50 protein-coding genes (1 of these 50 running past the window's edge) are annotated in these 57,671 nt (G+C 68.9%); 24 read left to right on the forward strand and 26 right to left on the reverse strand.

Going from position 1 to position 57,671, the window contains the following annotated elements; all coding sequences use genetic code 11:
- Positions 1 to 164: 164 nt before the first annotated feature.
- Both ACWEWT_RS19590 and ACWEWT_RS19595 read right to left on the reverse strand, forming a co-directional pair.
- Entirely contained in the window at positions 165 to 1,295 is a 1,131-nt protein-coding gene (locus ACWEWT_RS19590) for an NDMA-dependent alcohol dehydrogenase (RefSeq protein ID WP_452560764.1), read from the reverse strand.
- Positions 1,296 to 1,599: 304 nt separating this feature from the next.
- Positions 1,600 to 2,664, reverse strand: coding sequence for a phosphotransferase family protein (locus tag ACWEWT_RS19595; protein WP_452560766.1), 1,065 nt, complete (start codon positions 2,662 to 2,664; stop codon positions 1,600 to 1,602).
- 79 nt (positions 2,665 to 2,743) lie between these two features.
- Between ACWEWT_RS19595 and pabB the strand changes: the two genes are divergently transcribed.
- Together pabB and ACWEWT_RS19605 are read left to right on the forward strand one after the other, a co-directional pair.
- Positions 2,744 to 4,216 carry an aminodeoxychorismate synthase component I gene (pabB, locus tag ACWEWT_RS19600; protein ID WP_452560768.1) on the forward strand — a complete coding sequence of 491 codons (1,473 nt, stop codon included), beginning with the start codon at positions 2,744 to 2,746 and terminating at the stop codon, positions 4,214 to 4,216.
- Between the two features lie 81 nt (positions 4,217 to 4,297).
- Positions 4,298 to 4,687, forward strand: a complete 390-nt coding sequence (locus ACWEWT_RS19605) for a hypothetical protein (RefSeq protein ID WP_452560770.1) — start codon at positions 4,298 to 4,300, stop codon at positions 4,685 to 4,687.
- A gap of 4 nt (positions 4,688 to 4,691) precedes the next feature.
- Here the strand turns inward: ACWEWT_RS19605 and ACWEWT_RS19610 are convergent, their stop codons facing one another.
- Positions 4,692 to 5,177 carry a hypothetical protein gene (locus ACWEWT_RS19610; RefSeq protein WP_452560771.1) on the reverse strand — a complete coding sequence of 162 codons (486 nt, stop codon included), beginning with the start codon at positions 5,175 to 5,177 and terminating at the stop codon, positions 4,692 to 4,694.
- 343 nt (positions 5,178 to 5,520) lie between these two features.
- Here ACWEWT_RS19610 and ACWEWT_RS19615 point away from each other — a divergent pair, with 343 nt between their 5' ends.
- The gene (locus ACWEWT_RS19615; RefSeq protein ID WP_452560773.1) at positions 5,521 to 7,545 is read left to right on the forward strand and encodes a TerD family protein; all 2,025 of its coding nucleotides are present in this window, start codon (positions 5,521 to 5,523) and stop codon (positions 7,543 to 7,545) included.
- Positions 7,546 to 7,599: 54 nt separating this feature from the next.
- Here the strand turns inward: ACWEWT_RS19615 and ACWEWT_RS19620 are convergent, their stop codons facing one another.
- On the reverse strand, positions 7,600 to 9,048 hold the full coding sequence (locus ACWEWT_RS19620) for a DUF1254 domain-containing protein (protein ID WP_452560774.1): 1,449 nt from the start codon (positions 9,046 to 9,048) through the stop codon (positions 7,600 to 7,602).
- Between the two features lie 93 nt (positions 9,049 to 9,141).
- Positions 9,142 to 9,435 carry a hypothetical protein gene (locus ACWEWT_RS19625; RefSeq protein WP_452560776.1) on the reverse strand — a complete coding sequence of 98 codons (294 nt, stop codon included), beginning with the start codon at positions 9,433 to 9,435 and terminating at the stop codon, positions 9,142 to 9,144.
- Between the two features lie 219 nt (positions 9,436 to 9,654).
- Between ACWEWT_RS19625 and ACWEWT_RS19630 the strand changes: the two genes are divergently transcribed.
- Complete coding sequence (locus ACWEWT_RS19630) at positions 9,655 to 9,930, forward strand: hypothetical protein (protein ID WP_030524066.1); 276 nt, start codon at positions 9,655 to 9,657, stop codon at positions 9,928 to 9,930.
- A gap of 240 nt (positions 9,931 to 10,170) precedes the next feature.
- Here the strand turns inward: ACWEWT_RS19630 and ACWEWT_RS19635 are convergent, their stop codons facing one another.
- Genes ACWEWT_RS19635 through abc-f form a run of 3 tightly spaced genes read right to left on the reverse strand, consistent with a single transcriptional unit; the run spans position 10,171 to position 13,660 of the window.
- On the reverse strand, positions 10,171 to 11,361 hold the full coding sequence (locus ACWEWT_RS19635; RefSeq protein WP_452560778.1) for a macrolide family glycosyltransferase: 1,191 nt from the start codon (positions 11,359 to 11,361) through the stop codon (positions 10,171 to 10,173).
- Positions 11,358 to 11,993, reverse strand: a complete 636-nt coding sequence (locus tag ACWEWT_RS19640) for a CatB-related O-acetyltransferase (protein WP_452561036.1) — start codon at positions 11,991 to 11,993, stop codon at positions 11,358 to 11,360. The genes ACWEWT_RS19635 and ACWEWT_RS19640 overlap by 4 nt, the downstream gene beginning before the upstream one ends.
- A gap of 59 nt (positions 11,994 to 12,052) precedes the next feature.
- Complete coding sequence (gene abc-f, locus ACWEWT_RS19645; protein ID WP_452561037.1) at positions 12,053 to 13,660, reverse strand: ribosomal protection-like ABC-F family protein; 1,608 nt, start codon at positions 13,658 to 13,660, stop codon at positions 12,053 to 12,055.
- 154 nt (positions 13,661 to 13,814) lie between these two features.
- On the opposite strand from abc-f, the gene ACWEWT_RS19650 reads away from it, so the two are divergent.
- From ACWEWT_RS19650 to ACWEWT_RS19660, 3 genes are all read left to right on the forward strand, one after another.
- A complete protein-coding gene (locus ACWEWT_RS19650) occupies positions 13,815 to 14,489 on the forward strand; it encodes a TetR/AcrR family transcriptional regulator (protein WP_452560779.1) in 675 nt (224 codons plus the stop codon).
- 129 nt (positions 14,490 to 14,618) lie between these two features.
- On the forward strand, positions 14,619 to 15,308 hold the full coding sequence (locus tag ACWEWT_RS19655) for a DUF899 domain-containing protein (protein WP_452560781.1): 690 nt from the start codon (positions 14,619 to 14,621) through the stop codon (positions 15,306 to 15,308).
- Positions 15,309 to 15,393: 85 nt separating this feature from the next.
- On the forward strand, positions 15,394 to 15,633 hold the full coding sequence (locus ACWEWT_RS19660) for a DUF6374 family protein (protein WP_452560783.1): 240 nt from the start codon (positions 15,394 to 15,396) through the stop codon (positions 15,631 to 15,633).
- A gap of 48 nt (positions 15,634 to 15,681) precedes the next feature.
- Here the strand turns inward: ACWEWT_RS19660 and ACWEWT_RS19665 are convergent, their stop codons facing one another.
- Entirely contained in the window at positions 15,682 to 17,364 is a 1,683-nt protein-coding gene (locus tag ACWEWT_RS19665) for a BCCT family transporter (protein ID WP_452561039.1), read from the reverse strand.
- A 389-nt stretch (positions 17,365 to 17,753) separates the two neighbouring features.
- On the opposite strand from ACWEWT_RS19665, the gene ACWEWT_RS19670 reads away from it, so the two are divergent.
- Together ACWEWT_RS19670 and ACWEWT_RS19675 are read left to right on the forward strand one after the other, a co-directional pair.
- Positions 17,754 to 18,773, forward strand: coding sequence for an NAD-dependent epimerase/dehydratase family protein (locus ACWEWT_RS19670; RefSeq protein ID WP_452560785.1), 1,020 nt, complete (start codon positions 17,754 to 17,756; stop codon positions 18,771 to 18,773).
- 148 nt (positions 18,774 to 18,921) lie between these two features.
- Positions 18,922 to 19,389, forward strand: a complete 468-nt coding sequence (locus ACWEWT_RS19675; RefSeq protein WP_452560787.1) for a MarR family winged helix-turn-helix transcriptional regulator — start codon at positions 18,922 to 18,924, stop codon at positions 19,387 to 19,389.
- Between the two features lie 11 nt (positions 19,390 to 19,400).
- On the opposite strand, the gene ACWEWT_RS19680 is transcribed toward ACWEWT_RS19675, so the two are convergent.
- Positions 19,401 to 20,195, reverse strand: coding sequence for an acyl-CoA thioesterase domain-containing protein (locus ACWEWT_RS19680; protein WP_452560788.1), 795 nt, complete (start codon positions 20,193 to 20,195; stop codon positions 19,401 to 19,403).
- Positions 20,196 to 20,277: 82 nt separating this feature from the next.
- Positions 20,278 to 20,937, reverse strand: a complete 660-nt coding sequence (locus ACWEWT_RS19685) for a TetR/AcrR family transcriptional regulator (RefSeq protein WP_452560789.1) — start codon at positions 20,935 to 20,937, stop codon at positions 20,278 to 20,280.
- Between the two features lie 183 nt (positions 20,938 to 21,120).
- Here ACWEWT_RS19685 and ACWEWT_RS19690 point away from each other — a divergent pair, with 183 nt between their 5' ends.
- From ACWEWT_RS19690 to ACWEWT_RS19705, 4 genes are all read left to right on the forward strand, one after another.
- Positions 21,121 to 22,617 carry a sodium:solute symporter family protein gene (locus tag ACWEWT_RS19690; RefSeq protein WP_452560791.1) on the forward strand — a complete coding sequence of 499 codons (1,497 nt, stop codon included), beginning with the start codon at positions 21,121 to 21,123 and terminating at the stop codon, positions 22,615 to 22,617.
- Positions 22,618 to 22,650: 33 nt separating this feature from the next.
- Positions 22,651 to 23,403, forward strand: coding sequence for a DUF1989 domain-containing protein (locus tag ACWEWT_RS19695; protein ID WP_452560793.1), 753 nt, complete (start codon positions 22,651 to 22,653; stop codon positions 23,401 to 23,403).
- Complete coding sequence (locus ACWEWT_RS19700) at positions 23,400 to 24,023, forward strand: urea amidolyase associated protein UAAP2 (RefSeq protein ID WP_452560794.1); 624 nt, start codon at positions 23,400 to 23,402, stop codon at positions 24,021 to 24,023. The genes ACWEWT_RS19695 and ACWEWT_RS19700 overlap by 4 nt, the downstream gene beginning before the upstream one ends.
- Before the next feature lie 74 nt (positions 24,024 to 24,097).
- Positions 24,098 to 26,032 (forward strand): 5-oxoprolinase/urea amidolyase family protein, encoded by a 1,935-nt coding sequence (locus ACWEWT_RS19705; protein ID WP_452561040.1) that lies wholly within the window; start codon positions 24,098 to 24,100, stop codon positions 26,030 to 26,032.
- A 52-nt stretch (positions 26,033 to 26,084) separates the two neighbouring features.
- Here ACWEWT_RS19705 and ACWEWT_RS19710 read toward each other — a convergent pair whose 3' ends face one another.
- From ACWEWT_RS19710 to ACWEWT_RS19720, 3 genes are all read right to left on the reverse strand, one after another.
- Positions 26,085 to 26,741, reverse strand: a complete 657-nt coding sequence (locus ACWEWT_RS19710; protein ID WP_452560795.1) for an isochorismatase family protein — start codon at positions 26,739 to 26,741, stop codon at positions 26,085 to 26,087.
- Between the two features lie 78 nt (positions 26,742 to 26,819).
- Positions 26,820 to 27,968, reverse strand: a complete 1,149-nt coding sequence (locus ACWEWT_RS19715; protein ID WP_452560797.1) for an isochorismate synthase — start codon at positions 27,966 to 27,968, stop codon at positions 26,820 to 26,822.
- A 9-nt stretch (positions 27,969 to 27,977) separates the two neighbouring features.
- The gene (locus tag ACWEWT_RS19720; RefSeq protein ID WP_452560799.1) at positions 27,978 to 28,784 is read right to left on the reverse strand and encodes an SDR family oxidoreductase; all 807 of its coding nucleotides are present in this window, start codon (positions 28,782 to 28,784) and stop codon (positions 27,978 to 27,980) included.
- Between the two features lie 86 nt (positions 28,785 to 28,870).
- Here ACWEWT_RS19720 and ACWEWT_RS19725 point away from each other — a divergent pair, with 86 nt between their 5' ends.
- Positions 28,871 to 30,523, forward strand: a complete 1,653-nt coding sequence (locus ACWEWT_RS19725) for a (2,3-dihydroxybenzoyl)adenylate synthase (RefSeq protein WP_452560801.1) — start codon at positions 28,871 to 28,873, stop codon at positions 30,521 to 30,523.
- Between the two features lie 47 nt (positions 30,524 to 30,570).
- Here ACWEWT_RS19725 and ACWEWT_RS19730 read toward each other — a convergent pair whose 3' ends face one another.
- From ACWEWT_RS19730 to ACWEWT_RS19765, 8 genes are all read right to left on the reverse strand, one after another.
- Positions 30,571 to 30,813 carry a phosphopantetheine-binding protein gene (locus tag ACWEWT_RS19730; RefSeq protein WP_452560802.1) on the reverse strand — a complete coding sequence of 81 codons (243 nt, stop codon included), beginning with the start codon at positions 30,811 to 30,813 and terminating at the stop codon, positions 30,571 to 30,573.
- An 11-nt stretch (positions 30,814 to 30,824) separates the two neighbouring features.
- Positions 30,825 to 31,664, reverse strand: coding sequence for a siderophore-interacting protein (locus ACWEWT_RS19735; RefSeq protein WP_452560804.1), 840 nt, complete (start codon positions 31,662 to 31,664; stop codon positions 30,825 to 30,827).
- Positions 31,664 to 33,004, reverse strand: a complete 1,341-nt coding sequence (entS, locus tag ACWEWT_RS19740; protein ID WP_452560805.1) for an enterobactin transporter EntS — start codon at positions 33,002 to 33,004, stop codon at positions 31,664 to 31,666. The genes ACWEWT_RS19735 and entS overlap by 1 nt, the downstream gene beginning before the upstream one ends.
- Entirely contained in the window at positions 33,001 to 33,999 is a 999-nt protein-coding gene (locus ACWEWT_RS19745; protein ID WP_452560807.1) for an ABC transporter substrate-binding protein, read from the reverse strand. The genes entS and ACWEWT_RS19745 overlap by 4 nt, the downstream gene beginning before the upstream one ends.
- Before the next feature lie 126 nt (positions 34,000 to 34,125).
- A complete protein-coding gene (locus ACWEWT_RS19750) occupies positions 34,126 to 41,241 on the reverse strand; it encodes an amino acid adenylation domain-containing protein (RefSeq protein WP_452560808.1) in 7,116 nt (2,371 codons plus the stop codon).
- 151 nt (positions 41,242 to 41,392) lie between these two features.
- Entirely contained in the window at positions 41,393 to 42,187 is a 795-nt protein-coding gene (locus tag ACWEWT_RS19755) for an ABC transporter ATP-binding protein (protein WP_452561042.1), read from the reverse strand.
- A gap of 76 nt (positions 42,188 to 42,263) precedes the next feature.
- A complete protein-coding gene (locus tag ACWEWT_RS19760; RefSeq protein ID WP_452560810.1) occupies positions 42,264 to 43,343 on the reverse strand; it encodes a FecCD family ABC transporter permease in 1,080 nt (359 codons plus the stop codon).
- Complete coding sequence (locus ACWEWT_RS19765) at positions 43,340 to 44,371, reverse strand: FecCD family ABC transporter permease (RefSeq protein ID WP_452560812.1); 1,032 nt, start codon at positions 44,369 to 44,371, stop codon at positions 43,340 to 43,342. The genes ACWEWT_RS19760 and ACWEWT_RS19765 overlap by 4 nt, the downstream gene beginning before the upstream one ends.
- A gap of 570 nt (positions 44,372 to 44,941) precedes the next feature.
- On the opposite strand from ACWEWT_RS19765, the gene ACWEWT_RS19770 reads away from it, so the two are divergent.
- The 4 genes from ACWEWT_RS19770 to ACWEWT_RS19785 all read left to right on the forward strand — a co-directional run bounded on the left by ACWEWT_RS19770 (position 44,942) and on the right by ACWEWT_RS19785 (position 47,547).
- Positions 44,942 to 45,586: an MspA family porin gene (locus tag ACWEWT_RS19770; RefSeq protein WP_452560814.1), complete on the forward strand. Its 645-nt coding sequence runs from the start codon at positions 44,942 to 44,944 to the stop codon at positions 45,584 to 45,586.
- A 62-nt stretch (positions 45,587 to 45,648) separates the two neighbouring features.
- Positions 45,649 to 46,311, forward strand: a complete 663-nt coding sequence (locus tag ACWEWT_RS19775) for an MspA family porin (RefSeq protein ID WP_452560816.1) — start codon at positions 45,649 to 45,651, stop codon at positions 46,309 to 46,311.
- Between the two features lie 137 nt (positions 46,312 to 46,448).
- On the forward strand, positions 46,449 to 46,991 hold the full coding sequence (locus ACWEWT_RS19780) for a YaeQ family protein (protein WP_452560818.1): 543 nt from the start codon (positions 46,449 to 46,451) through the stop codon (positions 46,989 to 46,991).
- Between the two features lie 103 nt (positions 46,992 to 47,094).
- On the forward strand, positions 47,095 to 47,547 hold the full coding sequence (locus tag ACWEWT_RS19785; RefSeq protein WP_452560819.1) for an SgcJ/EcaC family oxidoreductase: 453 nt from the start codon (positions 47,095 to 47,097) through the stop codon (positions 47,545 to 47,547).
- On the opposite strand, the gene ACWEWT_RS19790 is transcribed toward ACWEWT_RS19785, so the two are convergent.
- Positions 47,548 to 48,207 carry a response regulator gene (locus ACWEWT_RS19790; RefSeq protein WP_452560821.1) on the reverse strand — a complete coding sequence of 220 codons (660 nt, stop codon included), beginning with the start codon at positions 48,205 to 48,207 and terminating at the stop codon, positions 47,548 to 47,550.
- A complete protein-coding gene (locus ACWEWT_RS19795; protein WP_452560822.1) occupies positions 48,204 to 49,217 on the reverse strand; it encodes a histidine kinase in 1,014 nt (337 codons plus the stop codon). The genes ACWEWT_RS19790 and ACWEWT_RS19795 overlap by 4 nt, the downstream gene beginning before the upstream one ends.
- Positions 49,218 to 49,392: 175 nt before the next feature.
- On the opposite strand from ACWEWT_RS19795, the gene ACWEWT_RS19800 reads away from it, so the two are divergent.
- Genes ACWEWT_RS19800 through ACWEWT_RS19810 form a run of 3 tightly spaced genes read left to right on the forward strand, consistent with a single transcriptional unit; the run spans position 49,393 to position 51,473 of the window.
- Positions 49,393 to 49,668, forward strand: a complete 276-nt coding sequence (locus ACWEWT_RS19800) for a hypothetical protein (RefSeq protein WP_452560824.1) — start codon at positions 49,393 to 49,395, stop codon at positions 49,666 to 49,668.
- On the forward strand, positions 49,665 to 50,162 hold the full coding sequence (locus ACWEWT_RS19805) for a CBS domain-containing protein (protein ID WP_452560826.1): 498 nt from the start codon (positions 49,665 to 49,667) through the stop codon (positions 50,160 to 50,162). The genes ACWEWT_RS19800 and ACWEWT_RS19805 overlap by 4 nt, the downstream gene beginning before the upstream one ends.
- A gap of 27 nt (positions 50,163 to 50,189) precedes the next feature.
- Positions 50,190 to 51,473 (forward strand): SLC13 family permease, encoded by a 1,284-nt coding sequence (locus tag ACWEWT_RS19810; RefSeq protein WP_452560827.1) that lies wholly within the window; start codon positions 50,190 to 50,192, stop codon positions 51,471 to 51,473.
- 13 nt (positions 51,474 to 51,486) lie between these two features.
- Here ACWEWT_RS19810 and ACWEWT_RS19815 read toward each other — a convergent pair whose 3' ends face one another.
- Positions 51,487 to 52,911 carry an NtaA/DmoA family FMN-dependent monooxygenase gene (locus ACWEWT_RS19815; protein ID WP_452560828.1) on the reverse strand — a complete coding sequence of 475 codons (1,425 nt, stop codon included), beginning with the start codon at positions 52,909 to 52,911 and terminating at the stop codon, positions 51,487 to 51,489.
- A 318-nt stretch (positions 52,912 to 53,229) separates the two neighbouring features.
- On the opposite strand from ACWEWT_RS19815, the gene ACWEWT_RS19820 reads away from it, so the two are divergent.
- Positions 53,230 to 54,213, forward strand: a complete 984-nt coding sequence (locus ACWEWT_RS19820; RefSeq protein ID WP_452560830.1) for a helix-turn-helix transcriptional regulator — start codon at positions 53,230 to 53,232, stop codon at positions 54,211 to 54,213.
- Between the two features lie 56 nt (positions 54,214 to 54,269).
- Here the strand turns inward: ACWEWT_RS19820 and ACWEWT_RS19825 are convergent, their stop codons facing one another.
- On the reverse strand, positions 54,270 to 55,694 hold the full coding sequence (locus ACWEWT_RS19825) for a WGR domain-containing protein (protein WP_452560831.1): 1,425 nt from the start codon (positions 55,692 to 55,694) through the stop codon (positions 54,270 to 54,272).
- A gap of 211 nt (positions 55,695 to 55,905) precedes the next feature.
- Here ACWEWT_RS19825 and ACWEWT_RS19830 point away from each other — a divergent pair, with 211 nt between their 5' ends.
- A complete protein-coding gene (locus ACWEWT_RS19830; RefSeq protein ID WP_452560833.1) occupies positions 55,906 to 57,075 on the forward strand; it encodes an NAD(P)/FAD-dependent oxidoreductase in 1,170 nt (389 codons plus the stop codon).
- 101 nt (positions 57,076 to 57,176) lie between these two features.
- Positions 57,177 to 57,671 carry the 5' portion of a TIGR03564 family F420-dependent LLM class oxidoreductase gene (locus ACWEWT_RS19835; RefSeq protein WP_452560835.1) on the forward strand. Its footprint extends 450 nt past the window's final position, so the window shows 495 of its 945 coding nt (coding positions 1-495); it begins with the start codon at positions 57,177 to 57,179; its stop codon lies beyond the right edge, outside the window.

Genomic DNA, 57,671 nt, shown 5'->3' on the forward strand with positions numbered 1-57,671 from the left:
GGGCCGGTGGGCCGGTGGGCCGGTGGGCCGGTGGGCCGGTGGGCCGGTGGGCCGGTGGGCCGGTGGGCCGGTGGGCCGGTGGGCCGGTGGGCCGGTGGGCCGGGAAATGTTCGGCCCACCGGGGGTTACAGCGCAGATCCGCCGGTGACTCCGACGGAGCGGGATCAGCGATCCGCGTCCGTGTACTTGATGATGCCCCGGATGTTCTTACCGTCGAGCATGTCCTTGTAGCCCTGGTTCACATCCTCCAGCGAGTAGCTGCGGGTGACCATATCGTCCAGGTTCAGCTGGCCGGCCTTGTACAGCGAGAGCAGTCGCGGGATGTCCTGGCGGGCGTTGCCGCCGCCGAAGATGCAGCCCTTGACCGTTTTCTGGAGCATGGAGAGCAGGAAGCTGTTCAGTTTCACATCGAAGGAGTCCATCCGGCCCATCGAGGTGACGACCAGCGTCCCGGCCTTCGCGGTGAGGATCAGGCCCTCTTCGATGTACTCGCCCTGCATCTCGCCCATGGTCAGGATGACCTTGTCGGCCATCCGGCCCTCGGTGGCCTCCATCAGCGGCACGATGGCGTCGGCCATACTGCTGTAGGTGTGGGTGGCGCCGAATTTCTTGGCCTGCTCCAGCTTCCACGGATTCGGGTCGATCGCGACGACCTTCTGCGCACCGGAGAGCACCGCGCCCTGCAGCGCGCTCATCCCGACGCCGCCGATACCGACGATGGCCGCCGTATCGCCGGGGCCGATATTGCCCACATGGGTGGAGGAGCCGAAACCGGTGGGCACACCACAGCCGACGAGGCAGGCGACCTCGAACGGGATCTCCGGATCGATCTTGACCACCGAGCTGTAGTGCACCGTCATATACGGCGAGAACGTGCCGAGCAGGCACATGGGGATGACGTCTTTACCGCGGGCCTGGATGCGGTAGCTGCCGTCGCTGATGGACTGCCCGGAGAGCAGGCCCATACCGAGGTCGCACAGGGCCATATGCCCCGCCACACAGGCCGGACAGCGGCCGCAGGCGGGGATGAACGACAGCACCACGTGATCGCCGACAGCGAGGTCGGGCGGCGTATCGGGGCCCAGTTTGGTGATGACGCCCGCGCCTTCGTGGCCGCCCATGGCCGGGAACGACGGCATCGGGGTGGCACCGGTGACCATGTGATGGTCCGAATGGCACATTCCGGCGGTTTCCAGCTGGATCTGCACCTCACCGGCGCGGGGATCACCGAGTTCGATTTCCTCGACCGACCACGGTTCGTCGATCCCCCACAGGATCGCGCCCTTCGTCTTCATTCGTGTCCGACCTCTCGCATGCGCGGGCTTTCATGTGACAGCCTCCACAGTACGATACGAACTGGAACACGTTCTAGTGGTTCGCGGAAGATTTTCCGGAGAGAACTGGTCGACCGACCATTCCAGTGCGGCCGGCGTCGGCAAACCACCGCCGACCGCATCCCGGAGCGCTTCCGAATCGTCCGCTTCCACTACTGATACCCCCGCGGGCCGGTCGCCCGCCGGAGACCGGGACGCGTGGCCGGAGTTCACCACCGGCGGCGTGGAACTCCTCGGGAACCGGCCGAGATAATGAAACCTGTTCTCACTCCATGAGTCCGCGCGCCTGCGCGAACAGTTCCAGTGTGTTCGCGTGCAGGAAATCGCCGACCTTCTTCGGCGCCTTACCCGCGAAGGACCGCGCGTAGGTGCCCTCCAGCACGATGCCGAGTTTGAAACAGGCCAGCACGGTGTACCAGGTGACGGCGCTCAGATCGCGGTCGGAGAACCTGCCGTAGTGCTCGATCATCTCCGCACTCGTCGGCAGCGATCCGGCCTCGCCGAGTTTGCCGATCAACGCCGCACCGGAGGTGCCCGGTTCCGGCCGGGTGGCGATCTGCCAGCCGAGGTCCAGCAGCGGATCGCCGATGGTCGACATCTCCCAGTCGACCAGGGCCGCGACCTCGGGCCGCTGGTAGGAGAACATGATGTTGGCGAGATGACAGTCGCCGTGCAGGATCCCGGGCGTCCATTCGGCGGGCCGGTGCCGCTCCAGCCAATCCGCGACCGCGTCCAGACCGGGGATCTGCGGGCCGGGGTATCCCTCGTTCGCCGAATACGACTCGAGTTCGTGCATCCAGCGGCCGACCTGGCGTTCCAGAAAACCCTCCGGTTTGCCGTAATCGTCCAGGCCCAGCGCCCGGTAGTCCAGCGCGCCGAGCCGGGCGATGGCCTCGACCGCGGACAATCCCATCTGCCGCCGGGCCTCGGCGTCCTCGGCGAAGGGTGCGGGCAGCTCGGTCTGCGGGTTGAAACCCTCGATCGGCTCCATCAGGTAGAAGACCGCGCCCAGTACCGATTCGTCGGGTTCGGCCGCGATCACCCGCGGCGCCCGGACATCGGTACCGGCGAGCGCGCCCAGCAGCCGCGCCTCGCGCCGGATCACCTCGTTGCTCTTGGGACGCAGATACGCCGGACCGCGGCGCAGCACATAGTCGCGCCCGCCCCGGGTGAAACGCAGCATGATGTTCTGCGTTCCGCCACCGAGCGCCTTCACCTCCCGGAACTCACCGCCGGTGAGCCCACGCTCGTCCATCCAGTTCCCGACCACGGTGAAGTCGACGTGCTCACGATCCACGCCTACCGGCTGCGCAACAGACATGCCTGACATTGTGCCCCACCCACCCGGACAAACTGCAGGCAACCGACAACAGTTGGAGACACGGCTGCGGCGTAGGGTTCGGACCACGATGTCTTTCTCCGTGACCCTGCAGCACCGCGTACTCGAGCGAGCCGTGGATACCGAAGCGGCCTTCCTGCGGCTGTACGGCACCTCGGCGACCGCCTTCTGGCTCGACAGCGAACATGTGGAACCGGGTCTGGACCGTTTCTCCTTCCTCGGCGACGCCGCCGGGCCTCTGGCCGAGGTGGTGCGTTACCGGGTCGGCAGCGGGGTGGTCACCGTGCACACCGCAGACGGGCGCTATCGCGAGGAGCCCGGCACGATCCTGGACTACCTGGCCGAAGCGCTGCGCACGCGGAATACAGCGCTCCCGGTGGAGCTGCCCTTCGATTTCGCCGGCGGTTACGTGGGTTACCTGGGCTACGAGGTCAAGGCCGACTGCGGCGGGACGGCCGCACACCGGGCCCCGGCCCCCGACGCGCAATGGATCTTCGCCGACCGGATGGTGGTGGTCGACCATCTCGCCGGACGCACATACCTGCTGGGACTGGCCGGAAAATCCGGCGGTGACGCGGCCCGCGAGTGGCTGGGCACCACCGCGGCGATCCTGGAGACGCTGCCCACCTGGTCGAATCCACCCCCGATCACCGGTGGACACGACACCACCGGGCTGGACGAACATCTGGTTCGCGGCCGGACCCGCTATCTCCGCGATATCGCCGACTGCCAGGGCGCGCTGCGGGCCGGCGAATCCTATGAGATCACCCTCACCGACCAGCTGGCCTTTCCCGCCGTCACGAGCGGACTGGACGTGTACCGGACGCTGCGCCGGGCCAACCCCGCCCCCTATTCGGCCTATCTCCGGTTCGACGAGCTCGAGATCGCCTGCTCCTCGCCCGAGCGCTTCCTGAAGATCGACCGCGACCGCGTCGTCGAGACGAAACCGATCAAGGGCACCGCCCGGCGCGATCCGGATCCGATCGTGGACGACCGGCTGCGCCGCGCCCTGACCGAGGACCCCAAGACCCGGGCCGAGAACGTGATGATCGTGGATCTGCTGCGCAACGATCTGGGCCGGGTCTGCGAGATCGGTAGCGTCCGGGTACGCGAACTGCTGGTCACCGAAACGTACTCGACACTGCACCAGCTGGTCTCGACTGTGCGGGGCACCCTGCGCGCGGATACCGGTGTCGTCGATTGCCTGCGCGCCTGTTTCCCCGGCGGATCCATGACGGGGGCGCCGAAGATCCGCACCATGGAGATCATCGACACGCTCGAGACGCGGGCACGGGGGGTGTACTCGGGGACGATCGGGTTCCTCGGTCTCGGGGGTACGGCCGACCTCAATATCGTCATCCGTACCGCGGTGCGCTATGGCGGGAGCTGGCAGATCGGTGCCGGTGGTGCGATCGTGCTGGATTCGGTGGCCGCGGCGGAATACGAGGAGATGCTGCTCAAGGCCGCCGCGGTGTACCGGGCGCTGGCCACGGAACCGGCCGTCGCGGCCGCAACGGCCCTCGAGGTGCCCGCGGCCGGGTAAGAGCACCGCGACCGGACGAGAAGTACTGCGGCCCACGAGAAACGAGCGACTCGATCCCGCGAACAGCGCGACAATGGAGCGATGGCACAGCTCTGGGTGAAAACACATGGTGGGGACTGGCTTCGGGCCGACCAGATCATCGAGATCGGCACCGAATCGGTGCGGGAACGCGGTCCGCACGACGGCGCGGGCGCCGTCGAGGTCGTGGCCCGGCTGGCGGTGACGACCGGTAGCGGGCAATGGGACTACGACCGGGGCAGCGGTACTGTCGGGCCCAGTGTCCGGGTGCTGGGCCGCTACCCCAGCGGTGAGACCGCCGAACGGATCGCCGACCAACTGGTGCTGATCCTGCTCAGCGCGAACAAGAACGCGCAGATCACCTTCGACGACGAGGAGGTCCGGGTCCGGCCGGCGCACGACCGCACCGACCACGATGCCCCCTACAACGGCCTGGCACTCGATACGGCCTGACGATTCAGGACCGGCGCCGGGGCCGCCTCTTCGGCTCGGGTTCCGGTTCCGGAGCCTCGGGCGTGGTGAGACCGGCCATCCGGCCGAGCCGGCCCACCCCGGGCAGCCGGGACAGCGCGCCGAACAGATCCTCACCCAGCGCGATCAGCGCCTCCAGCCGCGGCAGCAGCCGGTCGTAGGCGGCGAACGCGGGGTCGGCGAGCGCCAGGGTGCGGTCGAGCCGGTCGATGGTGGCATTGAGCCGGTCGACGGCGGTGGACAGATTGTCCAGCACATCGGGAAGTTGCGCCGCGAGCTGCGCGGAGGCCGGCGGTAGCCGTACTGCCGCGTCGAAAGCCTGGCCGGCGGTCAGCTGCGCGGCCTCGAGCGCCTGGCCGGCCGCGGACTGCGCGGCGTCCACCGCCGACTGCGCGGCCGCGAGCACATCGGCGGGTGTGGGGACCCGCCGGCTCCCCGGTCTCTTCTCCCCCGGCTGCCCCGGATCGGTCACGACACCTTCTTCCAAGCTTGTCCATGCGGTCCGCGGAGGCCGCAGCGAAGGCGGAGGTATCGCATCACGGCGCCTTCTTCAAGGCATGTCCATGCGGTCCGCGGAGGCCGCAGCGAAGGCGGAGGAATCGCATCACGACACCTTCTTCAAGGCATGTCCATGCGGTCCGCGGAGGCCGCAGCGAAGGCGGAGGAATCGCATCACGACACCTTCTCCCAAGCTTGTCCATGCGGTCCGCGGAGGTATCGCATCATGGAACACAACTCTGCCGCGCCCTCCCGAAAACCACCACGACCTGCACACCTGCGGGCGTGTCGGCCGCACATGGCATAGTTCGACGGCGATGGAACTGAGCAAGGGTGCCAATACGCCGATACCGACATCCCTTCTGGCCGTGGTGATCTCCTGGCGGTCGGACCACGCGCTGGACGCGCACGCCCTGCTGCTGGGCGACGACGGGACCGTGCGCGGGGATCGGGATCTGGTCTTCTACAACGCACCCCGCCACATCTCCCAGGCCGTCACCCTCGACCAGGACCCGGATCCGGGCACGGCACGGCTGAGCGTGTCGTTACCGCGTACCGAAGCCGAAGTGGACCGCATCGTGGTGTCGGGTTCGCTGGAGGGCGCGACCTTCCCCGACCTGCACGGGCTCACCCTCACCGTCTTCGCGGTCGACGGCCCGGTCGCCGTGTTCACCCTCGACGACGTGGAATCGGTATCGGCCATGATGTTCGGCGAGTTCTACCGCCGCGACGGAGGCTGGCGGTTCCGGGCGGTCGGCCAGGGCTGGGCCGCCGGCATGGCCGGTCTGGTGACCGAGTTCGGTATCCAGGTCGACGACGATCCCGCGGCCGGGCGCCCCGCGGCCCCGCTCGCACCCGGCGATACCGATCGCACGGAGGAGGCAGCGCCGGCCCCGGCCGAGGAGTTCGCGGACCGGCCGTCCACCGCACCCGCACCCGCAGCCGCGGCCGCGGATCCGCGAACCACGGTTCTCGACCGGCCGTCCGGCGCAGGGAACCGCCGCACCGGGACGGCGGCCGGGGGTGCGCGCCACACCGGCACCCCCGCACCGGCGGGCCGCAACCCGGACCGGAACGCGGCCCGCGCGAACGGCGCGACCCGCACCCCGTCCGGTACTCATCCGGGCAACGCCCACTACCGACTCGACGAGACCCGGTCCGCCGCGGTGCCCACCGCACCCTGGGACCGCTTCACCGAGCCGCCCGCGCGGCAGACGCCGGGCACGGTGACCCTGCGCCGGCTCGCCACCACCGAACCGGTCCGGCTCCCGGCACCTCCGGATCCCGCCCACGCCGACTGGCACCGCGACCCCGAGGATCCGGCGCGGTTGCGCTGGTGGGACGGCGAGCGGTGGACAGCCGACCGGCGTCCGATCACCCGGCCGAACGCGCACGAGTGCGAGCGCTGCGGAGTACGACGCCGCCGCCGGGTCTTCGGCGGGCACCATCCGTGTACTTCCTGTGCCGTGGAAACCGAGGAATTCCTCATCCACTGGCACACCCGGGCCGCCCGGCTGCTCGCCTCGTCCGGACCGCGCGGCCCGGAATGGGAGGCGCTGTGGGCCTCATTGCGCTATCAGCGCATCGACGCCGCGGCCGCCCGCGCCGCGCTGGAACCGGCGGCACGGCAGTATGTCGAGCGCCGGGTCGCCTTCGCCTTCGCCGACGGGCAGATCTCGGCCGAGGAATACGACGATGTGGAGCACGCCGTCACCGATCTGGGTCTGCGCGGTCCGCTGATCGACGAACTCCGGTCGCGCATGGCGCGCGGCCGGGCGCTGTCCCGGCTGCGGGAAGGTGATCTGCCCGCGATCGCCACTCCCGGCCTGCACCTGGACGCCGAGGAACTGGTCTACCTGGATATCGACGCGACCCAGATCCGGGAGCTGGCCCGCGGACCCAAACATATCGAAGGCCGGTTGATCGTGAGTACCAAGAAGCTGCGCTTCGTGGGTACCGGCGCCGGAGTCGAGTTGCCGTGGTCCCGGATCGTCTCGGTGGCCGCCGAACACGACACCGTGATCGTCGCGGCCACTTCCGCGCGCGGCGGCGCCACCTTCGCCGTCACCGACCCGGAATACCTGGCGGCTGCGCTGGAAGGGGCGTTGCGCATCGCCAAACGCCTCGTCCTGGCACCGGGCCAGCGTGATTCCCGCAGTATCCCCCAGGAGGTGAAAGCGGAGGTGTGGCAGCGGGACGGCGGCCGCTGCGCGGAATGCGGGGACAGCCACTATCTGGAATTCGATCATGTGATCCCGCTCAGCCGCGGGGGCGCCACCAGCGCCGCCAATCTGCAGATCCTGTGCCGCGGCTGCAATCGAACCAAGGGAGCCAATATCTGATCGCCGGCCGCGGAATCGCACAGCGGTCCACCGGATGTCTCCGGCGACTCCGGTCTACGGCACCAGAGGTGGCGGAAACCAGCGGCCGTCCAGCACCTGTGGTTCCGGGTCGTACACGCGCAGCACCAGCGAGAACTGGCCTTGCTCCGGTATCGGCAACCAATTGGACCGCGGGACCCCGGGACCGGGATCGGCGGCCTGGACCGCGATCTCCAGGGCTCCGTCGGCCGCGAACTCCGGTGCGAGGGTATGGCCCACACTCTGGATACCCGCCGGGTTCTGTACGAGAAAACCCTGGGCGCCGTAGGCGGTGAGCGACCAGAAGGTCTGCGCCGGCGGCGCCTGCCCCGGCGGGAATCGCAGCGTGAACTCCAGCGGGACACCGTTGTCGTCGGCCTGTTCGAACAGCGCCGGGTACACAACTGCCTCGGCGATGTTCGCGCCGACGCCCCGTTCCGCGGTCGAAGCGCGCAACAGGTAGTTGGTGCCGTACCGGCCGACACTCGTATCAAGCACCCAGCCGTCGCGCAGAGTACTGCCGGGGTCGACATAGGCGGCCAGCTTCTTCTTCGCCGCGTCGACACCCGCGTCGAGTTCACCGGTACTCACCCCTTCGGGCGAGCCGCCGGGCCGGATCCCGATCGTGCCGAACCGCCGGACGGCGGGTTCGTCCGCGGGGGCCGGTGGGTTGTCCACCATGAGCTCACACAGTTGTTCGAAGAACTCTCGGGACGACAGCCGCGCGACCGGGTCCTGCCCCACCGATTCCGACCAGTCCCCCGGATCCGGAAGAGATTCCGATTCGGTGGCCGCCCGAGTGTTCCACGCGCTCAACGGCGCGAGCCGCAGCTGCGCCTGGATAGCGCGCACCGCCCGCACATCCGCCGAATCACGTACCTCGATCCGCCCGTAGAGCCAGGCGTCGGAGGTCGGGACCGGCAATTCCACCACACCGGGCGGTAGCGTCCCGTTCCAGCCCGGCCCGGTCACCGCATAGGCGTACGGCGGTTTCGCGTCGGGCGGGACCTGCGGATCTCGGTTGCGCGGGGTGTGCGCGGTATTGGACCACGCGTCGAGCACCTGCATCACCCAGCGCCGGTCCTCGATCTCGGGCACCGCGAAGAGCACCGGCTCCTTGCGCAGATCCAGCCAGGCCACCGAATACAGATTGTCCAGGTCGATCCGGACGACGGTGCGCTGACCGGCGTCGGGAATCCCCGAGCTGTGCTGGAACCGGTTGACCGGAACAGTATCCAGGGCGCGTTTGCGGATCGTATCGATGAGGACCATCGGGTAGCCGAACACATACGCGTCGGCGGCTACCTCGCGCCGCGAGGCGGGGGTGCCCGACGGTTCGATCCGGCTGCCGGGTTCACCGCCCCCGCACGCCGTGAGACCGGTGACCGCGATCAGGCCGAGCAGCGAACGCCGGGTCATCCGCGAACGATCGGATACCGGCCGGCCCGTGGTGTCCGAAGCCACCGCGGCGGGCACTTCGCGCATTGGCATTCTCCCTGCTCATCGCTGTCGGAAGGACTGCCAGCAGGATACGCGGAGATAGCTGGATCGTAGCGGACGCCGTCGGCGCGGCCGTTCTCAGATGGACAGAACGGTATTCATGATGGTGCCCGCGCTGGTGGCGACGACACCGCCGATCATCGCTCCGGCCACCATCTTCGGCGATTCCATCCCACCGCCGGACCACTTCTCCCAGGCGAACTTGGCACCCGCGAAAATAATGCTGATCGTGCCCGACAGGATGGCCAGCCAGGTACCGTACCGAAGGAACTGATCGATCTTGTCCGCCAATGGCGGCCGTTCCGGGGTGGGGTCGCTGACCTGTGCGTATACCGATACTGCGTCAAAAACCGACGCCGCGATGCTGCTCACCGTCTGCTCCCTCGCCGATAGTGTCCGGGGTACGAGCCCCTCCTCTATCATCCAGACCGGTACCGGCACTGCGCAAGTTCTTGCCGCGCAGCGACTTTCACGCTATAACCGCTGGTGACCCGAACACCTACCCGGACCTGGGATTACTGCGACCGACCCGGCGAGCGGTTACGATGCGTTAGCGTTCCCGCCCACCCCGAATCAAGAGTGAGCTGCGAGATGATACTGGCCGCCGTGACCGATACGCTGGCGCAAATCGGCAACCCCACACCCGAAGCACCCCCCATCTCGGATAAATTCCTGCAACTGGTCAGGTATCTCACCTGGTTCGTGTTGCTCGCCGGAATCTGCGCGATCATCTACGCCGGCGGCAAGTTCGCCTGGGAGAAATGGTCCGGCGGCGGTCTGGAGTCGCCGAAGATGGTGGCCGGAGCGATGATCGGCGGTGTCATCGCCACCAGCGCGGGCACCATCATGAACGCCGTGATCGGCTGACCCGGCGCCACATACCCGATTCGTCCGGCCACGCCGGGATCGACGCCTCGGGCACGCGCGTTCGCTTCGGTGACCGCGCACACCCATTCGGCCGGACCGGGCTCGGTTCCGTCGCAGCGAGCGTCCCCGGTGTATCCACGACCGGAGCAGGCCCGGTCCGATATCGAGGGCGGAAAAGGTTTCGGTCCCATCGCGAATCCGCAGGCACCGTGCGGGTCGGACCCCGGTCGCCGGGCACCCTCAGCGCAGCAACGACTCGATCAGATCGGCGGCGCGCATCGTGCCGCCCTCGGCGCGCGCATCGGCGCGCAACCGCGCGGACCGCGCGGCCACCCCGGCGTCACCGACGAGGTCGGCCAGGGCCGCCCGCAGGTTCTCGGGAGTGGCGTCGCCGGTATCGATACGGCGGGCCACACCCAGTTCCACCAACCGGTCGGCATTGCGGAACTGTTCGGCGGCCTGCGGTACCGCGATCATCGGGGCACCCGCCAGCAGGCCTTCACCACACCCGCCCATCCCGGCGTGCGTGAGGAAGGCGTCCGCCTGCTCCAGGACGGCTCGCTGCGGGACCCAGGAGTGCACTTCGACATTGGCCGGGACGGCACCGAGTTCTTTCGGGTCGGTGTGTTTTCCGATCTGCAGGACGATATGCCAGCCGGGCAGGTCACCGTAGGCGCGCAGGCACTGCCGGTAGAACTCCGGCCGGTGGGTGTAGGCCGAGCCCAGCGAGATCAGCAGGATATTGTCCGCCGTGGCCGGGCGGGCCCAGCTGCCCTCGGGCCCCTCCGGGCCGAAGCACGGTCCGACGAAGGTCACCTTCTCGGTATCGACCCGGTCGGCATGCGGTTGCATCGCCCGCGGTATCAGGGCCAGCGCCCGGCCGGGCAGACCGGAGAAGGCGTCCACATCGGTGGTCACCGCACCGCATTCGGCGAGCCATCCGGCGAATTTCGCGTGGTGGGCATCAGCGCCCGGCAGTTGCCGTAGCTGCGCCGCGACCTCCTGTTCGTAGCCGTCCCAGCCCACGAAGGTCGGGGACACCTGGAGTACGGGACGACCCTGCGCTTCGGCGAGAGCCCGCGCGGCGTACGCCCCGATGTCGTACATGTACAGGTCGGCCGGGTCGTCCCGGTAGGCGGCGGACAACTGTGGCAGGGCGGCGACGGCATCGTCGAGGAAGAGGTCCATCGCGGCGACGGGATCGTCGGGCCAGTCGTTGTCGGCCACCGGCAGAGCGGAGACACAGGGCACGAATTCGGCACCGGTGGCGGTGAGCAGATCGGCCACGACCGGATCGTTGGCACAGGTCACGCGGTGGCCCCGGGCGACCAGTTCGGCGATGATCGGCAGACTCGGCAACACATGACTGACGATCGGGATACCGGCCATCGCGATATGGGCGGGGTGGGAAGGCATGGTGGTTCCACTCATTTCGGGTCGGCGGCGGCTTCGAGGTCGGCGATACTGCCCGACATGATCGCGCGCACATGGTCGGTGATGTGTTCGACGGACCAGTCCCACCAGGCCACGGCCAGCAGCCGGGCGATCTCGGACTCGTCGTAGCGGAAGCGGATGAGCCGGGCCGGATTCCCGCCCACGATCCCGTAGTCGGGTACATCGCGGGTGACCACGGATCCGGCCGCGACGATCGCGCCGTGACCGATCCGCACCCCGGGCAGGACCGTCACCCCGTTGCCGATCCAGACGTCGTTGCCGACGACGGTATCGCCGCGATTCGGCAACTCGGTGAGCAGGTCGATATGCCGGGACCACGCACCGCCCATGGTGGGGAACGGGAAGGTCGAGGGTCCGTCCATGCGATGGTTGGCGCCGTTCATGATGAACCGCACGCCGGTCGCCAGCGCGCAGAACTTGCCGATGATCAGTTTCTCCGGGCCGTAGTGGTAGAGCACATTGCGGGTTTCGAACGCGGTGGGATCGTCCGGGTCGTCGTAGTAGGAGAACTCGCCGGCCTCGATCAGGGGCGAGGTGAGCAGCGGTTTCAGCAGCACTACGCGCGGCTGCCCGGGCATGGGGTGGAGTACGGAGGGGTCGGTGGGCATCGGTTCGGTGCCTTCGGGCACAGCGGAACTCCTTCGGTGAGTGGGTGATCGGGAGCCGGTCAGACGGTGACCGACGCCCGCAGGGCGAGCTGGGCGCCGTCCCAGCGGGCCCGCAGCCGGCGGTCGTGGCTGACGATCACGACCGCGCCCGGGTAATCGGCGAGCGCGGTTTCCAATTCCTCGACCAGGCCCGGCGAGAGGTGATTGGTGGGCTCGTCGAGCAGCAGGACATCGGCGGGTTCGGCCACCAGCCGGGCCAGCGCCAGACGCTGCCGCTGCCCGGTGGACAGATTCTCGACCCTGGTGGTGAGCCGGGACCGGTCGAACAGGCCCAGGGCCAGCAGTCGTTCGGTGTGTTGCCCGGCCTCGCCCGCGCGACCGCGCGCGAACGCGGCCAGCAGGGTCTCGCCGGGCCGGGCGGGCGGTGGTTCCTGCGCGAGACAACCGATCCGGCCACGGCGGGCGACGGTACCGGCGTCCGGTGCGAGCACCCCCGCCAGGACCCGGAGCAGGGTGGATTTACCGGCTCCGTTCGGACCGGTCACCAGCAGGCGGTCGCCCGCGGCGACGGTGACGGTCGTCCGCTCGAGCCGCCCCGCGACCGCGATATCGGTGGCCTCCAGCACGACGCCGTGCCCGCTTCCGGCCCGCAGTGCGGGCGCGAAACGCAGCGGCTCCGGCGGTGGTGGTACCGGATCGGCGAGCAGGCGGCGCAACCGCTCCTCGGCATTGCGGACCCGTCCGGCCAGTGACTGCTGTACCCGGCCGCCCGCCCGGTCGTAGGCCATCTTGTTGTTGTCCTTCATGGCGCGGCCCGGCGCGACCCGGCGGGCCGTGGTGGCCGCTGTCTCGCGGAGTCGTTCGATATCGGTCTGCCATTGCGTGTGGGCCTGGACCCATCGCTGTCGCGCCGCGGCTTTCTCGGCGCGGAATCCGGCGTAACCGTTGCCGTATCGGACGACGCAACGCCGGTCCGCGTCGACCTCCAGTAGCGAGGTGGCGACCCGTTCGAGGAACACCCGGTCGTGGGACACCGTCACCGTGGTGCCGCGCCGGGTGCGCAGATGATCTTCCAACCAGGTGAGGGCATCGTCGTCGAGGTGATTGGTGGGCTCGTCGAGCAGCAGCACCTCGGACCCGGCCGCCAGCACCGCCGCCAGCCGCAGCCGGACCTGCTCGCCACCGGACAACCCACCCACGGCGCGGTCACGGGCGACCAGCCCCAGACCCAGACCGTGCAGGGCGCGTTCGACCCGGGCGTCGGCGTCGTACCCGCCGCGCAGTTCGAAAACAGTGGTCAGCTCGCCGTATTCGGCCATGCCGGATTCGTCGCCGGCCGCCATCGCGGCCTCGAGCCGGCGCATCCGGTCCTCCATCGCGCGCAGTTCGCGCAGGGCCCGGTCGATGACCTGCCCGACGGTGGTGTCGGCCGGGAGCTGTTCGTCCTGGGCGAGGTAGCCGATACCGCCGTCGGCGCAGACGACGATCTCGCCGCTGTCGGGTCGCTCACGGCCGGCGAACAGCCGCAGCAGGGTGGATTTCCCGGATCCGTTCTCGCCGATGATCCCGGTGCGCTCGCCGGCGGCGAGCGAGCAGGTCACCTCATCGAGGACGCGGCTGCCGAGAAAGGATTTGGTGACCGCGTGCGCGGTGATCTGGGTCGGCATGGACACACTCCGAAGCGTTCGTATACGACGCGGCCCCGGCGGACCGCAGGACGGGGTGAACACTTCGAATGAGCATCGGCAACCTCACTAGTGCGACGACTGTTGCATTAGCATGGTGCCACAGCCCGAACCGTCGAGCAACCGGATGATCGATATGACTTCCCCACCGAGCGATACCCCCACCCCGGCACCGCGGCCCGGGGGCCGGACCGCGCGAATCCGCGCCCAGGTACTGGAAGCGGTACACGCGGAACTGACCGAGCGCGGTTACGACGCGCTCACCGTGGATACGGTCGCCGCCCGCGCCGGTGTGCACCGCACCACGGTCTACCGGCGCTGGCGCGATATCGGCGGCCTGCTCAGCGACGCGATCGCCGCCGCGGCCGATATCGACTGGCATCCCCGCGATACCGGCTCACTGCACAGCGACCTGGCGGCACTGAACCAGGAGATCCAGGACTCGATGACCGAGCAGCCGTCCATCGCGGCGGCGCTCATCGCGGTCTCGTTCCGCTCCGAGGAGGCCGCCCGGGCCCTGCGGCGGCTGTGGGAAGACCGGTACACCCAATCCGAGATCATCGTCGAACGGGCGATCCGGCGCGGCGAGATCACACCACCGATCGACGCGCGGGCGCTGCTGATCACCGCCACCGCACCGCTGTATCACGAGCTGACGCTCCTGCGTACCCCTCCCGACCCGGACCTCCCCGATCGCGCGGCCGGAATCACGACGGCAGCCGCCCGCGCCGGTGCGTTCGCCGGCCCGCGGCCCGCGGCCGCGGTACGGTCCGGCGGCGGACCACTCGCCGGGAGCCGGGCAGACCGATGACCGACGCCTCCCGGCCGGGATCGGCCGGGAGGTAGAAGCGGAAAGCGTGGCCGGTCCCGATGAATTCGGCGACCGGGCGGAGTCTGCACTGACGAACCGCACACCGTGCAGACGATCAGTGAGGATCTCATGACCAGCAACGCCCTACCACCCGTCGTCGACCCCGGGACCTGGCAGCACCGCCTCGACGCTCTCCGCGCCCGGGAGAAGGCGGCGACCCGCGAACTCGACGCCATCGCCGCCGAACGCCGTGCGCTGCCGATGGTGGAGATGTCCGATTACACCCTCGAAGGCGAGTCCGGGCCCGTTCGCCTGGCCGACGTATTCGACGGCCGGTCGCAGCTCATCGTCTACCACCACATGTGGTCCCCGGGCGGGACGTGGCAGTGCGGCGGATGCACCTGGTTCACCTCACAGTTCACCCGGCTGGAGTTCCTCGGCAACTACGACGCGCGGTTCGTGATCGTCACACAGGGACCGATCGACGAGGCGCTGGCCTACAAACGCCGGGTCGGCAACCGGATGACCTGGTACTCCACCGCGGACAGTTCGTTCGGTGCCGATGTCGGCGCGCCCGCCGGCGGCGGATTCGCGGTGAACGTGTTCCTGCGGGACGGCGATACCGTGTATCGCACCTGGCATACCGACGGCCGGGGTACCGAGCAGCTGAGCTACAGCTTCGCGCTCCTCGATCTGCTGCCGTACGGCCGCCAGGAGCAATGGCAGGACTCACCCGAGGGGTGGCCGCAGTCGCCCACATACAGCCGCTGGAGTTCCGCCCAGGATGTCGCCGCCGCCTACGGCGAATCAGCGAGCTGAGCTCCCGCCTCGGCGGATCGGAGGGCGTCGGAGGACAACCGGGAATCCATCGAAAATATGTTCGAATTCCGGTACGGTTACCCGCATGCCCGAACTCGCCCCCATCCCGTTCGCCCGGCTCAATCTCGAACAGGTACGGGAACGACTCCTCGCCGCGGCGGCCTTCGGCGAGGAACTCTCCCCTGATCAGCTCGAGACGCTGGCCGGCAAACTCAGCACCGGCCTGAGCATCTATATCGAGGCCACGCAGAACAGCGCGCCGCGCGCCCACCGCCCGGTGGCACCCGGCCGGGCGTGCCCGGCCTTCCGCGGACATCTGCGCTGAACCCCGGCCCGCGCGTGGCGCGGGCCGGGGCACACCCTCGCTACCGCGTCACCGGTCGCCGTCCACCGGTTCACCGTCCACGGTCTCGATGGGCGAGGTGACGAGTTCGAAGTCGCCATCGTGCTTGACCGCGCCCTGCAGCACCGCGCCCTCGACCAGTTCGACACCCAGGTTCGCCCGCACGATGATCGGATCGCTGCGCACATCGCGGTAGAGCGATACGCACATCATCACCATCACGATCATGAACGGCAGCGAAACCACCGTGGTCAAGGCCTGCAAACCGGTCAACGCCCCGCCCAGATCGTCGGAGTCCGCGATCACCAGCATGATCGCGGCGACCGCGCCGGTGGCGGTACCCCAGAAGATCACGGTGAACCGGGACGGTTCGATACTGCCCCGCTCCGACAGGGTGCCCATGACGATCGACGCCGCGTCCGCGCCCGAGACGAAGAAGATACCCACCAGGATCATCACCAGCACCGTGGTGACCGCGGTGATCGGATACGCCTCGAGCAGGTGGAACAGCGCGAAATCGGGGTTCACACTGCCGTCGGCCTCGGTGAGGCCCTGGGTATCGGTCTGCTGCCGGATGGCGGCACCACCGAAGATCACGAACCACACCAGGCTCACCAGGCTGGGCACCAGCAGGACACCGGCCACGAACTGCCGGATGGTCCGTCCCCGGCTGATCCGCGCGATGAACATACCGACGAAGGGGGTCCACGAGATCCACCACGCCCAGTAGAAGATGGTCCAGCTGGACAGCCATGTCTCCATCTCCGCGCCGCCGGCTATCCCGGTGCGCGAGGCCATGGTCGGCAGATCGGCGATGTAGTCGCCGACGGCGGCGGGCAGGAAGTTCAGCATGAACAGGGTGGGCCCGGCGACGAACACGAATACCGCCAGGACCACGGCGAGCACCATATTGATATTCGACAGCCACTGGATACCGCGCGCGACACCGGAAACCGCGGAGACGATGAACGCGACGGTGAGCACGGCGATCACCACCACCAGCCCGACCTTGCCGACACCGTCCATCCAGCCGTTGAACTCGAGCCCGGCACCGATCTGCAACGCCCCGAGTCCGAGGGAGGCCGCCGATCCGAACAGCGTCGCGAAGATCGCCATCATATCGATGGCCTTACCGCCCCAGCCGTCCGCGTGCCGGCCGAGCAGCGGACGGAACACCGCGGAGAACAGCTGCGAACGGCCGCGCCGGAAAGTGCCGTAGGCGATGGCGAGACCGGCCACGGCGTAGATAGCCCAGGGATGCAATGTCCAGTGGAACAGCGTGGTGGCCATCGCGACCTCGGCGGCCTGCGGACTACCGGCTTCGGCGGTCCCGGGCGGCGGGGAGGTGAAATGGGTCAGCGGTTCGGCGACGCCCCAGAACATGAGCCCGATCCCCATACCCGCGCTGAACATCATGGCGATCCAGGAGACCGTCCGGAATTCCGGTTGTTCGTCGTCGGCGCCGAGCGGGATCTTGCCGTACCGGCTCAGCGCCAGCCAGATCACATAGACCACGAACGCGGTGGCGACCAGGACGAACATCCAGCCGGTATTGGTGATGACCCAGGACTGGGCGTTCGAGGCGACAGTGGCCAGACTGTCCTGGTCGATGATCCCCCAGAGCACGAAGGCCACCGAGCCGATCGAGGTTATTCCGAAGACCAGCCAGTCGAGGCCGCGCCCCTCCGGTCTGTGTCTGCGTGAGTCCGGCATGCCGCTCTCGCGCGTAGCGGGTTTCCCGCCGGTGTCGATCGCCATGGACGAGTCCTTTCAGATCGCACTTGGTCCGGCGGCCGGACCACACGCACCGCGCGGACCGGCCGGGACTCGGCGGCGCCACGCACCGCGACCGGGTCGCCGAACGGGATGTACCGGGAAAAACCGTACTCGCCCCGCATTCGGCGGCCGCGCCGAACATGTAACGGTCCGGTGGCGCGCCGCGCCCGGGGGTCGTGTAGGGCGAGCCCGATACGCACGCATGTACACCTGTCCATAGAAGCGTCCAGGCGATTGCCCGGTTTCCCGTACAGGGGGTACCCGTTCTTGCCACACTCGTAACCGGACCGACGATCCGTACAGCCCGGACAGGAGGCGACACCCGCATGGCGGAACCGGCAAAACTGGTGGTGGGAGCGTCGGGCTTCCTCGGATCACACCTGACCCACCGGCTGGTCGCGTCCGGCTCGCCGGTCCGCGTCCTGGTCCGCCGGACCAGCGATATCCGCGCGCTCGCGGATCTACCGGTGCAGATCCACTACGGAGATCTGTTCGACGACGAAGCCCTGCGCGCGGCCGTCCGCGGCTGCGATGTCGTGTACCACTGCGCCGTGGACACCCGGGCGTGGCTCCGCGATCCCGAACCCTTGTTCCGGACCAATATCGCGGGCCTTCGCCATGTCCTCGACGCGGCCTGCGCGGCCGGACCGGCGAAATTCGTCTTCACCAGTTCCGCCGCCACGATCGGGCGCCGTCCCGGCGGGGTGGCCGACGAGACCGTACCGTTCGACTGGCCGCATCTCGGCGGCCCGTACGTCCGCTCCCGGGTCGAGGCGGAGAACCTCGTTCTGCGCTACGCGACCGAACGCGGCCTGCCCGCGGTGGCGATGTGTGTCGCGAACACCTACGGCCCCGGCGACTGGCAACCGACGCCGCACGGCGCCTTCGTGGCCGCCGCCGCGCTCGGCGAACTCCCGTTCCGCTTCGCCGGAACCGGGGCGGAATCGGTGGGGATCGAGGACGCGGCCCGCGCGTTGATCCTGGCGGGCACGGCCGGGCGCCCCGGCGAACGCTATATCGTCTCCGACCGCTACCTCACCAATACCGAGCTGCTCACCGCCGCCGCGCACGCGGTCGGCCGGGAACCGCCACGGGCCGCCGTCCCGCTGCCGCTGCTCTATCCGGCCGCCGGTATCGCCGCGGCCGCGGCCCGGTTGCGCGGCCGCGACAGCCGGTTCACGGTGACCTCGGTGAACCTGATGCACATCATGTCCCGGCTGGATCACGGCAAGGCCGAACGGGAACTCGGCTGGACACCCGAACCCGTACTGGATTCGGTGGCCCGCGCCGCCCGGTTCTTCGTCGAACGCCGAGCGCGGCGGCACCGCCCGGCACCGGCCGGCTGATGCCGTAGCGGCCCGGATGCAGACTGCATACGAATTGCACCGTACATATGATATGTAGGATGCAACACACGACCGGCCGCGTGGTATAACGACTGGCGGGACGCCCTCCGAGCCGCCACGGCATCCGAGAACGAGCAGGACACCCGCCATGGACAAACCTACGCATCTGATCGAATTCGAGACCATGCTCCTGGGCCGGCACAGCCTCAACGCGCATCTACGCCGGCCGGACCATCTCGAGCGCAGCGCCTATCTGGTCCTGCGCCGGCTGCGGATCGAAGGACCGATGTCCATCGGCGAACTCAGTGAGGCCTTCGGCCTGGACACCTCGACCGTGCACCGGCAGACCGCGGCCATGCTCAAGGCCGGGCTGGTCGAGCGGATTCCCGACCCGGACGGCGGTATGGCACGCAAATTCCGGATCACCGACGAGGGCGAACGCCGGGTCCTGGCCGACCGCGACTACAACATCAACGCACTCGACCGGCTGCTGCGCGGCTGGAGCGAAGCGGATGTACGAACTTTCGCCGGCTATCTCGAACGGTTCAACACCGACCTCGAGGCCCGGGAGGCACGGCCCTGGCCGCGGCCGTCCCGGACCGAGCGGCGGTCCTGACTCCCGACGGGTCAGTAGCGGCGCATATCGACTTGGCGCCGCACATTCGATATCGCCGTCACCACGGCCGTCCCCAGTGGACCGCTCCGGTCGTAGAGCGTGGTGGTCCCGACCGCTACGCCCGCGTAGGCGACCTGGTCCCGGGCCAGCACCCCGATCCCCGGCCCCACCGGGACCCGCGCCAGGGTCAGCGAGACATCGGAGTTGATGTAGCCGATCCCGGCGGTCCCCCAGTTGCATACGAGACTGGCGGCGTCACCGGCCATCGCGGCCCGTTGCAGCGGGGTCACCGGCTCGCCGGCGACCACCGGCAGCATGTTCTGCCAGATCACTTTGCGTTCGGCGTTCTGGGTGGCCGTGAAATCAGGGGTCCAGTCGCCGTCGCCGCTCTTGAACAGCGGGTGCGCGCCCGCTTCCGAGGTATCGGGCGTATCGGGAACCGGGTAATCGCGCTGCGGCTGCCACAGCTCTCCGCCGGGTACCTCGCCGGTACGCAGGAACGCCACCGTCGCACGCGAACGCACTTCACCGCGTTGCCACAGCTCGGCGTCGGCGACACAGATCCGTTTACCCTCCCGGACCACGACACTGCGCAGGGTGGCCGGTTCGTCGACCACCGGGCGGAACAGGTCCACGGTGATCCGGGCGGGTACGAACTCCTCACCCGGGGACCGCGTCTCGAGTTCGCGGGCCAGCAGTCCGCAGATCGCCGGACCACTCACCTGGGTGGGGCTCCAGCTGGACATGGCTATCCGGGTGGGCAGGTACTGCTCACCCTCCCTGGTGAAGAACGCGAACACGCCCATCGGCTCCTCTCACGCGAACCCGTATCCAGAATTACAACACGTTCTAGTTCGAGGTCGCGCGAAGGGGCCGGTAGCGGCCGGTTCACACCCGCAGGTCCCGGGCCAGATTCGCGGCCGCAGCCCGGACGCCGGCGAGATCGTCGCCGACGCCCAATACCCGCAGTGCCGCCTCGGCGATGGCCTGCCGGGCCGCCTCGGGCACGCCGCCGGTATCGGAGCGGATATTGATCACCGTCTCCACCAACCGGAACGGGAGGGTCCGCGCCTCGCCCACGCCGCCCGTCCCGGTCACCACCTGCGCGGCCAACTGTTCGTAGCTCGTCCGGAGCGCGTCCCGCCGGGACCGGAACAGCGCGAACCGTTCACCGCGCAGTTCGGGCAGGAAGTACAGCGCGCCGATATTCCAGCGGGCGTCGCAGAGCTGGCCGATATCGAACCGGGCCAGCGTGTACAGCCGGACCACCGCCGGTTCGGGCCGCGGCGCGAGCCGGTCGGCGAGTTCGGCTGCCGCCGCGATGGTCTCGCCGAGCAGCGCGTCGAGAATATCGTCCTTGGCCGCGAAGTGGTGATAGAGCGAGGCCTGCCGGATACCGACGGCTTCGGCGATGGCCCGGGTCGAGGTGCTGCCGTACCCCTGGGTGGTGAACAGTTCCGCCGCGGCGTCGAGGATTTCGGCACGCGGGGTCTGCCCCTGGCGACGGCGTGGCGCGAGACGCGGACGGCCCGGACCGAGTTGGGTCATGGATCCATTGTCGCCGACCGGTGGATCCGCCCCGCACAGCCATTCCTGTCACTCGATAGAAATATCGGCAACGCAGACGTTACGCCCGGCACCGATACAGATACATCGCCGTCACCACCCTGTCGCGCGCCGCGGGAAAACTTTCGAGCGATAGATATTCGTGTCGGATGAAGGGCCCCGGCCATGATCATTCTCGGAATCGCGATCAGTGTGCTCGCGGTAATCGGCATCGGCCTGCTGGTCGCCCGGAAGGTGGACGGCGACAGCGTCAATTTCCTCGTCGCCGGGCGGTCGCTGGGCCTACCGCTGGTCGCGGCGGGCCTGATGGGTCAGGCGGTCGATTCCAACGCCACCCTCGGTAACACCGATCTGGCCGGCTCACTCGGATTCTGGGCCGGGGCGTCGCTACCGCTCGGGCTCGGCCTGTGTCTCCTGCTCACCGGGCTCTTCTTCGCGAAACCGATGAACCGGATGGGCCTGCTGACCCTGCCGGACTTCTACCGGATCAAATACGGGCGCGGTGTGGAACTCTGCGCCTCGATCCTGATGATCTTCAGCTTCTGCATCCTGCTCGCGGGCAACCTCGTCGCGGGCGGCTACCTGTTCGAACGTTTCCTCGGTATCCCCTACACCGCCGGGATCCTGCTCATCGTGGTCATCGTGATGACCTACACCGTGACCGGCGGAATGTTCAGCGACGCCTACACCGCGCTCGCCCAGATGGTGATCACCGTGATCGGCTCGCTCGCCCTGCTGCTCTGGGTCGGTTCCACCTACGGCATCCATATCCCCGCGGGGATGGGGCCGTTCGATCTCGGCCAGCTCGGTGACAGTTCGCAGGGCGCGGTGGTGAACTGGGCGACGCTGATCGCGCTCGGTATCGGCGATATCGTCGCCATCGATTTCATGCAGCGCATCTTCTCGGCCCGCTCCCCCGAGATCGCCCGCCGCGCCTGCTTCGTGGGCGCCGCAGGTACCGCTCTGGTCGGTATCCCCTACGCCCTGGTCGCCCTCGCCACCACCGATCTCACCGGTGACGGCGGTGGTCCGCGACTGCTGGCCCTGCTGGACGAACACGCCCCGGCCGGTCTGGCGATCCTGGTGCTCTCGGCGATCGTCGCGGCCTCCTGCTCCACGGCGAACGGCGCGATCCTCGGCACGGCCTCGGTGGCCACCCGTAATGTCGCCGGCCGCACCGAACGCACCGATGCCGCCGGTCGCGACACCCTGCTGCGGGATGTGCGGATCACCATGATCCCGGTCGTCGCGGTGGCGATCTTCTTCGCGGTCCAGGTACCGCAGACCGGCATCCTGCTCACCCTGGCCTTCGACCTGATGCTGGCGGGCCTGATCGTCCCCTTCGTCGCCGCCCACCTCACCTCCCGGATCACCACCGCCGCCGCGGTGGCGGCCATGGTGGCCGGGCTCGGCGTCCGGCTGGTCCTGTTCGTCCTCACCCCCACGATGTACGGGGTACCGAACACCGTTCTCCATATCGACAATTCGCTGATCGGCGCGGGTTTCGACGGCTGGCCCACCTTCTTCGGTTTCCTCGCCTCGCTCCTGGCCTTCCTCGGCACTCTCGCCGTACAGCGGATGCGGACCCCCGCCGAAAAGCCCGCCCCCGAACCGCGACCCGCGGCGGCGCCGGTGCCCGAACCCGTGGTCCAGCACGGCTGATCCATTCTCCGGACCCGACGAGCAAGGAAAGATATGACACCCACCACGGCCTCGACGACCGGCGCCCGTGCCCACGCCCGCGCCCAGGCGGCCGCGACCACCGCCACTCCGGTACTGCCCGCGGGAGTTCCGCTCGACGACACCACCTGGACCGTCCGTCTGCCGCCCGGCGGCTACACCAGTACCGTGCTCGGGCGCGGTACCCGGCTGCGGCTCGCCGATCCGCACGGCTCGGCCTGCGCGCACCTGTTCCTGCTGCGCGCGCAGGCTCCGTGGGAACGGCTCAATATCGCCGATACCGTGAAAGTGCCCTGGCAGGCCTATCTCGGGACCGGCCATCCGCTGCTGTCCGATCAGGGACGGCTGCTGGCCACCGTGGTCGCCGACACCTCCGGCCGCCACGACGCGCTCTGCGGCCCGACCCGGGAGGGCCGGCTGCTGCTGGAACGGGCCGCCACCAAACACGGACTGTCGCCGCGGGATATCGGCCCGACGCTCTCGCTGTTCCGCGGGGTACGGGTGGACGGGGACGGGACCCTCGCCGCGACCGGGTCCGCCGGGGCGGGCGCCTATCTCGACCTGATCATCCACCTACCGGTGACCGTGCTGGTGGCCGCCACCGCGCACCCACTCGACGACACCCCGGTCACCGAACTCGATCTGGTCGCCTGGCCGGGCGACCGGACCGCGGCGACCGCCGTGAACAACGACCCGGAATATCTACGGGCCGTGCAGAACACCGAACAGGCCTGGTCGGCCGCCCGCACCGGACAGGAGTGGATATGAACAGCCCCACCGCGACAGCGACGGTCGTACTCGACGAAACGGTCCCGGCCCGCGCGCCGTGGTCGGCGATCGTCCGGGCCGGGGAACGTCTCGACATCATCGATCTGCACGGTAACCAGGCCGTCGACTGTCTGCTCTACTCCGCCGCCGACCACACCGACCGGTACAGCGCCCAGGCCACGGTCACCGCGCAGCGCAATATCTTCCTCACCACCGGTAGCGTGCTGCGCACCGACGCGGGAACGGCGCTCATGACAGTGATCGCCGACGAGGTGGGCAATCACGACACCATCGCGGGCGCCTGCTCGCAGGAGTCCAATACGCTGCGCTACGGTCACCACACCAGCCATCAGCACGCCTGCGTGGAGAACTTCCTGGCCGAGGCGGCGAAATGGGGTATGGGCAAACGGGATCTGGTGTCCAATATCAACTGGTTCATGAACGTCCCGGTGGAAGCCGACGGCACCCTGGGCATCGTCGACGGACTGTCGGCCCCGGGTAAGACGGTATCGCTACGCGCCGAGATAGACACCCTGGTCCTGGTCTCCAACTGCCCGCAGATCAACAACCCCTGCAACGGATTCGAACCGACCCCCGTCCGCATGGTGGTGACCCGGTGACCGCCCCGGCCGCGCTCGCCCCGGTGCCCGGCCCCGGGATCACCTCTCGCCACGCGGTGGTCGAACGCGCGGGTCTGCTCACCACCGTGCAGGACTGGCCCGGCCGGACAGGCTACTGGCATGTCGGGGTACCGCCGTCGGGACCCATGGACGATCTGTCCTTCCGGCTCGGCAACCGGGCACTGGGCAATACCGAGGACGCCGCCGGACTCGAATGCACCATGGCCGGTCCGGCGCTGCGGTTCGCCGAACCGGCGTGGGTATGCGTGACCGGAGCCCCCGTCACGGTGACGGTGGCCGGACGGCCCGCACCCCTGTGGCGGCCGGTTCTCGTACCCGCCGGGGAGGTGCTCGACATCGGCCCGATCACCGGCCCGGGAATGCGCTGCTACGTCCTGGTATCCGGTGGTTTCCGGCTACCCGCGTACCTGGGGAGCACGGCCACGTTCACCCTCGGGCGATTCGGCGGGATGGACGGACGCGCGCTCGCGGCCGGCGATGTCCTACCGATCGACCCCGCCCCGGGCCCACCGGCCGGTGCCGTACCCGGCGGGGAGCAGCCGGTACTGACCCGCGACTGGGAGATCGCCGTCACCGAGGGCCCGCACGGGGCACCCGAGTTCTTCACCCGCGACGATATCGATACGCTCCTGAACACGGCCTACGAGGTGCATTTCAATTCCGACCGCACCGGGGTCCGGCTCATCGGCCCCAAGCCGCGCTGGGCCCGCACCGACGGCGGCGAGGCCGGTCTGCATCCGTCGAACATTCACGACACCGCGTACAGCGTCGGTGCTCTCGATTTCACCGGCGATACACCGATCCTGCTCGGCCCCGACGGTCCCAGCCTCGGCGGTTTCGTCTGCCCGGTGACGGTCGCGGCCGCCGAACTGTGGAAACTCGGGCAGCTGTGCCCCGGCGACCGGGTGCGTTTCGTACCCGTGCGCGCCGACCGCACCGCGTCACCGGCGGAACTCGGTGCCGCGCGGCGGGCGGGATGGCCGATCGTGCTGTCCCGCGGGGGCGACGGTGACGACGGGGTGCTCCGGCACGCGGAAACCGCGGACGGTACGCCGGTGACCTACCGCAGGGCCGGTGACGACGGCATCCTCGTCGAATACGGCGCCATGACGCTGGATCTGGAACTGCGTGCCCGGGTACACGCCCTGCACGAGCGACTGCGCGTCCGCGGCGAACGGGGTATCACCGAACTCACCCCGGGCGTCCGATCACTACAGGTACGGGTCGACACGCGGGCACGCGGTATCGCCTCCGTCCTGGACCTGCTCGCCGAAGTCGAAGCCGAACTACCGGCCGCCGACGATCTGATCGTGCCCAGCCGCACCGTGGATCTGCCGCTGTCCTGGGACGATCCGGCCACCCGGGAGGCGATCACCAGATACATGCACGGGGTGCGCGCCGATGCCCCGTGGTGCCCGTGGAATATCGAATTCATCCGGCGGATGAACGGACTCGATACTGTCGCCGATGTCTTCGATACCGTCTTCGCCGCCGAATACCTGGTTCTCGGACTCGGCGATGTCTATCTCGGTGCGCCGCTGGCCACCCCGATCGACCCCCGGCACCGGCTGGTCACCACCAAATACAACCCGGCCCGTACCTGGACTCCGGAGAACGCGGTCGGGATCGGCGGCGCGTACCTGTGCATCTACGGGATGGAGGGGCCGGGCGGGTACCAGTTCGTCGGCCGCACCACCCAGGTCTGGAGCAGGCGTACCGATACCGAGACCCCGTGGCTGCTGCGTTTCTTCGACCGGATCCGCTGGTATCCGGTGAGCGCGGCCGAACTCCTCGACCTACGCGCCGACTTCGCCGCGGGACGGGGAGAAATGCGGACCGGGCCGGGCGAATTCCGCCTCGCGGAGTATCGCCGGTTCCTGAACGAACAGGCGGATTCGATCGAATCGTTCCGAACCCGGCAGTCGGCCGCCTTCGCGGCCGAGCGCGAATCCTGGCGCCGCTCCGGCGAACTGGGCGAGACCCGGTGAAGCCCGGCCCGCGGGCCACAGCGGCCGGCGGCGCCGGGCGTCACACACGGGGTCAGGCCCCGGAAGCGACCACCGACGGCTGCAACTGGTCCAGCATCTCCTCGGTGCCGAGCACCATGCCGCAGCGGCGGGCCGTGTACTTGAGTGCGATCGAATGTTCTTCCCGGCTGAAATCGGCCACCGCGTCGTGGGCCAGGAACGGATGGATATCGTTCATGAACGCCTCGGCCGCGCTGAGCATGCAGCCCATATGGGCGTATACCCCGGTGACCAGCAGCTGATCCCGGTTCCGGTAGCCGAGCAGTTGACGCAGATCCGTGCGCTGGAACGCCGAATAGCGCCATTTGGTGACCTGGATGTCCTGCTCGGCAGGTGCCAGATCGGCGATGACCTCGGTATCGGGCCCGTCCGACATACCGGTACCCCAGAAATCGGCGAGCAGCCCGCGCCGGTCCGGATGCTGGTCACCCGGCTGCATGCTGTAGATCACCGGTATACCCAACTCGTGGCACCGGTCGCGGAGCCGGACGATGTTGTCGATCATCGTCCGGGCGGGATCACGATCCAGCTGATAGGCGGTGAGGAAGTAGTTCTGCATATCGTGGATCAGCAGAGCGGTCCGATCGGGGTCGAGTCTCCAGGCCACTCTGTTGGTGATCTCGTCGTCCAACGACGGCATCGCATAGGGTGCGATCGGCTGCATGGGCATGTCCAGAACTCCTCATCTCTTGTGGCCCACAACCTTCTGGAGGGCTGCGGGCCCGGGCGCAGTGGCGAAAAGGGTCGGTCAGGGCACCGCCGCGGGCCGGCCCGCCACGCCCAGCGGTCCGAGGACGCGCTGCAACTTCCCGGTGGTCTCGGCCAATTCGTCCTCCGGATCGGATTCCGCGACGATGCCGCCACCGGCGTAGGCCACCAGCGTCCGGTTGTCGGCGGCGAGTTCGGCGCAGCGGATGCTGACCATCCACTCACCGTTGCCCTCGGCATCGCACCAGCCGACGGCGCCGGCGTAGAAACCGCGTTCGCCCTCGAGTTCGGCGATCAACCGGGCGGCGGCGGCCGTCGGGGTACCGCAGATCGCCGGGGTCGGGTGGAGTGCGGCGGCCAGTTCCAGGGCCGAGGGGCCGGTGGCCGGAACGGTCGCGCTCAGCGTGGTGCCGAGATGCCACATGGCGGGCGTTTCGGTGAGATCGGGCCGCGCGGGGATACGTACATCGGTGCACCGGTCGCGCAGCACCCCGGCCACATGGTCGACCACATAACCGTGTTCGTGCTGGTCCTTCGACGAACCGAGCAGTGTTTCGGCGGCGATCCGATCGGCCAGCGGGTTCTCCGGCACCCGCCGCGCCGAACCGGCCAGCGGATGGCTGGTGACTTCGGTATCGATCCGCCGCACCAGGATCTCCGGGCTGGAACCCACCAGGTGGCGGCCGGTGAACACACCGCCCGCGGCGGTCAGGTCGACCAGGTAGCCGTTGCCGGCGGGATCGGTGGAGACCAGTAGGTCCAGTAGATCGACCGCGCGGACGGTGCGGTCGGCCCGGGCCCGCAGTGCCCGGGCCAGTACGACTTTGCGCAGCGGGTGGGTGGGATCGGCCAGCAGGCGTACCGCGGTGGCGACCCGGCGCGTATGTTCCTCGGGTTCCGGGAGATTCTCGGTGACCGCGATATCCGGGGCGGTCACCCGGCGGGCGGCGCGGGGGCCGTCGGTCACCGAGATCGCCTCGGGCGCCCACAGCGCCGCGGGCGCGCCGGGTGCGAACGGTAGCGCGCCCACGATATGGCTCACCTTGCGCGCGCGGAGTTGTGCGACGGCTTCGGCGGGGTTGTGGAAGACACGCCCGGCGGCAGACGCGGTCACGGTGCGCTGCGGCCGGGACAGGACAAAGGCGGGATCCGCGGGGCAGGCGGAATTCTCGGCGTTGATGATGATCATCCTCTCGTGTCACATATCCAGCGTTGCGCCACCGTCGACCCGCAGGTCGTGCATGGTGATGTGGCGCGCGGCCTCGGAAACCAGGAAGCGGACGGCGGCGGCGATATCGGCGGGATCGGCGATCCGCCGCAACGGGATTCCGAGCCGGTAGTTCTCGGGGTCGCCGTCGAGCAGACCGGCTCGCCCGGCCGGGCCGAGACCGTTGTCGTCGGAGTCCGGATACATGCCGCGCAGCATCGGGGTATCGGTGGACCCCGGGGAGACCAGGTTGACCCGCACCCCGTGCGGTGCCACCTGGAGCGCGAGCGAGCGGGTGAACGCCGTGGCGGCGGCCTTCGCGGCACCGTAGGCGGCGAGGTTCACCCGGGGGACGGTGGCGGAGTTGGACGAGACGACCACGATGGATCCGCGCCCCGCGGTGACCATTTCGCGGGCCGCGCGCTGGGCCACGTACACCGCGCCGTTGGCATTGACGGCCACACAGCGCTGCCATTCCGCCGGGGAGGTATCGAGCGCGGAACCGCCGATCATCGAACCGGCGGCGTGCACGACCACCCGGGGCGTACCGCGTTCGGCCAGTTCCTTGTCGAATACCTCGGCGACAGCGACCGGGTCGCTGACGTCGACCTCTGCCGAGGTGAGATCGGTTCCCGCGTACTGCTGCCGGAGCCGTGCGGCGACCTCGTGTACCCGGGAGTCCCGGTCCCACAGGGAGATGTGCACCGAATCGTTCGCGAGTTCGGCTGCGATCGCCGCGCCGATTCCCCCCGCGGCTCCGGTGACGATGACCCCTTCGCCCCACTGCTTCGTGACCATTAGGTTAGCCTAACCTGAAGTTACACCGTAAGGCTAGCATTCCGGTGTGACATCGAACAAGATCGTTGATCGGAAAGAGGTGCTCCATGTCATCGCCCGCCCTCCCCGGTTTCACACCGTGGCCGCCGGACCGGATCGACCAGTTCAGAGCTGAAAAGCTCTGGACGGGCGAGACATTCGGAGCTCTGCTGACCGCTCGCGCTGCCGCGAGCCCCGAGGCGATCGCGGTCGTGGACGCGGCGAACCGCTGGACCTACGCCGAGCTGGACCAGCGGTCCCGGTCGCTGGCAACCGGATTCGCCCGGCTGGGAATCCGGCCACGTGACCGCGTCCTGGTCCAGCTGCCCAACCGCGCCGAATTCGTCGAAGTGATCTTCGCGCTGTTCCAGCTCGGCGCGCTGCCGGTCTTCTGCCTGCCCGCGCACCGGGAAGCCGAACTGATCCCCATCGCCGCGGCCAGTGGCGCGGTGGCGATGATCACCTGCGACCGGCATCAGCGTTTCGACCACGCCGCGCTGGCGGATACGGTCCGGCGCGAGGTCGAGACCCTGCGCCATGTGGTGCTGGTGGCCGACGACGCCGCACACGAATTCGCCGAGGGCGCCACCGGTCTCGCCGATTACCGGGACGAACCCGGTGACCTCCCGGAGATCGACGCCGGCGAGGTCGCCTTCCTGCAATTGTCCGGCGGCAGCACCGGGATCCCCAAGCTCATCCCCCGCACCCACGACGACTATCTGTACAGCGTGCGACGCAGTGCCGAGATCACCGAACTCGGTCCCGATACCGTCTACATGGCGACGCTGCCGATCGCGCACAACTTCCCGATGAGTTCCCCGGGTATCCTCGGCGCGCTCTACGCGGGCGGCACGGTGGCCATGACACCCGATCCGACCCCGTCGACCGCGTTCGCGGCGATCGAGCGGTTCGGTGTCACGATCACCGGTCTGGTACCGCCACTGGCCCGGCTGTGGGTCGAACGTGCCGAGAAGGGCGGTGATCTGCCCGATCTGTCCACGCTGCGGGTGGTCCAGGTGGGTGGCGCGCGCTGCCCCGACGAACTCGCCCGCCGGGTCGGACCCGCGCTCGGGGCGACCCTGCAGCAGGTGTTCGGGATGGCCGAGGGCCTGGTCTGCTACACCCGGCTCGACGACCCGCTCGACGTGGTGGTCGCCACCCAGGGCCGGCCGATGTCGGATCACGACCGGATCCGGGTCGTCGACGACGCGGACGAAGATGTCGCGCCGGGCAGCGACGGAAATCTGCTGACCGAGGGCCCGTACACAATTCGCGGCTACTACGACAACCCCGACGCCGATGCGCGCAGTTTCACCGCGGACGGCTGGTACCGCACCGGCGATATCGTGGCGCTGCGGCCGGACGGGAACCTGGTGGTGAAGGGCCGGGCGGGCGACTGGGTCAACCGCGGCGGTGAGAAGGTCTCGGCCGAGGAGCTCGAGGCCCATCTGCTCGAACATCCCGGGATCCGGGACGCGGTGATCGTCGGTACCCCCGATCCGGTGCTCGGCCAGCGTATCTGCGCTTTCGTCCAGCCGCTCGACCCGGCGACCCCGCCGACGCTGACCACGGTGCGCACCTTCGTACGGGAGCGCGGTATCGCGGCCTGGAAGATGCCCGACGCGGTGGTCGCCGTCGCCGAATTCCCGGAGACAGGCGTGGGCAAGACCAGCCGCCGCGATCTGCGCCGGCTGCTCGCCGAGAGTCACCGCGCACCGTGACCCCCGATGCCGCGGACCGCGCCGTACGCGCGATCCGCGGCGCCCGGTCACGGGCACAGAACCTCCAGCCAGGACTCCAGAACGGGGTCCCCGGCCAGCATCAACGGATCGACGGTCTCGTGTCCCTCCGACCGCCACTTCTCCACCAGCTGCATGATGCGCACCGAATCCAGTCCGGCGTCGAGCAGATTGGTATCGGTGGACAGTTCTCCCGGCGCGACGCCCAGCAGATCGGCCACATCGCGGATGAAATGGTCCCGGTCGGCCACCGTGGTCGGCTCGTTCGTCATCTCTGTCCTCCTCATTCCTCGCGGTCGAAATCCGCGACTCCGTGCTTCCAATAGCCCGCGATCAGGCAATCCTTCGGTGGGACATCGAGTTCGCCGCGGATCCATCGACGGATCGGCCGCAGCTGCCCGGCCTCCCCGGCCACCCACGCGTACACGTTCTGCCCCTCGGGCACGGTGACGGTGCGGATCGCCTTCTCCAGCAGATCGCCGGTACCGGCGCGGGCGTCGCCGCGGTGCAGCCAACGGATCTCCACCCCTGCCGGGGCGGCCAGCTCGATCTCCTGACTCTCGTCGACCACCTCGACGAACACCCAGCCCGTCTTCGCACGCGGCAGCCATTCCAGCCAGCGGGCGATCGCGGGCAGCGCGGTGATATCCCCGGCGAACAGGTAGTTGTCGTAGCTGGTGGGTACCACTACCCCACCGGGCGGCCCCGCGATGTGGATCCGGTCCCCCGGCCGCACCGCCAGGGCCCAGTCCGAGGCGAGCCCACCGGGATGCAGGGCGAAATCGATATCGAGTTCACCGGCGTCGGTATCGAGGCGACGCACCGTGTACTCCCGCGAGATCGGCCGCGGCGCGGGCCAGTCCAGGGACAGGCCGTCGCGGACCGGGAGTCGCAGGGTGCCGTCGGTATCCGGGAACACCAGCCGCACATGCTCATCGGGCACATAACTGTGGAAACCGTCGAGTTCCGGACCGCCGAACGTGATCCGGATCAGGCCCGAGCCCACCGGAACGGTCCGGATCACTTCCAGTTCGCGCAATCCGATCGGATACCCGACCTTCGCGCCGTGCGAACCGGCGAGCACCTCGGCGATCCGCTCACGGTAGGCTCCGCGATCCACCATCACACACCGTCCTTCTTGTCCACGACCACATCCCCGGCGGCCTTCTCCTCGACTACGTTCCCGGCGACCGGGACCTGCGCGGGCGGCGCCGGCGGCCGCGGCGGCCCGCCGGCCGGCGCGGTGAGCCGGTACAGAGGCCACACCAGCACCAGCGCGAAAACGAACAGCACCAGTACCGCCGCGCCGTAGACCACCAGCGCGGTACCCGGCTCGACGAGGTTGCCGATCACCCCCGCCGCCATGGATCCGACCGCGGTACCGGCCACCGACTGCACCATGAGCAACCCCGACATCCGGCCGCGCATCTCCTCCGGCGCGTTCTGCTGCAGGACCGCGTAGCGCAGGATGCCGTTCACCGCACGGGCGACACCGAACGCGGCCAGACCCAGGAAACTCCAGGCGGCCTGCGGCCAGATACCGGCCAGCACGATCCCGATCGGCATGAGCGCCAGCGAACCCAGCAGCACCAGGCCGTTACGCCGGGCCCGGCCGATCCATCCGCTGGTGAGCGAGCCCAGGACGGCACCCGCGCCGGGTGCGGCATAGAGCAGACCGAGTGTGGTGGGTCCCGCGTCGAGCGTCCGGTCGGCGAAGGCCGGCAGCAGGACCAGGGGCCCGCTGACCAGCATGGCGAGCAGACCGCTCACCAGTACGGCGCGGATGACATTGTGCCGCACCGCGAAAGCGATCCCGTGGCCCAGTTCCACCAGCGGATTACGGATCTCGCGGGCCGGCGGCGGCGCGGGACCGATGGCCCGGATGAGCGATACGGTGCCCACGGTCGCGGCCGCGGCCGCGAAGAACGCGAACGACACCCCGATCTTCGCGATCAGCACACCGGCGACCGCCGGGGTGATCATGGTGCCCAGATCGGAGGTCAAGGTGGTGAGCGCTCCGGCCGCGGGTACTTTCTCCCGCGAGACCAGCATCGGTACCAGCGCCATCAGCGCCGAACCGCTGATCCCCCCGGCCAGTCCGTCCGTGACGGCCGCGGCGTAGATCACCGCGAGGAACGGATCGGGCAGCAGCGCATTGATTCCCAGCGCCAGGAACGCCAGTCCCGCGGCCGACCGGGACAGGGAGATCACGGTGCGCCGGTCGTACCGGTCGGCGATCACGCCGCCGCCCAGGCTGCCGGCGAACAACGCGACCGCCATCGCCGTGGACACCCCGGCGACATGCAGACTCGATCCGGTGAGCTGATAGACCTGCACCGGCAGGGCCACCATCAGGAGGCCGATACCGAGAACCGATACCAATCGCGCACCGAAGGCACAGCGAAACCGCCGGCTCTCCCGCAACGGGGAGATATCGATGAGGAGGCCGGCGGGGGCTTTCACGTGAACTGCTCCTGGATCAGATCGAGGGTGTCCATGACGCCGCGGTAGTCCGGCCGGTAGCTGGTGGCCGGGAGTTCGTAGACCTTCTTGTCCTTGAACGCGGGCAGCTGCGCGTACAGCGGATCCTTCGCGAGATCGGCCGCGCCCTTGGCGCCGCTGAGCGGTACGACGAACACCACGGGCGCGTCCACGACCTCGGTCAGCAGTTCGGGGCTGAACCCGAACCAGTCGGCCGAGGGATTGACCTCCGGATTACCGGCCTTGGCCAGCACCTGGTCGTCGGCCTTGAATCCCAGTTCGGCCAGCAGCGTCGGCAGCGCGGCATTCGGCAGGATCATCTTCGGCTGACCGTCGGCGGCGGACTGGAAATAGCCGATCTGCTGCCCCGGAACCTTGATATCCGCGGAAACCTGCTTCACCTTGTCGTTGTAGGCCGAGATCAGGTCACCGACCTTGTCGGCGCGGTTGACCACATCGGCGATCTGCTTCAGCTGATCCTGCCATCCGGTCACATTGCCGGGCAGCAGCACCGTCGGCGCGATCGCGCTGAGCTGGTCGTAGGCGTCCACCGACTGTTTGGCCGGGAAGCCCTGTCCGCCACCGATGATCAGATCCGGCTGGATCGAGGCGACGAACTCCACGTTCACCGCCTGGCCCACCGGCACCATCTGGGTGCCCTGTTCCTTCGCGGCATCGGCCCAGGTCTGCGGGAAATCGGCATTGCGGCCGCTGACCCCGAGCACCCGCGGGTCCGCGGCGGCCACCGGAACATCCAGGTCGTAGAGGTACCCGGCCAGCGCGCCGTTGAGCACCACGATCCGCTGCGGATCCGCGGGCACCTCGATCGCGCCCTTCTCGGTCTGGATCGGGCGGGTCCCGGATTCGGCGGCGGGCTCGGCGGCGGAGCTACAGCCCGCGACCGCGACGACCGCGACGAACAGACCGACCACGAGGCGTAGCCAGGCCGCGAAGCGGCTGTGGGATAACAGCGACATAGGTGTTCTACTTTCTTTCTCGAACCGCCGGGGCACCGGACAGTGCCGCGGCGAAGTCTCTGCGTCGCAGACGCGCGGTGTTCCTGCGTCGCAGACGCGCGGTGTGATCGATACCGGAGCGCACGGTCAGGTCCGCAGGGCCGATTCGGTATCGAGCAGCGCGGCGACCTCCGACCAGCCGTCCTCGGAGACGATCCCGAAATGGGTGTAGGGCAGTCGGCGCGAAGTGATCCGGGCACCGGCCTCCCGCCAGCCCGACAGCTGGGCGGCGACCCGCGCGGCATCGTCGGGGCCGCCGGGATCGGCCGCGTACAGCGCCATCGGGCCGGTGTAGTCCGGCGTCTCGGACACGGTGACCATGCGCAGCAGTTCACCGGCCGCGCCGCGGATCAGAGCCGCGAGATCGGGTGCGTCCGCGGGAAGTTCCGGGAGCAGCGCCGCCAGCCGGGCCGGATCCGCGAGCGCCTCGGTGGCCTGCGCGGCCAGGTTCGGCAGCGGATGCGAATCGACCAGTCCGGCGAACGCGACCTCCTCGCCGGCGGCGGCCAGAGCCGCGGCGATCGCGTGCACGATATTCCCGCCGAGCGAATAGCCGAGCAGGTGATAGGGCCCCGCGGGCTGGATCTCCCGGATGGTCACGAGATAGCGCGCGGCGAGCTCGTCGATGGTCGTGGCGCCCGAATCCGTGCCGCGTAGCGCGGGCAACTGCAGCCCGACCAGCGGCCGATCGGCGCGCAAGCGCCGGGCCAGTGGTGTGAACTGCCATGCGGTTCCGCCCACGGGATGCACGCAGAACAGCGGCTCGGCGGTCCCCCGGGGGCGCAGTTCCAGTACATGGTCGAGGCGCCGGCCCAGCATCGCGATCTCCTCGGAGGGGGCCGCGACCTCGGGATCCCGGGATTCGCCGGTCTGCGGTACCGCTTCGGTCGGTGCCCCGTCGATCCGGGCCGCCAGTGCGCGCGCGGTGGGTGCCTCGAAGATATCGTCGACCACGACTTCGTGGCCCGCCCGGCGCAGCCGGCCGACCAGCCGTACCGCGGTGAGCGAATGGCCACCCGCGGCGAAGAAATCGTCGTCCGGCCCGATCGCGGCGACCCCGAGCACCGCGGCCATCGCCGCCGGCACCGCCCCGGCGACCGCGGGCAGGGTCGGATCGGCGATCGCGGTGACAGCGACCGCGGGGACCTCCACCGGATAGTCCGGAACCGGGAGCGCTTTGCGGTCGAGCTTATCGCTGATGGTCATGGGGATCTCGTCGAGTTCCACGAAGGCGGCCGGAATCATGTACTCCGGCAGGGCCTCGCGCACCGTCGCCCGCACCGCGTCGGTGTCCACCGGCGCACCGGTGCGCGGGCGCAGATAGGCCACCAGGCGCTGATCACCGGGGTTGTCCTCGCGCAGGATCACCGCCACCTGGGCGATCTCCGGGCGACGCATGATCGCCGATTCGATATCGCCGAGTTCGATCCGCTGCCCGCGCAGTTTCACCTGACTGTCGGTGCGGCCCACGTATTCGAGCTCACCGCCGGCACCCCAGCGCACCAGATCCCCGGTGCGGTACATGCGTTCGCCGTTTCCGGCGGGATCGGCGACGAAGGTGCGCGCGGTCTGCTCCGGGCGGTGGAGGTAGCCGCGGGCGAGTTGGACACCGGTCAGGTACAGCTCACCGACCGTGCCGAAGGGCACCGGCAGCAGTCTGTCGTCGAGCACCCGCACCCCCGCGCCGCCCGGCGGCCGCCCGATCGGCACCGTCACCGTATCGGTGTCGTCGGTCGGGTGGTAGGTGATGCAGACCGCGGCCTCGGTGGGGCCGTACAGATTGTTCACCCGGGCACCGGTGGCCGCGCGGAACCGCTGCGCGGTCGTGGGCGGGAGCGGTTCTCCGCCGGTGAACACACAACGCAGCGCGCCGCAGCCGGCGAGATCGCTCTCCTCGGCGGTCGTGGTGAGCATGGAGGAGGTCATCTGGATGGCGGTGACCTTTTCCTCGGCCATCAACCGCGCCTGATAGTAGGGGTCGCGGTGACCGTTGGGTCTGGCCACCACGATCCGGGCGCCCACCAGCAGCGGCAGGAAGATCTCCAGCAGCGAGGCGTCGAAGGTCGCCGGGGTCCGGTAGAGCACCGTATCGCCCACCCCGAACCGGTGCTGCTCCTGCAACCAGGCGAAGGTGTTCACAATGGCCTCGTGGGGCACCGTCACCCCCTTGGGCACACCGGTGGAACCGGAGGTGAACAGCAGGTAGGCCGCGTTGTCCGGCCGCAACGGCGCGCGCCGGTCGGTATCGGTGAGCGGGGTCCGGGCGAAATCCGCGATCTCGAGCGTATCGACGGATACGACCGGGGCGCGGCCGGTTTCGAAGGCATCGGCGGTCGTGGTCAGCACCAGCGGGGCGGCCGCCGTCGCGAGGATGGTGTCGACGCGTTCGGCCGGCTGTCCCGGATCCACCGGCAGGTACACCCCACCGGCCCGGCAGATCGCGTGGGCGGCGATCACCGAATCGGCGCCGCGCGCCATGGCGACCACCACCACGGTCTCGGGCCCGATATCCCGGGACACCAGCCAGCGGGCCAACCGGTTGGCCCGCGCCTCGAATTCGCGGTAGCCGATCGTCGCGCCCTCGACCGTGATCGCCGGAGCTGCCGGATCGAGCGCCGTACGCGGGCCCCAGTCGGCCATGGTCCGGCCGTGGGTGTCCGGATGCCGGGTGGCCGCCAGAACGGCACCGGCGGTGGCGCCGGGATCGTGTACGAGCGTGGTGAGCACCGATCCGAGCCGCGTGGCCATCCGCTCGGCGGATCCGGCGTCCACGGCGCCCGGGTCGTGATGCAGCACGAGGCGGAAACTGTCGCCGGGCAGGGCCGTCACGGTCACCGGATAGTGGGTGAGACTGTGCACGGTGACACCGGCGACCCCGACCTCGTGCGAGGTATTGCCCTGGACACCGGTTTTCGGGAAGTTCTCGTAGACGACGAGCGTATCGAACAGCCGGCCGACCCCGGCCGCCCGCTCGACCGTGGCCAGCCCCAGGTAGCCCTGGTTCTGGAGTTCGAGTGTGGCTCGCTGGAGTTCGGCGAACTGCTCGGCCGCCCCGCGGCCGGGATCCACTGTCATCCGCACGGGGACGGTATTGCTGAACAGTCCGACCATGCCCGCCACACCCGGCAGATCGCTCGGCCGCCCCGAGACCACCGCGCCGAAGACCACATCGTCGCGGCCCAGCTGTTCGGCCAGCACCAGCGCCCAGGCGCCCTGCAGCAGGGTGTTCATGGTCAGCCCGTTGGCCCGGCCGAACGATTCGAGCGCATTCGCGGTCGCCGCGGCCAGCGGAACGTCGCGGCCCACCGCGGCCGCGCGCGGGCCGGGGGCGCCGACCAGGCTCGGCGCGGACAACCCGCCCAGATACGCACCCCAGTGCCGGACCGCCGCCGCAGTGTCCCGGGCGGCGAGCCAGGCCAGATAGGTGCCGTAGTAACCCGGTTCGGGCAGCTGCTCACCGTGGTAGAGGGCGAGCATCTCGCGCAGCACGATCGGCACCGACCAGCCGTCGGCGAGCAGATGGTGGGCGGTGAGCACCAGCCGGTGCCCGGTATCGGACATCCGGATGAGCAACGCCCGCAGCAGTGGCGGCACGGCGATATCGAAGGTTTCCGCGCCGGCCCGGGCTTCCAGCTCCAGCGCGGCCGCTTCGGCGTCCCCGGACACGTCGCGCAGATCCTCGACCCACCAGGCCACCCGCGGCGTACGCGGGATCACCTGCACCGGCTCGTCGAACTGTTCGTACTGGAAGGCCGCGCCGAGATTCGGATGCCGGCCCAGCACGGCCGTGAAGGCCGCGCCCAGCCGGTCCGGGTCCACCGGACCGGTCAGTTCGAAACGCGCGGTCAGCGTGTACACATCGGCCGCGCCGTCGCGCAGCGCGTGGAACAGCAGCCCCTCCTGCAGCGGCGACAGTGGTAGTACATCGGCGATCGGCCCGTGCGCGGCGGCCAGTTCGGCGGCGTGCCGCGGCGGGAGCGCGATCGAGACGGTATCGGCGTGCGGTGTCTGTCCGGCGCCGGAACCCACAGCGGGATCGGCGGTTCCGGCGGCCGCGGCCAGATCGGCGAGACTGCGGCGGGTCAGCAGATCCTGCGGGGCCAGGACCAGCCCGCGTTCACGTAACCGGGTGCAGACCCCGATCGCGGTGATGCTGTCACCGCCGGCGCCGAAGAAATCGTCGTCGATATCGACGGTATCGCTACCGAGCAGTTCCGCGGCCACCTCGGCCATCGCCCGTTCGGCCGGTGTCGCGGGTTCACGGCCACCGGTCGGCTCGGCCGGTTCGGGCAACGCGGCGCGATCCAGCTTGCCGTTCACCGTCCACGGCAGTTCTTCCAGCACCATGATCCGGGTCGGGACCATGGCGTCGGGCAGCGTTTCGGCCAGCCGGTTGCGCAGGCGGGCGCCGAGGTCGCCGGGGCCGGTACCCGGCTCCTGGGGATCGCGCGCCGCGACGATATAACCGATCAGGCTCGCGCGGCCCGCGATATCCCGGATATCGGCGGCCGCGGCGGCCACCTCCGGCAGGCCGCTCAGCGCGGCCTCCACTTCACCGATCTCGATCCGGTGCCCGCGAATCTTCACCTGGGCGTCGGCTCGCCCGGAATAGAAGTAGCCACTGCCGGGCACCCAGCGCGCGCGGTCACCGGTGCGGTACATCCGCGCACCCGGTGGGCCGTACGGATCGGCCACGAAACGCTGCGCGCTGAACCCGGGCCGGCCCAGATAGCCCTGCGCGATACCCGCGCCGGCCAGGTACAGCTCGCCGGACTGCCCGTCGGCGACCGTCTGCAAACCGTTGTCCAGCAGATAGGCCCGTACCCCGGGAAGCGGGAACCCGATATGCGGATCCGTACCCCGCACCGGCGTGCCGATGGCGTCGACGGTGGCCTCGGTCGGACCGTAGAGGTTGACGGCGGTGATCCCGGCGCGTTGCACCTGCTGCCACAGATCGGGCGGGCAGGCCTCACCACCGAGTACCAGCAGGCGCGGCGCGAGTTCGGCGAGCCCGTGCGCGAACAACGCCGCGGCCAGGGTCGGTGTACCGTCCACGACCTCGACTCCGTCGGTACCGAACGCCGCGACCAGCGCCGCGGGATCGCGGCGGATCTCGCTGTCGTACAGGTGGATCCGATGCCCGTCGAGCAACCACAGCAGTGGATCGAGGGCGGCGTCGAAGGCGAACGAGGTGGTGTGCGCGACCGTCAGGCGCCGGCCCCCGGCCCGCGCCACGGTCTCGGCGTAGATCCCCGACCGATGCCCGGCGACCAGTTGCGCCAGGGCCGCGTGGTCGATCACCACGCCCTTCGGGGTACCGGTGGAACCCGAGGTGTAGAGAACGTAGGCGGGATGGTCGCCGCGGATCTCCCCGGTCCCGGCGGCGGTCGGTGCCGTGGCGGGGTAGGCGCGCAGGGCATTACGCACCGGATCACCGCCGAGTTCGACGGCCGGGCATTCGAGCGCACCGGCCAGCGCACTGTCGGTGAGCACCAGCACCGGCGCGGCATCGTCGATCATGGTCTGCAACCGGGGCACCGGATGCTCGGGGTCGAGCGGCAGATACGTACCGCCGGCCCGCCAGACCGCGAGCAGCGCGACCACGAGATCGGTGGTGCGCGGCAGCGCGATACCGACCAGCGCACCCGGTGTCACGCCACGGTCACGCAGGAACCGGGCGAGTCGATAGACCTGTTCGCCGAGTTCACTACCGGTCAACCGCCGCGGCCCATCGACCAGGACCGTGGTTTCCGCGTACTCCGTGATCATCCGGTCCAGCGCGGCCGGTACCAGTTCGGCGGCCGCCGCGTGCGGTGGACCTGCGCGCTCGGCCAGCAGGCCCGCGCGCTCGTCGCGGTCGATCAGTTCCAGCGCCCCGACCGCCACTTTGTCCAGTTCGGTGAACGCCTCGACGACCCGGACCAGCCCCGCCACCCGGCGGTAGGCGGTCTCGGGATCGTTGGTCCGCGCATCGCATTCGAAACCCAGCAGGACCGATTTGTCGGGGAGCGGAGTCACGACCAGCCCGAGATCCTCCGGCGGACCACCGGCCACATTGCGCAGCAGGCCCTTCGCACCGTCGAAATCCAGCGCGAAATCGAAAACCTTCAGGTTCATCCCGATTCCGTGCAGCAGTTCGCCCGCCCCGAAACCACTGAGGTCACGGGCCAGATCGGCACCGCTGTAGCGCTGGTGCCTGCGCATTTCCTTCAGGGTCTCGGCGACCCGTACACCGAGTTCGCCGACGGTGTCGTGGGCGTGTACGGCCAACCGCAGGGGTAGGACGTTCACCGCCATCGCCGGCGTGCTCAGCGCGACCCGCCCGACCCGGCCCATCATCAGCATCGACAGCACCACATCGGAATTGCCGAGCAGCCGCTGCACATAGGCGGCGTAGCAGGCGATCAGCCCATCGGCCCAGGTGATCCGGTAGCGCTCGGTGCAGGTGCGCAGTCGGTCCAGCGTTTCCACCGGCAGGATCGCCTCGGCCCGGATGGTGCGTTCCACCGCCCCGCCGAGAGCGGTACCGCGACCGTCGAGCGAGGGTGCGGGACTGAGCTGTTCGCGCCAGTAGCGCTGATCGTCGGCGAATTGTTCGCTGTCGCGATAGTTCTGCTCGTCGGCGACCAGATCGGCGATGGCGCCGAAGGTCGCTTTCGGCGGTTCACTGCCCTTGCGCAGGGCGGTGTAGTGCGCGGCGACGCGACGGGACAGCAGCGCCGCGCTGTAGCCGTCGACGATCAGGTGGTGGTACAGCTGCACACACCACACCTCGGAGTCGGTGAGCCGGATCAGCGTGTAGTTGTACAGTCGCCGGTCCACCATGCCGCAGCACCGCTGCGCGGCCCGGTGGCGTTCGAGCGCCACCGCCTCGTGGGCGAGCGCCTGGGGTTCGGCCGCACCACGCAGGTCGATCATCGGTTGTAGTACGGCGGGTTCGGCACAGACGAATTGCCGGGGGCCGGCAGCGGTATCGCGGAAACGCAGCCGCATATTCTCCGCTTCGGCCACGGTGCGGCGGATCGCCTCGGCCAATGCCTCGACGTCGATCGGGCTGTCACCGGAGATTTCGAGAACCTCGCCGACCAGATAGCGGCCGGATTCCGGATCGAATTGCTGCGCGTTCCAGATCCCCAGCTGAGGACCGGTGAGCGGTAACTCGGGATCGCTTGCCTTCGAGGCGTCCTGCACTGCCGCCGGCACGGCAACTCCCTTCGCTGTGAACCACTTTCGGTGCGGTGCCGATACCTGTTCTCTCTCGGCCGGCACGGCACACGACCACAGTTGAGGTTAGCCTAACCTTTACTGAAGGGGAACATCCACCCCGTAGGAGGCCCTCCCCGGTTCGCCTCGTTCAGCCCGCCCGCACCGCCTGCTCGGCCAGCGGAACGACCAGCGGAGCACCGGTTTCGGGGTCGTCGATGACCCGGCAACCCAGGTCGAAAACTTTCTGCACCAGTTCGGCGGTGACGATCTCACGCGGCGCCCCGGCCGCGACCACCGCGCCGTCGCGCATGGCGATCAGATGATCGGCGTAGCGGAACGCGTGGTTCAGATCGTGCAGCACCGCCACGATCGTCCGGCCGGTCTCCCGATTCAGTTCGCGGCACAGGTCCAGCAGCTGGATCTGGTGGGCGATATCGAGGAAGGTCGTCGGTTCGTCGAGCAGGACGATCGGTGTCTCCTGGGCGAGCACCATCGCGATCCACACCCGCTGCCGCTGGCCGCCGGACAATTCGTCGACCAGGCGCCCCGAGAGATCGGAGACACCGGTGGCCGCCATGGCCGCGGCGACGGCCTCCTCGTCACGGCGCGACCACTGCCGGATCAGCGACTGGTGCGGATAGCGCCCCCGGGCCACCAGATCGGCGACCCGGATACCCTCCGGCGCGGTCGAGGTCTGCGGCAGCAGTCCGATCCGCCGGGCGACCTCCTTGGCCGGATAGCTGCCGATCTGCTTACCGTCGAGCAGTACCGCACCGGATTCGGGGGCCAGCAGTCGCGACAGCGCCCGGAGCAGAGTGGATTTACCGCAGGCGTTCGGACCGATGATGACGGTGAAAGTACCGTCGGGGATATCCACGGTCAGCTCGTCGCTGATGACCCTGCCGCGATAGCCCAGCCGTAGGCGGTCGGCCCGCAGCCGCACCCCGGACCCGGCGCCCGCCGCCGCTCCGGTCTCGTCGCCGGCGCTGTGCTGGAGTTTTTCGTTCACGATGATTTCCTCAGTTCCGTCGAGCCTCGGCTACCAGCAGATAGGCCAGATACGCGCCGCCGATCGAGGCGGTCACCACCCCGACCGGCACACTGGTGGGCGCGAACAGCCGCCGCGATATCCAGTCACAGGCCACCAGCAGCAGCGCTCCCATCGCCGCCGCGGGCAGTAACGCGGTCGTCGGTGTGCGGGCCAGGCGCCGGCCCAGTTGCGGTGCCGCGAGGGCGACGAAGGCGATCGGGCCCGCCACCGCGGTACCGACCGCCGTGAAGGCGACGCTGAGCACGGTCAGCACCAGCCGGGCCCGGCCCACCCGGATACCGAGCGCCCGGGCCGCGTCGTCACCCAGTTCGAGGACCTGCAGCCGGTACGCGGCGGGAATCACGGCGACGGCCAGGATCGCCAGCACGACCAGGGCCGGCCCGATCTCGTCCCAGGTGAGCCCGTCCAGCGTCCCGACACCCCAGGCGGCGGCCGACATCGCCTCGTCCAGATCGGCGCGCAGGATGAGCCAGGTGTTGATCGCGGCCATCATCGCGCCGACACCGATGCCGACGATGATCAGCCGGAATCCCTTGACGCTCTGCTGGAAGGCCAGCAGGAAGATCGCCAGCGCGGTGAGCAGTCCCCCGCCGACCGCCCCGGCCGCGGTGGCGTAGTAGCCGCCGCCGGACAGGATGACCAGCAGCGCGCCGGTATAGGCACCGGAGTTGAATCCGACGATATCCGGGCTGCCCAGTGGATTGCGGGTCACCGATTGCAGGATCGCGCCGCTGATCCCGAGCGCGGCGCCGAGAACGAGCGCCATGAGCACCCGGGGCAACCGCCATTCCCGCACGACCAGTTCGTCACCGCCCACCCCGGTGCCGAGCAGCGCCCGCAGCACCCGGTCCGGCGGGATGGCGAAATCGCCCGTGCCGAGAGCGAGCAGTGCGACCGCGCAGGCGGCGACCAGCAGAACGACCGTCACCACGAGGCCGCGCATCCCGAATCGGGTGGTGAAGCCGCGCAGCCGCAGTACCCGGACCGAACGGCCGAAGTCCACCGCCGAGTCGACGCCGACACGTGGCGCCTTGCGCACTGTCGTCACGACTGCCTCATCTCGGAGCGCCGGGCGAGCCAGATCAGCACCGGCGCCCCCAGGAAGGCGGTCACCACACCGGCGGACAGTTCGTCGGGCGGGATCGCGACCCGGCCGACCACATCCGCGCACAGCACCAGGGTGGGCGCCAGGATCAGCGAGTAGGCGACGATCCAGCGATTGTCGGGACCGACGATCCAGCGCGCGATATGCGGTACGGCCAGTCCCACGAAGGTGATCGGGCCGACCGCCGCCGTCGCGGTGCCACAGAGCAGGATCAGCGCGAGCGCGGTACAGGCCCGGGTGCGATCGACATGCACGCCCAGCGCACGGGCCAGATCGTCGCCCAGCGCGACGGCATTGAGCGAACGGGCGGCGACGAAGGCCAGGATCAGCCCGACCACGATGAAGGGGGTCGCCCCGGCGAGTACGTCGTAACCACGGCCGGTCAGCGCCCCGGCGTCCCACTGCCGCATCTGGTCGAAGGCGGTCGAGTTCAGCAGGATCAGCCCCTTGGTGACGCCGGTGAGCACAGCCGTCACCGCGACACCGGCCAGGGTGAGCCGAATCGGATCGGTCCCGCCGCGACCGACGGTTCCCAGCCGATACACCACCACCGAGACTACAGCGGCACCGGCGAACCCGAACCAGACATACGAGGAGATCCCGTCGGCCCCCAGATAGGCGACGGCGATCGCGATCGCGAAGGCAGCGCCGGCATTGATTCCGAGCAGGCCCGGATCGGCCAGCGGATTACGGGTCAGGCCCTGCATCAGACATCCCGCGACCCCCAGCGCGCTACCCGCGAGCAATCCGAGCAGCGTGCGGGGCAGGCGGTATTCGCTGATGATCAGGTCTTCCGGCGATCCATCGGGCGCCCGGAGTGCACTAATGATTTCCGTGATCGGAATATGGGTAACCCCGACCACAAGACTCAGTAAGCAGGCGATTACCAGAAAGATGATTGCCAGCAACCATCCAGACCACCTGCGGACACCCATATGTGTGTGGTATTCATAGGACGAACCGGCGGTCATGAGGCGGTGTCACATCCTCTGTGCATCGAATCGTCCCCTTCCCGGCCCGTATGACGTAGGTCACTGTCATCGCTCACAAAAATTGTTAGCAACCCTTTATAGTGAGCGAAGGCTAACCTAACTACAGACTGGCTGGCAACAGAATGCGCCGACACCGCACCCCCGGTGTCCGCGAACGGTGCTCGTCCCGACCGGGACGGGCGTCCGTCCGGCGCAACGACACACGAGCGAGAGGTGTGAGGGATGTGGACTCCGACGCTGCTGACGCCCCTGCCTGCCCTCCCCCTCGCCGCACAGTTTCCGGTCGAACCCGACCGGGTTGTAAGAAGATAGACAGGGATGAGGGATAGATGACGCAGCCATTCGTCACCTGATCGCCCAGGACGACGATCTGACACCGCCGGTGGACTTTTCGTAACCACCGGATTTCACCTGCGATTGGGCAGAACCCCCCGAACCGCGGTCTGCGCGCGTGCGCACGCGACCCGTGGATCACTGCTGCCGTTTTCGCCGGACGGCACCGTCCGGCCAGAAGACGGCGACAATTCGCAAAACCATGAGGGAACCACGATGAATATCAAGTCGATTGCTGCCACCGCGGCGATGACGGCGGCGGTACTGGGCGTCGCCGGAGGCATGGCGAGTGCCGACACCTTCGTGCCGCTGCCCGGCGGCGAGAAGCTCGGACCAGGCGTCAAGCTGAGCCGGGTCGACGAAAGCGCGATCATCTCACCGTCACTGTCGGCCAACGGCGCGGGCCGGGTGGCCTGGCTCAGCGGCCGCGTCTTCGCCGACGTCAGCCAAACCCCCGAGGGCACCCCCGGACCCTGGAAGGGCCCGACCAACGCCCCCGGAACCAACAACTCCTCCACCCACGGTGCCTCCCGCGTCAGCGCCGGATACATCGTCGGCTGCCAGGTCAGCATCGCCGACAACGCCATCTCCGCCGGCCTGTCCGCCAGCCTGTCCACCTCCAGCCTCGGCGCCAGCGGCTCGCTCGGCCTCAAACTCGGCCCCGGCGAAGTCAAATTCGTCAACGTCGAAGGCGTCGACATCCCCAAGCCCGGCGTCTACTGGGTCGACTACAAAGACGTCGAGATGAACATCGAAGGCTGCGCCGGATACGCCCAGGCCCGTTCCTACGCCGTCGTCGAGATCATCGGCGACCACTACTCGAAGACCACCCTGTACGGAGCTCCGTTCAGCATCGGCTGACGTCGTATCTGGTCGATCAAATCCGTCGCTGAACGGAATTCTCCTCCGAGAGGGAAACTGTCATGTCTGTCATCAAGAAAAGCGTCGTACGGGCCGCTAGCCTTGCCGCCGCCTCCGTCGCCGCGGTCGGCCTGTTCTCCACCGGCGCGGCCAACGCCGACACCTTCGTCCCGCTGCCGGGCGCCGAACTCAACCACACTCTGCCCAACGGGTTGAGCATCACCGCCCGCATCGCCAACGAATCGGCGACCATCAACCCGTCCATGGGTTCGACCCCGCTGCACCGCAATGCATGGGTCTCCGGTAGCGCACAGGTCGAGGTCCACGGTCCCCACAAGGGCACCAAGATCACCCCCGGCTACGTCGTGGGCTGCCAGGTCGATATCAGCGGCGGCGCCGCCAACGGCGGAGCCGGCCTCACCCAGTCCGGCGAGAACCTCAGCGGTAACCTCAGCTCCGGCGCCAACCTGACCCTCGGCCCGGGCCAGGCCACCTCGTTCCTGCTCCTCGATATCGAGAAGCCCGACGTCTACGGCGACGAAGGCCACACCTTCGCCATCAAATTCACCGGCAAAGACGGCTCGGTGACCTGGTCCGACTCCACCATCGGCCTCAACGGCTGCGCCGGATACGCCCAGGCCCGCTCCTTCGTTCGCGTCGAAACGACCACCGAACAGGGCATCTCCGAATTCCGCGTCTGGGGCCAGCCCTTCAGCATCGGCTGATACCCGGCGGACGAGCCGCTCCGGCTCGCACGTTCGACAGTGGCCCCGGCTTCCGAGCCGGGGCCACTGCTGGGCTCCGGGCCGAGCACCGGTGCCGCTGCGGCCGGGTCCGGGCGGCGGGCTAGGCTCGGCCCGTTATGGCTACCGGCGCGACTCTGCACACCGTCACCCTGCACCTGTCCGATATCGACCGGGGCGTCTATCAGGAGCTGGACCTGCGGATGGCCCGGCACCCGTCGGAGACCACGGAATTCCTGATCACCCGGCTGCTGGCCTACTGCCTCGAATACGAGGAGGGCATCACCTTCAGCGACGGCGGGGTGTCCTCCACCGACCAACCGGCGGTACTGGTCCGCGATCTCACCGGGCGGATCACCGCGTGGATAGAGGTCGGCGCACCCGACTCCGACCGGGTGCACCGCGGCAGCAAACTGGCCGAGCGGGTCGCGGTGTACACCCATCGCGACCCCGTCAAGGTGCTGGCACAGCTGACCGGTAAACGTATCCATCGGGCCGAGGCCATCCCCCTGGTCTCCTTCGATCGCGCCTTCGTCGACGCCGCGGCGGCAGCTCTGGAACGCCGCAACACCGCCACGGTGTCGGTGACCGAGCGGCAGCTCTATCTGGAACTCAACGGCACCTCGCTCAGTACGCCGATAGGCGAGCAGAATCTCGCCTAGGTGCGGCCCCGGACAGCCGCGGTCGCCCGCCGGGCGGCGGTCCCCCGGCCGTTCGGCACTCCACTCTTGACTTCAACTCCGGTTCAGGTTTCAGAGTGGTGGAATGTACGCAGCGGACGAGCGGAGCATCCGGGCCACTCTGGCAGCCCATACCGACCTGTGGGTGCGCCACGAGATGCACCAGTGGGGAACCTATTTCACCGAGGACTCGGATTTCATCACCCACCGGGGGATCTGGTGGCGGTCGCGGGCGGCGAATATCCAGGGACATCTGGACGTGCCCGAATCGGTGCTCCGGCAGAAGCGCGATTACACCCAGGAGATCGTCACGATCGACGAGCTCGCACCCGGGGTCGCACTGGTACACACTCGCTGGAGCTGGCCCGGCCACACGCTGCCCGGCACGGACACTGCCGAGGATCGGTACGGATTCATCACCCTCGTCCTGGTCCGTCGCGACGGCCGCTGGCTCATCCGGGCCGCCCACAACACACGGGCGAACGGCCTGGACGATTTCGCCCCCGACCGGACCGCCGTCGCGGACCGACCACCGTGATCAGGGCTCGATGAGTCCCGCCCGGATGGCGTAGCGGGTCAGTTCCAGCCGGTCACGCAGTCCCAGTTTCTGCAGGATATTGGCTCGGTGCCGATCCACGGTCTTCACACTGATGACCAGATCGTTGGCGATCTCGCGCGAGGAATAGCCCTCGGCGACGAGTTTGACGATCTCCTCCTCGCGCGGGGTGAGCAGACTGCGCGGCAGCGGCTCGTCCCGGTCGGCACGCTGCAACCAATCCCGGATCAGCGAGTTCACCGCGCCCGGATACAGATACGATTCGCCGCGCAGGGTCGCCCGGCAGGCTTCGAGCAGATCGCGGTCGGCGACCGATTTCAGTACATAGCCGGAGGCCCCGACCCGCAGCGATTCGAAGAAATACTGTTCGTTGTCGTACATCGACAGCATCAGGATCCGTACCTCCGGTGCGACCCGGTGGATTTCGCGGGCCGCCTGGATCCCGGTCAGGCGCGGCATGGCGATATCCAGGATCGCGAGGTCGACGGGGATATGGCCGATCTGCTGCACCGCCTCGTGACCGTTGGCGGCCTCGGCGACGACGGTCAGATCGGGTTCGGCGTCCAGGATCATCCGCAGCCCGGAACGGACCAGCGCGTGATCGTCGGCGAGCAGGACTCGGGCCACAGCCGGGGTCGTCACGGCATACTCCTTTCGCCCCGATACGGAACGTCGAGGCAGACGTCGGTGCCGTGTCCGGGCGGCGATTCGATGGTGAGGGTCGCGTTCACCAGCAGTGCGCGCTCCCGCATCCCCCGGATACCCGAACCGTCCTCGGACACACCACCGCGACCGTCGTCGGAAACCCGCAGTACCAGCGAGTCGCCGCGCACGCGCAGGCTCAGCCCGACCCGGCGCGCATCGGCGTGCCGGGCGATATTGGTCAGGCTCTCCTGGGCCACCCGGTAGCAGACGAGTTCGATATCCGGTGCCAGCCGCGACAGATTCCGGTCGACGTCACGGGTCACCCCGATCCCGGCCGTCGAGCTGAATTCGCTGCACAGCGCGCTCAACGCACTGGACAGGCCGAGATCGTCGAGCACATCGGGGCGTAGCCGCCGCGCGATTCCGCGCACCTCGTCCAGGCAGGACCGCACGGTTTCCTGCGCGCCGTGCAGGACGTCCACCACATCCGCGGGGGCACGGTCGGCGGCCCGTTTCATCGACAGCAGCGCCACCGTCAGGCTCTGGCCGATCTCGTCGTGCAGTTCCCGGGCGATCCGCCGGCGCTCGCCCTCCTGCGCGGCCAGCGCGGACGCACTGGCCGCCGCCCGTTCGGATTCGAGCCGTTCGACCATCGCGTTGAACGAGTCGATCACCAGGGACAGGTCACCGTTGCCCCGGTCGTCGAGCCGGCCGCTGCGGCGCAGCGGGTCCACCCGGCGCATGGAGACGACCAGCTGGTCCAGCGGCGCCAGGCTGGAGCGCAGCAGGAAAGCGTTGGCGGCCAGGATCACCACGAGACCCACCGCCAGCACCGGGATCTCGGTGAGCCGTACCCGGGACGAGACCGTCGCGGGCGATACCGCCAGTACCAGGGTGCCGAGCGTGAACACGAGCCCGTTGATGAGGAAGATCCGCCGGAACAGCGCGTCGACCGGAGTCCGGGTATGCCGCCGGAACAGGCCGTTACCACTATCCGGACGGTCCATGACCTCAGTGTGGCCGTCGACGCGCGGGCTGTCCATGGGGCGTGACACCCATCTTCGGGCCGGACCGCTACACAGCCTCGGCCACCGGAGATGGGTAACGGCACCGATGGCCGGTGATACCCCCGCTCGCCGAGACTGGGACGGGAGACAACCAGCCGCGGGAGGAGCGTTCGACGTGGATATCGACCGCGGCACCATACCCGGGCAGGGCACGGTGCACCATCTGCTGACCCGCAGTGGTGACCGGTTCGCACTGGTCACCGGCACCGACGGCGGGAAGCATATCCACGTCTACCGCACCGCCCGCGACGAGCCCGTCCAGTCCATCGCATTGGCGTCCGACGAAGCCGATCAGCTCGCCGAACTGCTGCACAGCAGACCGCTCCCCGACCGAGTGGCCCGGCTGGAACGGCTGATGGACCAACTCACCGGCGACAGGTCGCGACCATGACCACCCTCTCCCCGCACGCGCGACGGGATCACCCGATGCAAGCACACGAGATCGCCGTCCAGCTGCCGACCGTCCGCACCGGCGACCCCGTCGCCAAGGCTATGCGGCTGATGGTGGTCAACCGGTTACCCGGCCTCATCGTGGTCGACGGCGCCGGGCGGCCCGTGGCGGTGCTACCCGGTACGCAGGTACTGCGACTGGCGATACCCGCCTCCTATCAGAACGATCCCGCGCTCGTCCGCACCATCGACGAACTGCACGCCGAACTGTTCTGGCGCGAACCCGGCGATCTGACCGTCGGCGATTGCCTGCCCGAACACGCGCCGCGGCCCGCCGTGGTGCACCGCGACGCCACCCTGCTCGAGATCGCCGCGCTGATGGCACAGCGGCACAGTCCCCTGGTCGCGGTGGTCGATCGCGCCTACTCCCTGATCGGCGGTATCACCCTCGAACGGCTGCTGATCAGCCTGGCCGTCGCCGGCCCCGACGACTGATCCGCCGGGTGCTGGGGAGGTGAGTCGATGAGCCAGATCCTGGCGGTCACGGTGTTCGTCGGGGCGTTCTGGTTCATCGCCACCGAACGCGCGGACAAAGTGAAAGTGGTGCTGGTCGCCGCGGGACTGATGACCGTTCTCGGTCTCGTGCCCGGCGAGGAGGTCTTCTACAACCCGCACGTCGGCATCGACTGGAACGTCATCTTCCTGCTGCTCGGCATGATGATCATCGTCGGCGTCGTCAAGCACACGGGTCTGTTCGACTTCCTGGCCATCTGGGCCGCCAAACGCTCACGCGGCAGCCCGTTCCGGCTGATGGTGATGCTGATGATCATCACCGCGGTCGCCTCACCACTTCTCGACAACGTCACCATCATCATGCTGGTCGCGCCGGTCACCATCGTGGTGTGCGGCCGGCTGGGTTTCGCCCCGCAACCCTTCCTGATCGCCGAGGTGCTGGCGGCCAATATCGGCGGTGCGGCGACGCTGGTGGGCGATCCGCCCAACATCATCATCGGCAGCCGGGCGGGTCTGAGTTTCAACGATTTCCTACTGCACATGGCTCCGGCCGTCGCCGTGATCTTCGCGCTGTTCGTACTGTTCACCCGCTGGCTGTTCCGGGCGCATCTGCGGGAACGCTCCGAACATATCGAGACCGTGGCGGCGCTGCAGGAACGCCGTGCCATCACCGATCCGCGCCTGCTCACCCGGGCACTGCTCGTACTGGCGGGAGTCGTGGTGGGTTTCGGCCTGCATTCGCTGCTGCATGTGGCACCCTCGATCATCGCGCTGGTGGGGGCGGGTGCGATGGTGCTGATCTCCCGGCTCGATATCGGCGATATCCTGCGCGAAGTGGAATGGGGGACGCTGGTCTTCTTCATGGGCCTGTTCGTGATGGTCGCCGGACTCGTCCACACCGGTGTCATCGCCCTTCTCGGCGATGCCGCGGTCGCCGCCTTCGGCGACAATCCGCTGTTCGCCTCCGCGGTACTCGTCTTCGGTTCCGCCGTCGTGGCCGCCTTCATCGACAACATCCCCTATACGACCACCATGGCGCCGGTGGTCGAGGGTCTGGTCGATCAGACCACCGATCACGGACAGGGCCGGGCACTGTGGTGGGCGTTCGCCTTCGGCGCCGATTTCAGTGGTAACGGCACCGCGGTCGCCGCGAGCGCCAATGTGGTGGCGCTCGATATCGCCCGGCGGGCCGGGCACCGGATCACCTTCTGGCAGTTCACCCGATACGGAATCGTGGTCACCGCGCTCAGCTGTGTGCTCGCCTGGATCTACGTGGCGGTCCGCTACTTCTGAACTGTCCCGGCGGCTACACCGCCACCTGATCGGCCTCCGAATCCGGCAGCGGCGGAAGTTCCAGATTCTCGGGCCGACCGCAACCCGGACCGGGTCGCGGGTGTGGTGTCGGTCGATGGCGCGGTTCCTTGGGGGCTGACCGGCGAGGAGAATCGGGAGCGAATCCGGCGCGGCGGAAGGTGGCACCGAGGTAGTCGGAGCCGACGATATCGCGGCGGCGCAGCTCCGGTAGCAGCCCGTTGGTGACGAAATCACGGGTGCGCGGATCGTCGAGGCCGCCGACGGTGACGATATCGAGAACACCCGCGCGATAGCGTTCCTCGATGGCGTCGGCCAATTGTTCCGGTGTACCCGCGGCCGACCAGTGACCGGTGTGGCGTGCTTCCAGAATCAGTTCGCGCAGGGTACGCCCGGAGGCCGCCAGGCGGGCGAAGATCTCCACCCGGCCGCGCCTGCGGTGTACCGAATCCAGCTCGGGCAGCAGAGTTTCCGGGAGCGGCCGGTCCAGCGGGAGATCGCCGAGATCCACACCGCCGCCGAACATATCCGCGAGCAACCGGCGACCCGCGTCGAAATCGTAGGACTCCTCCTGTTCGCGGACCAGCCGCGCGGCCTCGGCTTCGGTGGCGCCGTAGGTGGCGTGCAGGGAACTGAAGATGTAGGGCAGTCCCTCGGCACGGCCCAGTTCCCGGGCGCGGGCCCGGATCCCGCGGGTATAGGCGAGCGCGTCGTCGAACGTGGTGAGCGAGGTGAACACCGCTTCGGCGTAACGGGCGCCGAGTTCCACTCCGCCCGCCGACTGGCCCGCCTGGAACTGCACCGGCCGCCGCTGTGGCAGCGGTGGGATGTTCAGCGGACCGCGCACGGTGAAATGGTCGCCCCGGTAATCGATCGGCCGGACCCGGCCCGGATCGAGTACGGCACCGCCACGGCCGTCCGGCGTGAGCGCGCCCCGGCCCCACGAATCGAAGAGGGCGTGCGTCACTGCCAGTGATTCCGCCGCCCGCGCATACCGCTGCTCCGGGCTCGGCAGCTCCTGATCGCCGTAGTTCTCTTCGCCGAGCGAAGAGGTCACCGCGTTCCAGGCGGAACGCCCGTTGCTCACATGATCCAGTGTGCCGAACAGCCGCGCCAGGTTGTAAGGGTGGTGAAAGGTGGTGGTGACGGTGGCGATCAAGCCGATACGCGTCGTCACCGAACTCAATGCCGAGAGATAGATCAGCGGCTCCTGCGCTCCGATCGCGCCCTGGGCGCCGAAGCTGAGCAGATCGGCGGCGAAGAGCGCGTCGATCCGGTGTTCCTCGGCGATCTTCGCGACGGCGATCGCGGTATCCAGTGTCGAACGGGCCGGATCCACGGCCGCCGCGTAGATATCGGTGCCGCCACTGACTCCGGTGACCGTTTTGAGATGCCGTCGAGGTCTGCTGCGCGATACCACCTTCCGACGATAAGCCGCTGTTGGGAGCACCGGACAGCCTTGCGCTCAGCATGATTCCGGCCCGCGCCGCGAGACAGTTACCGGGCGGCCCCGTGACCCCCCCTTCGGATCACGGGAGCGCCCGGGTAACGGCACCTCCACCTCCGGCCCACCCCGGAACGGACAGCGTCGGCCGACCGGCGAACCCCATGGCCGAGTTCACCTCGCGACCGCCGCCGGGCGGCGGGCGCGGTATCTCCAAATTAGGTGCGGCAGAACGACGCCGCCGCCGAGATTTTGTACGATCAACGGTGGATTTCTGCACAGCAGGGGGTTTCGGTGGCGGCGGACGGGTACGAGGTGAGCGCGCTGTCCACGGCGAGTGCCGACCGTAAGGAACGCCCCGAACTGTGGGGCGCCCATGTGCACGAGATGCAGGGGCGGTTCACCATCGATTTCGGTAACGTCGAGGATTTCCTCGGATCCACCGAATTCCAGCGCTTCGGCGACTACGCCCTGGTCGAATTCGCCTCCGATCTCATCGAGTACCGCCGCACCGCACGGCATACCGCCGGTGACGACGGTGCGAGCGCCCGGCTCGTCACTCCCATCCAAGGGAATATCACCCTGGCGCAGCGGCGCGACAGCGTCGAGCTGGCGCCCGGCTCGGTCGGCCTGTTCCGGATGGATGTGCCGATGGCGATGGCGATGGCGCACGCGAGCGGGACCCGGGCCCTGATCCTCACGATCCCGGACGGTGTGGTCACCCGGCGGCTGACCGATCGGGCACCGCTGCTGATGGAGCGGCAGCGTCCGCTGGTGTCGATGTTCACCAGTCATCTGAGCCAGCTGGCCGCCCACCGCGACGTGCTGACGTGCCGCGAGTTCGTGCAGGGTATCGAGGTCCTGTTCCACCTGCTGGAATGTGTACTCGACAACGGCCGCCCGGACCGGTCGGCCGATTACGCGCACACCGCGGACAGGGCGTTGCGCTATATCGTCCGGTACTCCGACGATCCGGCCCTGACCCCGGCAGCGCTCGCCGCGGCGCTCAACTGTTCGCTCAGTTATCTCCACAAGGCCCTCGAAACCGCGGACACCACACCGGGACGGCTGCTGCGCACCATCCGGATGGAGCGGGCGCGGGACCGGTTACGCGACCCGACCCCGCGCACCGTCGAGGAAATCGCCTACCGATCCGGTTTCCGCTCGACCTCGGCGTTCCGCCAGAACTTCACCAGGCATTTCGGGATGACACCCGGCCGGATGCGGGAGAGCTTCGGATCCACCGGCGTGATCCCCCGCCCACCCCGCTCGACGTAGTTCCGGGGCCGCCGGCAGCGCGCCGGATTCGGATCGCGCAGCACCCGATCGCCCGCTCAGTTCAATCGACGGATATCCCCGCGCACCCGGTAGAACCCGCCACGCGCCGATTCCGCCACCCCGTCGACCACATAGCGGGTGCCGGCCTGCCGGATATCCCGGGGGAACTGCACATTCCATTCCCGCCGGTAGCCCGGCGATACGATATGGACCCGCAACCGCCCGCCCACATCGATACATTCCACGACCACACCGCCACCGGCATCGGTGACCACTTCCACGGTGCTGCTGGGCACCACCGGAGCGAGCGGGGGCGCCTTCACCGAGACCGTCCGCGGCAGCACTCCCTGCTCGGCGTCGCGGACCGCGGTTTCGCTCACATCGAGACAGGCCAAAGTTCCGGCGGTGGTGACCAGGTACAGCCGATCGTCGTGGTACTGCATCGAATAGGCCGAACCGCAGCCGGTGCCGAGTTTCCAGAGCCTGCGGCCGTCGGCGTCGAAGCAGTACACCGAGGAGTAGTTGTCCCCGGCGAAGACATAGCGCCCGTCCGGGGAGGCCGCACAGGAATAGACCGCGGCGTCGCATTGGAAGGTCCGGTCGGCGTCGCCGCCCTTGCCCAGCATCCGCACCTGGTTACGGGCGGTACCGGCGTACACCGCATCGGCTTCCTGCCAGCCGAACAGGACGGCGCCGCCGGTGCCCCGGTGCCACTGATGGTTGCCGGTACCCAGATCGTATTTCGTGACCCCGCCCGAATGTCCGTGGTACACCCCGTCCGCGTCGATCCGCACCATCCAGCCCGAATCCCCGTCGCTGCGCCGGGCCCACAGCGATTCCTCCTCATGGTCGATCACGGTGAGACCGCCCTGGACATCGGAGACACCGAGAATGCCGTCGTGGATATCGAGCCAGTAGATATCGACATCGGCGGCGATATCGTAGGCCGCCCGCGGCACTTTGCCCGACAGGTCGTAGACCCGGCCGTCGTCGCAACCCGCGTAGATCCAGAAATCGTCGGCGACGATACATTTCACCGAGTTCGGCAGCCGGAACCGCCCGGTGACCTCGCCCGCCGGGGTGAGCGTGAAGACATCTCCGCTCTCGTTGCCCACCCAGCAGCGTTCGGCGTCGATGAAGATACCGAACGCCGCGGCACCCGAATCGAAGGTCCACAGCACCGGCGCGGTGCGCGCGGTGGAGCGACCGCTGGTGATCGCCCGCCGGGTGACCGGCCGTGCCGCCCGCGCACCCGCGACCGCGGGGGTATAGCCCTTGCGGACCTTCTCACCGATCTTCTTCTGCGCGGCCGCCTGCGCCTTCTGCGGGTCGGCGAAGGAACTGACCTTGCTCTGTCCCTGGTCGCCGATCCGGCCGTACCGGATGGTCACCTGGGTGCCGGCCACGGCGACCTCGTAGAACTTGTGCGCCGACCCTCCCTCTTCGGACAGTTCGAGATAGGTGGTGTTCGCCGTGGTCATACTGATCCCGCTCGTCGTCGTTGTGCTTCGACGCGAAAATTAGCAAGCGGCACCGACATACGGAACACCTTCGGGGCGGCCCCGGCGGCACGGGATGGACCGATCCGGTCGCCCACCCGCGCAGATATCCCGGAGACGCTGCTCACACCCCGTTACGAACCACCGGCCGGTCTCGTCCGAGGGGGCAGGAACCCGAGAGAACGGAGCCACCATGCCCCACCAGCGCACCCATGTGGTCGTGATCGGCGGCGGATACGCCGGAACCCTGGCCGCCAACCGGCTGCGCCGACGGCCGGATCTCGAGATCACCCTGGTGAACCCGCGCCCGGAGTTCGTCGAACGCATCCGGTTGCATCAGCTCGTCGCCGCGACGGGCACCGCGACCGCCGGATACGATGCACTGCTCGGCGACGGGGTCCGGCTACTGGTCGATTCCGCCACCCGTATCGATACCGCGGCCCGTACGGTCCACCTCGCCGCCGGCGCCACGCTCGGCTACGACTACCTCGTCTATGCGGTGGGCAGCACCGCGGCCGTGGGATCGGCGGTACCCGGTGCCACCGAATTCGCCTATCCGCTGGCCGAGCTCGACGAGGCCCGGCGACTGCGCGAGGCGCTCCGGCGAGCAGCCGCGGACGCGCCCGTCACCGTCGTGGGCGCCGGTCTGACCGGGCTCGAAACGGCCACCGAACTCGCCGAACAGGGCCGGACGGTCCGGTTGATCTGCGGTGGGGTCCTGGCCCCGGCGCTCAGCGCCCCGGGACGCCGTTCGGTGGCCGCGCGACTGCGCCGGCTGGGTGTGGAGATCCGCGACACCGCGGTTGTCACCGAGGTGCGCTCCGATGCCGTCGTAGTGGACGACGGCACCGTGCTGCCCAGCGCGGTGACCATCTGGACCGTCGGTTTCGGGGTCCCCGGCCTGGCCCGCGTCAGCGGTCTGAGCACCGACGCGCTCGGGCGGTTGCGCACCGACGAAACCCTCACCAGCGTCGACGACGACCGGGTGGTCGCGGCCGGCGACGCCGCGGGGCCGTCGGGACAGCCGCTGCGGATGAGCTGCCAGGCGGCGATTCCGCTGGGTGCGCAGGCCGCCGATACCGTGCTGAGCCGGCTCGCCGGGGCGACGCCCGCACCCATCGATCAGGCGTTCGTCGGTTCGTGTGTCAGCCTGGGCCGTCGCGGGGCCGTCGTCCAGCTCGCCCATCGCGACGACACCCCGGTGAACGCCTTCCTCGGGGGCCGGATCGCGGCGACCGTCAAGGAGTCGATCTGCAAGGGGACGCTGTGGCAGATCCGGCGCGAGCGGAAGAAGCCCGGCTCGTCGATCTGGTTGAAGGGCGGCCGGAAGGCCCGGGTAGCGCAGGCGGCCGCCCGGTCGTGAATCCCGCCGGGGTATACCGGTGTCGAGGGTGGTTGTCTGCGTTCGGACTCACCGTGAATCCATCCGGAATACGCGGCGCCGCCGACGACGTTGGCGCCGGCATGCCTCTCAGCGCACCGATCGGAATCGCCCTCGGCCCCGCCCCCGGCGCATCGAACGCCGTCGACGACGTGATCGCGCGAGCCCGCCTGCTCCAGCAGGCCGGGCTCGACCGGGCCTGGTTCGCGCAGCGGTTCGATTTCGATTCGCTGTCCCTGGCGGCGGTGGTCGGGGCGACCGTGCCCGGCCTGCACGTCGGTACCTCGGTGGTGCCGATCAATCCCCGGCACCCGCTGGTGGTCGCGAGCCAGGCGCAGACCGCGCACGCCGCCAGCCGGCGCCGCTTCACGCTCGGACTCGGCCTCGGCGCCCGCGCGCTCGAGGAACCGGCGTTCGGGATCACCACCGAGCGCCCGATCCGCCGGCTGCGTGAGTACCTGACGGTACTGCGCTCGGTACTCACTACGGGCACCGTCGATTTCACCGGCGAGACGGTCACCGCCGCACCCCCGCTGCCGGCCGCCGTGGCCGGTGGGGACGGCCCCGATATCGTCGTG

This window comes from Nocardia sp. NPDC003963, assembly GCF_053605105.1.

Coding starts and splice junctions, on each gene's coding strand:
- ACWEWT_RS19735 (WP_452560804.1), bottom strand. CDS start 31,664: ATGGTGGATCGCGGAGCCTACCGTGAGCGGATCGCCGAGGTGCTCGCC.
- ACWEWT_RS19685 (WP_452560789.1), bottom strand. CDS start 20,937: ATGACCCAACTCGGTCCGGGCCGTCCGCGTCTCGCGCCACGCCGTCGC.
- ACWEWT_RS19590 (WP_452560764.1), bottom strand. CDS start 1,295: ATGAAGACGAAGGGCGCGATCCTGTGGGGGATCGACGAACCGTGGTCG.
- ACWEWT_RS19670 (WP_452560785.1), top strand. CDS start 17,754: ATGGCGGAACCGGCAAAACTGGTGGTGGGAGCGTCGGGCTTCCTCGGA.
- ACWEWT_RS19650 (WP_452560779.1), top strand. CDS start 13,815: ATGACTTCCCCACCGAGCGATACCCCCACCCCGGCACCGCGGCCCGGG.
- ACWEWT_RS19785 (WP_452560819.1), top strand. CDS start 47,095: ATGTACGCAGCGGACGAGCGGAGCATCCGGGCCACTCTGGCAGCCCAT.
- ACWEWT_RS19620 (WP_452560774.1), bottom strand. CDS start 9,048: ATGCGCGAAGTGCCCGCCGCGGTGGCTTCGGACACCACGGGCCGGCCG.
- ACWEWT_RS19640 (WP_452561036.1), bottom strand. CDS start 11,993: ATGCCCACCGACCCCTCCGTACTCCACCCCATGCCCGGGCAGCCGCGC.
- ACWEWT_RS19710 (WP_452560795.1), bottom strand. CDS start 26,741: ATGCCCATGCAGCCGATCGCACCCTATGCGATGCCGTCGTTGGACGAC.
- ACWEWT_RS19765 (WP_452560812.1), bottom strand. CDS start 44,371: ATGACCGCCGGTTCGTCCTATGAATACCACACACATATGGGTGTCCGC.
- ACWEWT_RS19615 (WP_452560773.1), top strand. CDS start 5,521: ATGGAACTGAGCAAGGGTGCCAATACGCCGATACCGACATCCCTTCTG.
- ACWEWT_RS19745 (WP_452560807.1), bottom strand. CDS start 33,999: ATGTCGCTGTTATCCCACAGCCGCTTCGCGGCCTGGCTACGCCTCGTG.
- ACWEWT_RS19675 (WP_452560787.1), top strand. CDS start 18,922: ATGGACAAACCTACGCATCTGATCGAATTCGAGACCATGCTCCTGGGC.
- ACWEWT_RS19635 (WP_452560778.1), bottom strand. CDS start 11,361: ATGAGTGGAACCACCATGCCTTCCCACCCCGCCCATATCGCGATGGCC.
- ACWEWT_RS19730 (WP_452560802.1), bottom strand. CDS start 30,813: ATGACGAACGAGCCGACCACGGTGGCCGACCGGGACCATTTCATCCGC.
- ACWEWT_RS19655 (WP_452560781.1), top strand. CDS start 14,619: ATGACCAGCAACGCCCTACCACCCGTCGTCGACCCCGGGACCTGGCAG.
- pabB (WP_452560768.1), top strand. CDS start 2,744: ATGTCTTTCTCCGTGACCCTGCAGCACCGCGTACTCGAGCGAGCCGTG.
- ACWEWT_RS19660 (WP_452560783.1), top strand. CDS start 15,394: ATGCCCGAACTCGCCCCCATCCCGTTCGCCCGGCTCAATCTCGAACAG.
- ACWEWT_RS19690 (WP_452560791.1), top strand. CDS start 21,121: ATGATCATTCTCGGAATCGCGATCAGTGTGCTCGCGGTAATCGGCATC.
- ACWEWT_RS19725 (WP_452560801.1), top strand. CDS start 28,871: ATGTCATCGCCCGCCCTCCCCGGTTTCACACCGTGGCCGCCGGACCGG.
- ACWEWT_RS19810 (WP_452560827.1), top strand. CDS start 50,190: ATGAGCCAGATCCTGGCGGTCACGGTGTTCGTCGGGGCGTTCTGGTTC.
- ACWEWT_RS19700 (WP_452560794.1), top strand. CDS start 23,400: ATGAACAGCCCCACCGCGACAGCGACGGTCGTACTCGACGAAACGGTC.
- ACWEWT_RS19775 (WP_452560816.1), top strand. CDS start 45,649: ATGTCTGTCATCAAGAAAAGCGTCGTACGGGCCGCTAGCCTTGCCGCC.
- ACWEWT_RS19695 (WP_452560793.1), top strand. CDS start 22,651: ATGACACCCACCACGGCCTCGACGACCGGCGCCCGTGCCCACGCCCGC.
- ACWEWT_RS19665 (WP_452561039.1), bottom strand. CDS start 17,364: ATGCCGGACTCACGCAGACACAGACCGGAGGGGCGCGGCCTCGACTGG.
- ACWEWT_RS19715 (WP_452560797.1), bottom strand. CDS start 27,968: ATGATCATCATCAACGCCGAGAATTCCGCCTGCCCCGCGGATCCCGCC.
- ACWEWT_RS19605 (WP_452560770.1), top strand. CDS start 4,298: ATGGCACAGCTCTGGGTGAAAACACATGGTGGGGACTGGCTTCGGGCC.
- ACWEWT_RS19630 (WP_030524066.1), top strand. CDS start 9,655: ATGATACTGGCCGCCGTGACCGATACGCTGGCGCAAATCGGCAACCCC.
- abc-f (WP_452561037.1), bottom strand. CDS start 13,660: ATGCCGACCCAGATCACCGCGCACGCGGTCACCAAATCCTTTCTCGGC.
- ACWEWT_RS19595 (WP_452560766.1), bottom strand. CDS start 2,664: ATGTCAGGCATGTCTGTTGCGCAGCCGGTAGGCGTGGATCGTGAGCAC.
- ACWEWT_RS19780 (WP_452560818.1), top strand. CDS start 46,449: ATGGCTACCGGCGCGACTCTGCACACCGTCACCCTGCACCTGTCCGAT.
- ACWEWT_RS19795 (WP_452560822.1), bottom strand. CDS start 49,217: ATGGACCGTCCGGATAGTGGTAACGGCCTGTTCCGGCGGCATACCCGG.
- ACWEWT_RS19805 (WP_452560826.1), top strand. CDS start 49,665: ATGACCACCCTCTCCCCGCACGCGCGACGGGATCACCCGATGCAAGCA.
- ACWEWT_RS19830 (WP_452560833.1), top strand. CDS start 55,906: ATGCCCCACCAGCGCACCCATGTGGTCGTGATCGGCGGCGGATACGCC.
- ACWEWT_RS19770 (WP_452560814.1), top strand. CDS start 44,942: ATGAATATCAAGTCGATTGCTGCCACCGCGGCGATGACGGCGGCGGTA.
- ACWEWT_RS19680 (WP_452560788.1), bottom strand. CDS start 20,195: ATGGGCGTGTTCGCGTTCTTCACCAGGGAGGGTGAGCAGTACCTGCCC.
- ACWEWT_RS19720 (WP_452560799.1), bottom strand. CDS start 28,784: ATGGTCACGAAGCAGTGGGGCGAAGGGGTCATCGTCACCGGAGCCGCG.
- ACWEWT_RS19825 (WP_452560831.1), bottom strand. CDS start 55,694: ATGACCACGGCGAACACCACCTATCTCGAACTGTCCGAAGAGGGAGGG.